General features: G+C 65.9%; 38 protein-coding genes and 3 pseudogenes (1 of these 41 running past the window's edge). 22 read left to right on the top strand and 19 right to left on the bottom strand.

The genetic code is table 11. The features are described from left to right. The 3 genes from ADL29_RS44195 to ADL29_RS24755 all read left to right on the top strand — a co-directional run. A partial coding sequence (locus ADL29_RS44195; protein ID WP_245689610.1) for a phosphopantetheine-binding protein occupies window positions 1-356 on the top strand: 356 nt, incomplete at its 5' end. Then, a complete protein-coding gene (locus ADL29_RS24750) occupies window positions 353-3,496 on the top strand; it encodes a non-ribosomal peptide synthetase (protein WP_053925801.1) in 3,144 nt (1,047 codons plus the stop codon). The genes ADL29_RS44195 and ADL29_RS24750, both read left to right, overlap by 4 nt. Before the next feature lie 81 nt (window positions 3,497-3,577). Further along, a complete protein-coding gene (locus tag ADL29_RS24755; protein ID WP_157878560.1) occupies window positions 3,578-4,276 on the top strand; it encodes a thioesterase II family protein in 699 nt (232 codons plus the stop codon). A 515-nt stretch (window positions 4,277-4,791) separates the two neighbouring features. On the opposite strand, the gene ADL29_RS43630 is transcribed toward ADL29_RS24755, so the two are convergent. After that, window positions 4,792-5,217, bottom strand: a complete 426-nt coding sequence (locus ADL29_RS43630; protein ID WP_157878561.1) for a hypothetical protein — start codon at window positions 5,215-5,217, stop codon at window positions 4,792-4,794. 944 nt (window positions 5,218-6,161) lie between these two features. Here ADL29_RS43630 and ADL29_RS24760 point away from each other — a divergent pair. The 3 genes from ADL29_RS24760 to ADL29_RS24770 are packed head-to-tail and all read left to right on the top strand — an operon-like array spanning window position 6,162 to window position 12,936. Further along, complete coding sequence (locus ADL29_RS24760; protein WP_245689611.1) at window positions 6,162-9,764, top strand: type I restriction endonuclease subunit R; 3,603 nt, start codon at window positions 6,162-6,164, stop codon at window positions 9,762-9,764. After that, window positions 9,761-11,296, top strand: a complete 1,536-nt coding sequence (locus ADL29_RS41500) for a restriction endonuclease subunit S (protein WP_157878562.1) — start codon at window positions 9,761-9,763, stop codon at window positions 11,294-11,296. The genes ADL29_RS24760 and ADL29_RS41500 overlap by 4 nt, the downstream gene beginning before the upstream one ends. Continuing rightward, window positions 11,293-12,936, top strand: a complete 1,644-nt coding sequence (locus tag ADL29_RS24770; protein ID WP_245689612.1) for a type I restriction-modification system subunit M — start codon at window positions 11,293-11,295, stop codon at window positions 12,934-12,936. The genes ADL29_RS41500 and ADL29_RS24770 overlap by 4 nt, the downstream gene beginning before the upstream one ends. A 98-nt stretch (window positions 12,937-13,034) precedes the next feature. Here the strand turns inward: ADL29_RS24770 and ADL29_RS41505 are convergent. Beyond that, a protein-coding gene (locus ADL29_RS41505) for an IS5 family transposase (protein ID WP_425424277.1) occupies window positions 13,035-13,777 on the bottom strand; the annotation gives its coding sequence in 2 pieces (ribosomal slippage) (window positions 13,035-13,495 and window positions 13,495-13,777; 744 coding nt in all). A 173-nt stretch (window positions 13,778-13,950) separates the two neighbouring features. Between ADL29_RS41505 and ADL29_RS24785 the strand changes: the two genes are divergently transcribed. The 3 genes from ADL29_RS24785 (at window position 13,951) to ADL29_RS24795 (ending at window position 20,841) form a co-directional block, all read left to right on the top strand. Next, the gene (locus ADL29_RS24785) at window positions 13,951-14,682 is read left to right on the top strand and encodes a hypothetical protein (RefSeq protein WP_063788528.1); all 732 of its coding nucleotides are present in this window, start codon (window positions 13,951-13,953) and stop codon (window positions 14,680-14,682) included. 68 nt (window positions 14,683-14,750) lie between these two features. Further along, the gene (locus ADL29_RS24790) at window positions 14,751-16,370 is read left to right on the top strand and encodes an endonuclease NucS domain-containing protein (protein WP_157878563.1); all 1,620 of its coding nucleotides are present in this window, start codon (window positions 14,751-14,753) and stop codon (window positions 16,368-16,370) included. 673 nt (window positions 16,371-17,043) lie between these two features. Next, entirely contained in the window at window positions 17,044-20,841 is a 3,798-nt protein-coding gene (locus ADL29_RS24795; RefSeq protein WP_053925806.1) for an AAA family ATPase, read from the top strand. Between the two features lie 333 nt (window positions 20,842-21,174). On the opposite strand, the gene ADL29_RS24800 is transcribed toward ADL29_RS24795, so the two are convergent. After that, window positions 21,175-21,513, bottom strand: a complete 339-nt coding sequence (locus tag ADL29_RS24800) for a cyclic-phosphate processing receiver domain-containing protein (RefSeq protein ID WP_053925807.1) — start codon at window positions 21,511-21,513, stop codon at window positions 21,175-21,177. 236 nt (window positions 21,514-21,749) lie between these two features. Further along, on the bottom strand, window positions 21,750-22,181 hold the full coding sequence (locus ADL29_RS24805) for an LptM family lipoprotein (RefSeq protein WP_053925808.1): 432 nt from the start codon (window positions 22,179-22,181) through the stop codon (window positions 21,750-21,752). Window positions 22,182-22,239: 58 nt separating this feature from the next. Here ADL29_RS24805 and ADL29_RS24810 point away from each other — a divergent pair. After that, a pseudogene (locus ADL29_RS24810) lies at window positions 22,240-23,049 on the top strand (IS630 family transposase); the annotation flags it as partial. Window positions 23,050-23,157: 108 nt separating this feature from the next. Here the strand turns inward: ADL29_RS24810 and ADL29_RS24815 are convergent. After that, window positions 23,158-23,661 (bottom strand): hypothetical protein, encoded by a 504-nt coding sequence (locus tag ADL29_RS24815; RefSeq protein ID WP_053925809.1) that lies wholly within the window; start codon window positions 23,659-23,661, stop codon window positions 23,158-23,160. A gap of 727 nt (window positions 23,662-24,388) precedes the next feature. On the opposite strand from ADL29_RS24815, the gene ADL29_RS24820 reads away from it, so the two are divergent. From ADL29_RS24820 to ADL29_RS46675, 9 genes and pseudogenes are all read left to right on the top strand, one after another. Continuing rightward, window positions 24,389-25,009, top strand: a complete 621-nt coding sequence (locus tag ADL29_RS24820; RefSeq protein ID WP_157878564.1) for a hypothetical protein — start codon at window positions 24,389-24,391, stop codon at window positions 25,007-25,009. Window positions 25,010-25,168: 159 nt separating this feature from the next. Further along, window positions 25,169-25,286: pseudogene (locus ADL29_RS46365) on the top strand (phosphorothioated DNA-binding restriction endonuclease); the annotation flags it as partial. Between the two features lie 330 nt (window positions 25,287-25,616). Continuing rightward, window positions 25,617-26,546, top strand: coding sequence for a DUF6192 family protein (locus ADL29_RS24825; protein WP_053925811.1), 930 nt, complete (start codon window positions 25,617-25,619; stop codon window positions 26,544-26,546). Window positions 26,547-26,653: 107 nt separating this feature from the next. Then, window positions 26,654-27,025: a CFAP299 family protein gene (locus ADL29_RS24830; RefSeq protein ID WP_157878565.1), complete on the top strand. Its 372-nt coding sequence runs from the start codon at window positions 26,654-26,656 to the stop codon at window positions 27,023-27,025. A gap of 338 nt (window positions 27,026-27,363) precedes the next feature. Continuing rightward, a pseudogene (locus ADL29_RS24835) lies at window positions 27,364-28,269 on the top strand (hypothetical protein); the annotation flags it as partial. Window positions 28,270-28,520: 251 nt separating this feature from the next. Next, complete coding sequence (locus ADL29_RS24840; RefSeq protein WP_053925813.1) at window positions 28,521-28,970, top strand: hypothetical protein; 450 nt, start codon at window positions 28,521-28,523, stop codon at window positions 28,968-28,970. After that, window positions 28,970-31,150, top strand: coding sequence for a hypothetical protein (locus ADL29_RS24845; protein WP_053925814.1), 2,181 nt, complete (start codon window positions 28,970-28,972; stop codon window positions 31,148-31,150). Before ADL29_RS24840 ends, ADL29_RS24845 begins: the two co-directional genes overlap by 1 nt. Window positions 31,151-31,199: 49 nt before the next feature. Next, the gene (locus tag ADL29_RS43635) at window positions 31,200-31,808 is read left to right on the top strand and encodes a hypothetical protein (protein ID WP_157878566.1); all 609 of its coding nucleotides are present in this window, start codon (window positions 31,200-31,202) and stop codon (window positions 31,806-31,808) included. Window positions 31,809-32,252: 444 nt separating this feature from the next. Next, window positions 32,253-33,238, top strand: a protein-coding gene (locus ADL29_RS46675; protein ID WP_425424278.1) for an IS630 family transposase whose coding sequence is annotated in 2 segments (ribosomal slippage) — window positions 32,253-32,621 and window positions 32,624-33,238 — 984 coding nt in all. Because the reading frame shifts where the segments join, the coding sequence is not laid out codon by codon here. Window positions 33,239-33,349: 111 nt separating this feature from the next. Here ADL29_RS46675 and ADL29_RS24860 read toward each other — a convergent pair. The 11 genes from ADL29_RS24860 to eccD all read right to left on the bottom strand — a co-directional run bounded on the left by ADL29_RS24860 (window position 33,350) and on the right by eccD (window position 46,062). Then, window positions 33,350-33,937, bottom strand: coding sequence for a hypothetical protein (locus ADL29_RS24860; protein WP_245689613.1), 588 nt, complete (start codon window positions 33,935-33,937; stop codon window positions 33,350-33,352). Window positions 33,938-34,105: 168 nt separating this feature from the next. Then, window positions 34,106-34,558, bottom strand: a complete 453-nt coding sequence (locus tag ADL29_RS43640) for a hypothetical protein (RefSeq protein ID WP_157878567.1) — start codon at window positions 34,556-34,558, stop codon at window positions 34,106-34,108. Between the two features lie 77 nt (window positions 34,559-34,635). Next, window positions 34,636-36,483, bottom strand: coding sequence for an alpha/beta hydrolase (locus tag ADL29_RS24870; protein WP_053925817.1), 1,848 nt, complete (start codon window positions 36,481-36,483; stop codon window positions 34,636-34,638). 9 nt (window positions 36,484-36,492) lie between these two features. Beyond that, window positions 36,493-36,966 carry a hypothetical protein gene (locus tag ADL29_RS24875; protein WP_245689614.1) on the bottom strand — a complete coding sequence of 158 codons (474 nt, stop codon included), beginning with the start codon at window positions 36,964-36,966 and terminating at the stop codon, window positions 36,493-36,495. 72 nt (window positions 36,967-37,038) lie between these two features. After that, window positions 37,039-37,335, bottom strand: a complete 297-nt coding sequence (locus tag ADL29_RS24880; RefSeq protein WP_053925819.1) for a WXG100 family type VII secretion target — start codon at window positions 37,333-37,335, stop codon at window positions 37,039-37,041. A 59-nt stretch (window positions 37,336-37,394) separates the two neighbouring features. Beyond that, window positions 37,395-37,748, bottom strand: a complete 354-nt coding sequence (locus ADL29_RS24885) for a WXG100 family type VII secretion target (protein ID WP_053925820.1) — start codon at window positions 37,746-37,748, stop codon at window positions 37,395-37,397. A 97-nt stretch (window positions 37,749-37,845) separates the two neighbouring features. Then, a complete protein-coding gene (locus ADL29_RS24890) occupies window positions 37,846-39,084 on the bottom strand; it encodes a S8 family serine peptidase (RefSeq protein ID WP_053925821.1) in 1,239 nt (412 codons plus the stop codon). Window positions 39,085-40,929: 1,845 nt separating this feature from the next. After that, window positions 40,930-41,385, bottom strand: a complete 456-nt coding sequence (locus ADL29_RS24895; RefSeq protein ID WP_053925822.1) for a hypothetical protein — start codon at window positions 41,383-41,385, stop codon at window positions 40,930-40,932. Between the two features lie 276 nt (window positions 41,386-41,661). Further along, entirely contained in the window at window positions 41,662-42,909 is a 1,248-nt protein-coding gene (mycP, locus tag ADL29_RS24900; protein WP_053925823.1) for a type VII secretion-associated serine protease mycosin, read from the bottom strand. A gap of 3 nt (window positions 42,910-42,912) precedes the next feature. Next, window positions 42,913-44,457: a type VII secretion protein EccB gene (gene eccB, locus ADL29_RS24905; protein WP_053925824.1), complete on the bottom strand. Its 1,545-nt coding sequence runs from the start codon at window positions 44,455-44,457 to the stop codon at window positions 42,913-42,915. 96 nt (window positions 44,458-44,553) lie between these two features. Beyond that, window positions 44,554-46,062 carry a type VII secretion integral membrane protein EccD gene (gene eccD / locus ADL29_RS24910; RefSeq protein WP_053925825.1) on the bottom strand — a complete coding sequence of 503 codons (1,509 nt, stop codon included), beginning with the start codon at window positions 46,060-46,062 and terminating at the stop codon, window positions 44,554-44,556. 249 nt (window positions 46,063-46,311) lie between these two features. Here eccD and eccCa point away from each other — a divergent pair, with 249 nt between their 5' ends. The 3 genes from eccCa to ADL29_RS24925 all read left to right on the top strand — a co-directional run bounded on the left by eccCa (window position 46,312) and on the right by ADL29_RS24925 (window position 52,901). After that, window positions 46,312-50,286, top strand: a complete 3,975-nt coding sequence (gene eccCa / locus ADL29_RS24915; protein WP_053925826.1) for a type VII secretion protein EccCa — start codon at window positions 46,312-46,314, stop codon at window positions 50,284-50,286. A gap of 697 nt (window positions 50,287-50,983) precedes the next feature. Then, a complete protein-coding gene (locus ADL29_RS24920; protein WP_245689616.1) occupies window positions 50,984-52,054 on the top strand; it encodes a vWA domain-containing protein in 1,071 nt (356 codons plus the stop codon). Window positions 52,055-52,697: 643 nt separating this feature from the next. Next, the gene (locus ADL29_RS24925) at window positions 52,698-52,901 is read left to right on the top strand and encodes a hypothetical protein (RefSeq protein ID WP_157878568.1); all 204 of its coding nucleotides are present in this window, start codon (window positions 52,698-52,700) and stop codon (window positions 52,899-52,901) included. A gap of 16 nt (window positions 52,902-52,917) precedes the next feature. Here ADL29_RS24925 and ADL29_RS43645 read toward each other — a convergent pair whose 3' ends face one another. From ADL29_RS43645 to ADL29_RS46100, 3 genes are all read right to left on the bottom strand, one after another. Then, window positions 52,918-53,535 carry a hypothetical protein gene (locus tag ADL29_RS43645; protein WP_157878569.1) on the bottom strand — a complete coding sequence of 206 codons (618 nt, stop codon included), beginning with the start codon at window positions 53,533-53,535 and terminating at the stop codon, window positions 52,918-52,920. A gap of 361 nt (window positions 53,536-53,896) precedes the next feature. Further along, a complete protein-coding gene (locus ADL29_RS43650; protein ID WP_157878570.1) occupies window positions 53,897-54,334 on the bottom strand; it encodes a hypothetical protein in 438 nt (145 codons plus the stop codon). A 14-nt stretch (window positions 54,335-54,348) separates the two neighbouring features. Next, window positions 54,349-57,671 carry the 3' portion of a putative T7SS-secreted protein gene (locus ADL29_RS46100; RefSeq protein ID WP_078971259.1) on the bottom strand. The gene runs 1,474 nt beyond the window's last position, so only the last 3,323 of its 4,797 coding nucleotides appear in the window; its start codon lies beyond the right edge, outside the window; it ends in the stop codon at window positions 54,349-54,351.

The following is a 57,671-nucleotide window of genomic DNA, read 5'->3' on the forward strand; positions in this document are numbered from 1 at the left end:
CCCTCACCCCCAACGGCAAACTCGACCCCCACCAACTCCCCCCACCACAAACAACACCGGCATCGGAGACCCGAGCGAACCGTGCATTCCAGCAGGTTCCGGAAGACGGGCCGCAGCCAGTGGCCGAGCTGATCGCCGAAGTCTGGGAGAAGCTCCTGGGCACATCAGTCGGCCCCGACGACAACTTCTTCGAGCTCGGCGGCAACTCCCTGCTGGCAGCGCACCTCAAGACCGCACTCAACGAAGCGGGCCTGCCCCCGGTCACGCTGCGGGACCTCTACCTGAACTCCTCGCTCTCCGCGATGGCAGAACTCCTCCGATCCCGTCGGAGCACCACAAGGGAGACCACCTCGTGACTCGACCGGCCAGTGCGGGGCAGCTCCGCTTCTTCCTGCTCGACCAGCAGGCGGGCAGGGCCACGTTGGTCAAGCGGGTGACCGTGGACGGCCCCGTCGCGGCCCACCGGCTGGTGACGGCGGTCCGCACAGTACTGGAGGCGCAACCGGCACTGCGCACGTCGCTGCACCTGGAGGAGGACGGCCTGCAGCAGCAGGTCCACCCGGCGGCCGACGTGGAGTTGTCCGTCCAGCACACCGACCACGCCGGGGAGCCGGCCGTGCTGCAGGAAGCATCCCACTGGGCAGGCGCCCGGTTCGTGCACGGCGGCGGACCGTTGTGCCGCGTGCGGGTGGTCATCGGGCCCGACCGTGCACACTGCCTCTTCGGCGTCCACCACGCGGTCTTCGACGACGACTCCGCAGACATTCTTCTGCGGGCACTCATCACCGCCTACGAGCATGGACCGGCATCCGTGCCGCCGGCAGGTGACCCCGCCCCGGCGCCCGACGCGGACCGGCTCGCCGTCCTGCGCACGTTCTGGGCCCGCGCCCTCGACGGATGCCCGCAGGACACCGGGCTCCCGCAGCTGGAGGACACCCGGCGGAGGGAACGAGGCTCGCTCGTACTACCCCTGGACAGAACCCTCACGGACCGGATGACGGCTTGTGCCCGCGAGTACGGCGCAACACCGTTCACCCAGCTGATCGCCGCCGCCGGGATGGTGGTCGGCTGGTACCTCGGGCGGGACGACGTCGTGATCGCCACCGTCACCGGCGGCCGCACGGCGAGTGACCAGAACGTCATCGGCTGTGTCCAGAACACCGTTCCGGTACGGCTCGACCTGGCCGGCGCCGACACGGCGGGCCTCCTCGACCGCACGCTGGACGCGCTGTACGACGCCGTCGAGCACGCCGATCTGCCGATCGAGGAGATCCTCACGGTCTCGGGTGCCGCACGGCGGCCGGGGCACAAGCCCCTCACCCAGATCCTGTGCGCACAGGGCAGGGTGGCACCGCCGACGAACGCGGCGGGCCTGCGCTGGCAGATGGCGGAACCACCGGGCACCGCGGTGGAGTACGACCTCAGTCTGGCCCTGCTCCACTCGGCCGAGGGCCGGCTGTCCCTGGCTGTCGAGTACCCGGCAGCGGCGATGTCCACGGTCACGGCCGAACGCGTGGCGGATCACCTCGTACGGGCTCTGGCCGCCCTTACGTCGGAAACCGCACGTCCGCTCGCCGAGGTGCCCCTCCTGGGTACCGACGAGATCGCTGAACTCGCCCTCCTCACAGCGGAGTCAGCGACCGTCACCGGCCGCCCGGTGCACGAACTGGTCGCTGAACAAGCACGCCGGACGCCAGACGCAGTGGCGGTCACCGCGAACGGGGAGTCCGTCGGCTACGCCGAGTTGGACCACCGCGCCCGTAGGCTGGCCGCCGAACTGACGGCCGTGGGAGTCCGGCCGGGCGCCCATGTCGGGGTGTGCCTGCCCCGCGGAATCGACATGGTGGTCGCGCTGATCGCAGTGTGGCGAGCCGGAGCGGCCTATGTTCCCCTGGACCCGGAGTACCCGGCCGACCGGCTCCGGTACATGGCCGACGACGCCGAGCTGACAGCCCTGATCTCCGACGACGACGTAGTACCCGGAGTCCGCCGGGTGAGCACCGGCGCGTCGGGCGCGACTCTGCCGGCCGCCTGGCCCGAGGTCAGCAGTCAGGATGCCGCCTACCTCATCTACACCTCCGGCTCCACCGGCCGCCCCAAAGGCGTCCTGATCCGGCACGCCAACCTCTCCGCCCTCTTCGCGGCGTTCGACCGGGAGTTGGGCGGCCCGCCCGCGGTGACCGTCGCCGGTACCAGCCTGTCGTTCGACATCAGCGCCCTGGAACTGTTCTGGCCGCTGGCACGCGGTCGCTCCGTGTTCGTCACCGGTCACCGGCGTGTGCGGCAGGACGCCGTCCCCGACGGTGCGCTCTACCAGTGCACCCCCACGGCCGCCCGGATCCTCGCGGCCGACCCGGAAGGCCGGCAACTCCTCGGACGGCTGGGCTCCCTGCTGCTGGGCGGTGAACCGCTCCCTTCCGATCTGGCGGACGACCTCGCCGGCCTTGTCCCCGGTCCGGTCTTCAACTGTTACGGGCCGACGGAGACCACCGTATGGTCGACGCTGTGGAGGGTCCGGGCGGGCTCCCCCGTCCACATCGGCCGCCCTCTCGCCGGCGAGCGCTGCCATGTCGTCAACGCGAACGGACGTCCGGTGCCTCCCGGTTGCCCCGGTCGGCTGCGGGTCTCCGGCTCCGGCGTCGGCGTCGGCTACTGGCGCCGCCCGGAGCTGACCGCCGAGCGTTTCCGTCCCCTCTCGCCGGACTCGGCAGACCTCACCTATGACACCGGCGACGGCGCCGTACTCGACCCCGAACACGGCCTGCGCTTCCTGGGCCGCGAAGACAACCAGGTCAAGATCCTCGGCCAGCGTGTCGAAACCGAAGAAATCGAGTCGGCGCTCCGGGCCACGCCGGACGTCCACGACGCGGCGGTCGTCGTACTCCCTGAGCAGAGCCTGATCACGGCCTTTCTCGTCACCGCTGACGAACCCGCGGCCGTAGCAGCACCACCGGAAGCTGCCTCCACGCCATCCGTTCCCGCGGCCGCCTTCATCGACTCCGTGTGCCGACACGCCGCAGCCTGGCTCCCCGCCGCGGTGATCCCGACCGTCTGGCGTACCGTGCCGCGGCTCCCGCAGCTGCCCAACGGCAAGCTGGACCGCACGACGCTACGGATGTGGGCTGAAGCGGCGGACAGCGTCCCGCAGCCGTCACGCGGACCGGCGACCGCGCCACTGCTGCTGGCCCACGTGACCGACGTCTGGAGCCATGTGCTCGGGAAGCCCGTCACCGACCTGGACGCGAGCTTCTTCGAGCTGGGCGGGAACTCCCACGGCGCCCTGCGCATATTCGCCGCCCTCAGCGGCTCCTTCCCCGCGTTGCAGGCAGCCGATCTCTTCCACCACACGACCGTACGGAAGCTCGCCACCCACCTCGCCCGGACGCGGACGGCAACGCCTCCCGGGCCCGCTCCCGCCTCCCCTGCCGAGGGCCGAGGCACGGAACGCGCCCGGGCCCTGTCCGGCTGGGGGGCACGCCCCCGCCGGAGCCGCTGACCAGCCCCTGGCGACCGCCCCCGCCGTACTTCGGGGCCCCGCGGAGTAGCCGGAGCGCCCCCTGAGTCAAGGAGACTTGCTGTGACCGTTCCTCTCATGTGCCTGCCGTTCGCCGGTGCCGGCGCCAGCCTGTTCCGGCCCTGGCAGAATCACACGACCCGGGCCTTCCAGGTCACACCGATCCAACTGCCCGGCCGCGAGGAACGCTTCATCGAAGACCCGTACACCACCATTGACGAGGCGGCCGCGGGCTGCGCCGAAAAGGTACTGGCCGCCGCTGAGGACCGCCCGTTCGCCCTCTTCGGACACAGCTTCGGCGCCATACTGGCCTACGAAACCGCGCGCCTGATGACAGCAAGGTGCATGGGCTCCCCCCAGCACCTGATCGTCAGCGGCGCCGCCGCCCCCGGCCTCCCCCGCCCCTACCTCGGCGTCCACGACCTGTCCGACGACGAACTGGCCGCCGGTGTCAGCGGCCTGGCGGGCTACGACCACGAGGCGCTCGCCGACCCCGACCTGCGGGAACTTCTCGTCCCAGCGCTCCGCGCCGACATGACGATCAACGAGACGTACCAGCCGGTGGACATCACGCCGTTGCCGATACCGATCACCATCCTGCGCGGGGTGGACGACACTCTGGTGCCCAGGTCCGCCGCCGAGGCTTGGTCCGAGCACACCACCGTGGGCCATGAACTCATCGAGGTACCGGGCGGCCACATGTTCCTCTCCGAGGACTGGACAGGGCTCTGGTCACAGGTCGACGCGATCCTCTCGCGCTGACGACAGATCCTCCACGTGCCTCCGCAGCTGCACAGACCCGAGCACGAGGACGGCAGTGGTCGCGCCCGCCCCGAAGAGGACCACCCCGGCACAGAGGTACCCAAACGCCGCCTCGTCGCGGCAGGCCGGTCACACGGATGCGTCGATCCTGGCTGGTCGAAGGCATGGCCGGTACATGAGACCTCAGCCGTGTCACCAAATTCAGCGCCCGCGGGCTGGGCCACAGCCTCGCCGAAGCCGTCGATGCCCCAACCGCCGGCCCCGGCCACGCACCCGGGCGCGGACCGTCTGCGGGTCATCGCCTCCGACGGCTGCTGTCTCGAACATTCCACCGTCCTTCCGACAGATCAGCAGCAGGGCGAAGCCCTCTTTGCCTGGTCTCCGGCGCCGCCCCCACAGCTGTTCGTCGCCGTCGCTGCCCTCGGCCGTCAGGAGATATTTCCACGGCACGCTCTGGTTCCATGTCCAGCGACTGTTCGCGACGTTTCCCGAGGAGTACGCGCTGGCGAACAAGGTCAACCATCCCCGCAACATCCTCGGCCGACACATCCACCGAGGCTGCTGCCGTCGTCCGGAACTGCGACGAGAAGCTCACCCGCTACCGGAACCTCATCGATTCCGGATCCGCTGCCTCCAAGACCGTCGCCGAGTGGATCAGCGAAACCGAAGCCCGTCGCGCCACCGCCGCGGCCCAGCTGAGCCCGCCCAAGAGCCGTGTCCTCTCCCGCGAGCGAATCGCCGAGCTGGTCGACGCGGCCGGAGATACCCTGGACGCGCTGCGTAGCGTCGAGGGAGGGCAGAAGATCCGTCTCTACCGGGCGCTCGGGCTCCATATGACCTACCAGCCCGGACAACGCAAAGTGCTGGTCGGGATCGCTCCCCACCAGCACTTCGTTGGTGAAAATTCTGTGTCCGAGGGCCGAGTTGAACCATACGCGCATGCCGGTGATGTGGGAGGAGCTACGGCTAGCGTAGTCCCGCGCAGCCGACGCGCGGCTAGGCATGCGGCGCAAGCGGCCCCCTCCCCATGCCCTTCGGAGGGCATCCGATCGCCGACCTCTGATCACGTCCGCTCGCGTGGAGTGGGCCATGCAGATATCCCGGCGTACAGGCCGACTCGTCCGCTTTTCCTGCTCTGACCTGGGGGAACGTCTTTGGTGGGGCCTTCGGGGGCCTCATCGGAGTGCCCTCTCTGACCTGGGGTTTCCCGGGAGTTCCCGGGCTGATGTGCACTGGATGTGCACTGGGATGTACATGCGGCGACCTCAGGCCGAGGGTGCGAGGGCGGGGCGTAGGTTTGAGGGCGGGGTGCAGGTGTGAGGTCCAGGGGCAGACCGACCCCTTGAGGAGAGCCGCTAGGGAACGTGCTGTATGTCCTGTGCTCTGCCAGTGGTTTGTTGCGCGTGGCTGCAGCGGTCTGCTTGCCGAACGGACGAGCTGATCACCGGGTGTCGTCGAGTTCCGCTTCAGATTTAATTGAAAGTTAAAGTAAATCCATCGTCCTGTAAAGCTGCAGGTCAGAAGGGGTCCGTCACTCCGGGATGGGCCCCTTTTGTGACTCATTGAGGTCTGGTGGTGCTCTTGGTCCTGGATGCTGCCCCGGAGGGCCGGAATCGACCACCCGTCGGCACCTGTGGCCCCCAGGATGCTGTCCCGTGCTGACATTGCGATCTCAGCGCAAGGTCTGACGGCAACTCGCGGCAGGGCGGGCCTGGTGCTCGAGGCGGGCGTGTTGGTCTGACGCTCTGCAGGCAGCGGGGTGCGGCACCGTCGGTCTTGTCGTGGTCGGGTCATTTATCGGAATGGAGCGCTCGGTTAGGCATAAGCTGAGAGGTCTTGATTACAGGTGAGGGCCGGATGTGGCCTGGTCGAGGAGCGGCAGCGTATGAGCGGGCAGGCACGGCGTCGTGAGGAAGTCCCGGAACAGCTGAAGACAGCGGCCCGGAGGTCTCCCAACTTCGGGCGGCTCTACGCGATGCAGCCCTTGCTGGCGATCTACGGCGCACAGGCCGAGCAGTCCGTCTTCACCAACCCCAACGTCTCGTACGTCGCCTCCGGCCAGTTCGGTGAGGTGCTCGCCGAAGAGCTGGTGCAGCGGGCTGGGGTGCGCGTCGAGGGAGCCCGGCAGATCGACCGGCTGGCCGGACTCCAGCGCGCTGGCCTGCTCCCCGGCCGCACCCGGGACGCCTTCGACACGCTCCGCCGGGGGCGCAACGACGCCGCCCACAACCACCTCTTCGACACCAGCAAGGCCCTCAAGGCCGTCGAACTCTGCTTCCAGCTTGGCCAGTTCTTCTCCCGCGCGATCGACAACGTACGAGAAATCGCCGCGTTCGTGCCGCCCCAGCTGCCGAGCGAGGTGGCGGGTGGCTCCGCCGAGCTGGCCGAGCTCCGTGAAGCGCTCGATCACTACCAGCGCACCCTCGCCGAGTCCCGCACCCGCCTCAGCGAGGTCGGTGACCGGCTGGAGGCCGAGCGGCGTGGCCGGGAGGAAGCCGAGCGGCTGACGGAGGCCGCCGAGCGGGCCCGTGCCGAGTCTGAGGCGGAGGTGGCTCGCCACCGGGACGAGATCGAGCGGCTCCGGCGCGCCCACCAGGACCGTTACGACCAGGAGCGCCTCAAGCCCCGGCCGGTCACCGTCAACGCCCGTGAGGCGATCGTCGCCCGCGCCCAGCGGCCCGAACCGCTTAACGAGGTGCAGGCCCGCGTCCGTATCGACGAGATGCTCACCCAGGCGGGTTGGATGGTCCAGGACTACGGCGACCTCAACCCACTTGCCTCCCAGGGTGTCGCGGTCCGCGAGTTCACCCTGACCACCGGCCGCGCCGACTATGTCCTCTACGTCGACGGCATGATCGTCGGCGTCATCGAGGCCAAGCGCGAGGGCACCGCCCTAGCCGGCGCCCTCGCCCAGAACGAGCGGTACGCGGGCGGCGTCCTCAAAGAACACTCCATGGCGGTCTGGCGCGAGGGGGAACCGTTCGCCTTCCGCTACGCCACCACCGGCGCCGAGACGTTCTTCCTCAACCTCCTCGACCCGCACGCCCGCTCCCGGTCCGTCTTCGCCTTCCACCGCCCGGAGACCTTCGCCGCCTGGATGAAGCGAGCCACCGAGCACCCGGACACCCCGACTTTCCGGGCCGCCCTGCGCACCGCGCTGCCGGTCCTGGAGTCGCACGACCTGCGTACGGCCCAGGAGGAGGCGGTCGTCGGCCTGGAGAGTTCACTCGCCCAGGACAAGCCGCGCGCACTGATCCAGATGGCCACCGGCGCGGGCAAGACCTACACCGCGGTCACCGAGTCGTACCGGCTGCTCAAGCACGCGCGTGCGCGCCGCATCCTCTTCCTCGTCGACCGCAACAACCTCGGCCGCCAGGCCAAGGCCGAGTTCGACCGCTACAAGGCGCCGGACGAGAACCGCAAGTTCACCGACCTCTACAACGTCGACTCGCTCGGCCGGTCCGGTCTCCAGGAGACGTCCTCCGTCGTCGTCTCCACCATCCAGCGCATGTACGCGCTCCTCAAGGGCGAGCCGCTGGAGGACACCGCTGAGGCAGAGGACCGCGAGGACTCCTCCACTCTCGACGAGAACTACATGACCGACCGCCCGGTCACCGTCGAGTACAACCTGGCCGTTCCGATCGAGTCCTTCGACTTGATCGTCATCGACGAGTGCCACCGCTCCATTTATGGCCTGTGGCGCGGTGTCCTGGACTACTTCGACGCCCACCTGGTCGGCCTCACCGCCACCCCTACCCGGCAGACCAAGGGCTTCTTCGACGGCAACATGGTCTCCGAGTACACCTACGAGCAGGCCGTCGCCGACGGCGTCAACGTCGACTTCGACGTGGTCACCATGGACTCCTCGATACGGGAGGACGGCGGTGCGAAGATCGACAAGGGGACGACGGTCCGTATCCGCGACCGCAAGACTCGCGCCCAGCGTTACGAGGAGCTGGACGAGGACTTCGTGTACACGGTCGGCCAGATCGGCCGCACGGTGATCGCCGAGGACGAGATCAGGGCCGTCCTCACCGCGTACAAGAACAACTGGCAGCGCTGGTTCCCGGGCCGGACCGAACTGCCCAAGACGCTGGTCTTCGCGGCGAGCGACGACCATGCGGACGAGGTGTTGAAGCAGGTCAAGGAGGTCTTCGGGCGCGGAGACGCCTTCGCCAAGAAGATCACCTACCGCTCCCGGGACAAGGGCGACGACCCCGAGCAGCTCGTCAACGACCTGCGGAACTCGCCGTTGCTGCGGGTCGCCGTCACGGTCGACATGATCGCCACGGGTACGGACGTCAAGGCCCTGGAGTGCGTGATCTTCCTGCGGGCTGTCCGCAGCCCCGTCCTCTTCGAGCAGATGAAGGGACGCGGCGCCCGCACGATCGACGCCGACGACCTGAAGGCGGTCACCCCGGACCCGGCCGCCGACCTCGCTAAGGACCGTTTCGTCCTGGTCGACGCGGTGGGCGTCACCGCCTCGCCGCTGGTCGACACCCGCCCGATGCTGCCGCCGGACGGCGGCAGTCTCAGCCTGACCAAGCTGATGGACAAGGCAGGTAGCCGCTCGCTGACGGCCGAGCAGGCCGAGACACTCGGGCGTCGGCTCGCCCGGCTTGACCGCAAGCTCACCAAGGAGGAGCGGGAGCGGATCGAGCAGGCGTCGGGCGGGGTGCCACTGGCGGACATGGTCCGGAAGATCACCAACGCGGTAGACGTCGACACCCAGGACCGGGCGTACCGGGAGGGCGGCGCGGATCGCGCGCGGCGGCTGGTCCACGACTCGGTCGAGACCCTGACCACCCACCCGGAACTGCGGAAGCTGATCATCGGCATCAAACAGCAGCACGACCTCACGTACGACGCGACGACCGAGGTCACACTGAAGGTGAACGAGATCCCGAGGGAGGAGCGGGCGGTGAAGGAGCTGGCGGAGTGGCGCCAGCTCCTGGAGAGCCGCAAGCGGGACGAGGCGGCGGCGGAGGCGATCGCCCTCCAGGTGATCCTCGGCAGCGGAACGCGGGTCCGGCCGCAAGAGGCGCGGGCCCACTTGAAGGAGCTGATGGCCTCCATCAAGGCGACCAAGCGGACCTGGACACCGAAGGTTATCTGGGACCACTACGAGCTGGTCGGCGAGGCGGCCGAGTCGCTGACGAAGTCGGCCGGTCTGGGCGACCTCATGAACCTCGTCCGCTACACGCTCGGCGCGGACGACCAGCTGCGCCCGTACCGTACGGTGGTCGAGGAGCGCTTCGAGGGCTGGCTGTTGCGGCAGAGCCAGGCGGGTGCGGAATTCACAGATGACCAGCTGTGGTGGCTGCGCCGAATCAAGGACGCGATCGTGGTCGACCTGGGCATGGAACGCGAGGACTTCGGCCACATGCCGTTCTCCGAAAAGGGCGGCGGCCCAGGCTTCGCGAACGCCTTTGGTGGCAAAAACCAGGCACTGGAAATGTTGGATGAACTGAATCGGGAATTGGCTTGAGCGAGGGTATGGGCGGGTTGCCGGAGGGGTGGGTTTGGGCGCGCCTTGGGGACCTTGGTGAGTGGTTCGGCGGCGGCACACCTTCGAAGAAGGAGCCTGACTACTGGGAAGGGGGAGACGTTCCCTGGCTCTCCCCGAAGGATATGAAGTCAGAGCGGCTTGCGGATGTTCAGGATCGCATCACGGAGCGAGCTGTAAACGAGTCCTCTGTCCGAATGGTGCCACGCAACTCTGTTGCGATCGTGGTTCGTTCCGGGGTTCTCGAGCACTCGGTGCCGGTCGCTTCGGTTCCTTTCGCGACGACACTGAACCAAGACATGAAGGCTGTCGTTGCGTATTCTGGCGTGCTGCCTGAATGGATTGCGTGGGCCCTTCGCCGCTACGAGCGGAAGATTCTTGGTGAATGCCGAAAGGCGGGGACTACGGTCGCATCCTTGTCGACCCCGGCGCTAATGGACATGCGAGTTCCAGTCCCTCCATTCGCTGAACAGCACCGCATCGTCGAGGCCCTCGAAGAGCAGCTCTCCCGTCTCGACGCAGCAGAGGCGCAGCTTTCTTCAGTGATTCGGCGTAGCGCAGGGCTGGAAAAGAAGTGGCTGAATATCCTTGCGGTTGGCCGGAGCATGAGGCGAAGCGGCACGGAAGACCTCGATTCCTTGGAGGAATCAAAAACCGGACGCTTTGATGAGGGGAATCTTATTGAGCTTCCGCATGGGTGGAAGTGGCGTCGAGCCTCTGCGGTATGCGAACAGATTGTGAGTGGCTCAACGCCAAAGGCTCACCTTATGTCGCCAGGGAGCGGAGATGTCCCCTTCTTGAAGGTATACAATATTTCACAAGGTGGATTTGTTGACTTCTCTGTCGATCCAACCTTCGTAGGAGTGGAGACGCACGAGGGCCTACTTAAGCGATCCAGGGTCCTTCCTGGAGATGTTCTGACGAATATCGTTGGCCCACCCCTGGGGAAGACGGCCATGGTTCCTGATGTGTACCCTGAATGGAACATTAATCAGGCAATTGTGTCGTTCCGTGCCGGTCCTGACCTGACGCCGCGATGGCTGACTCTCGTTCTTTCGTCACCTTACATTTTGGGTATGCTTAAGCGGACTTCGAAGGCCACAGCCGGGCAATTCAACATTGCGGTGTCGACGTGCCGTGATCTGCCGATTCCTTGCCCGCCAATTGATGAGCAAGAGAAGCTCAACGAGGCGGCAGAGCAATGGTTGACTCTGAGTGAGAACGTGAGGGGCGCTGTCGCGAATTCGCGGATTAGGGCCACGGAATTGCGCACGGCCCTACTAGGGAGAGCATTCGTCGGCGGCCTGGTCCCGCAGGATCCCGCCGACGAGCCCGCCGCCACGCTCCTTGCCCGCATCGCCGCCGAGCGCGAGGCCGCCAAGCCCGTCCGCAAGGCGGCCAAGCGGGCCGCTCGCCCGCGTAAGGCGACCGCTGCCGCAGTGGCGACGAAGGCCGCCCCCGCTCCAACCCCCGCCCCCGCCACCTCCGTTCAGCAGGAGTTGTTCGACCAGTGACCGTGCTCGCATCCGATACCGCCCCTGAGACCACCGCGGACGACGCTGCCACGCCCTCCGCTGACAACGTCCCCCTCACCGAGACGCCGAAGTCCAAGAAGGCCGCCGCGCAGACCAACGCGCTGGTCGCAAAGCTCTGGAACTACTGCAACGTCCTCCGTGACAACGGCATGTCCACCATCGAGTACGTCGAGCAGCTCTCGTATCTCCTGTTCCTGAAGATGGTCGACGAGATCGAGAACGACGAGTGGGGTGGCCGCGACCTCAGCGCCCTCGTGCCCGCCGACTACAACTGGAAGTCGCTCGTCAGCAAGCGTGGTAGCGAGCTCGAAGCGCACTACCGCGCCGTCCTAGAGCACCTCGGCCGTAAGCCCCACACCACCATCGGCACGATCTTCGCCGACGCGCAGAACCGGATCACCAAGCCCGCCCTGCTCGAAAAGCTCGTCGTCGAGCTGATCGGCCGCGAGGAGTGGACGGTCACCGGCACCGACCTCAAAGGCGACGCGTACGAGGGCCTGCTCGCCAAGGGCGCCTCCGACACCAAGACCGGCGCCGGCCAATACTTCACACCGCGCGCGCTCATCGACGCGATGGTGGACGTGACCCGGCCGGGCCCGGACGACACCATCACCGACCCCGCTTGCGGCACCGGTGGCTTCCTGATCGCGGCCCACGCGTACGTCACCCGGTACCACATCCAGGACATGGACATCGACGCCCGCAAGGCGTACGACAGCGGATCCAAGATCTGGGGCAACGAGCTGGTCACCGGCACCGCCCGCCTTGCCGCCATGAACATGTTGCTGCACGGCATTGGCAAGAGTGACGGCCCGAGCCTGATCGACGTCGGCGACGCGCTCGCCGAGAAGCCGAGCGGACGGCACGCCTCCCTCGTCCTCGCCAACCCGCCCTTCGGCCGGAAGTCCGCGATCACTGTGATCGGCCAGGACGGTGAGCTGGAGAAGGAGGACGTCCAGTATGACCGTGACGACTTCACGGCCACCACGACTAACAAGCAGCTCAACTTCCTTCAGCACATCATGTCGCTGACCGCGGTGAATGGCCGGGCTGCAGTCGTTCTCCCGGACAACGTCCTTTTTGAGGGCGGCGCGGGCGAGAAGGTCCGCCGCAAGCTCCTTGACGAGTTCGACCTGCACACGATCCTGCGCCTGCCCACCGGCATCTTCTACGCGGGCGGCGTCAAGGCCAACGTACTGTTCTTCGACAAGAAGCCCCCGCGCGCCGACGGCAAACCGCACACCACCGTCACCTGGGTCTACGACTTCCGCACCGGCCAGCACTTCACCATGAAGCAGCGCCCGCTGACCCGTGCTCACCTGGACGACTTCGTCGCCCGGTACAAGGCAGGTGAGCCGCTGACCGCCCGCGTCGCGGACGAGGACGAGAACGGCTGCTGGAAGCCGTACACGTACGAGGACTTGATCGGGCGCGACAAGGTCAACCTCGACATCACGTGGATGAAGGACCCGGCCCTGGAGGACGCGGACAGCGACCTGGAGCCGGAGGTTATCGCGGAGGAGATCGTGCGCGATCTCCAGTCCGCCCTGGCCGAGTTCACCGCCATCGCGAAATCCCTGGGCGCGGACCTGGACGTACCGGAGGCAGAAGAGGTCTGACGACGGACGGAAGGTCGGCGTCACCGCGCCGAGGGCCGCAACGCCGAGTGCCTTGCGGCCCTCGGCGTTCGCGCGCGGTTACTGTCGGCTAAGAAGAGCTAACAGAAAGCCTTGACGCGTCTGTAGGTGATCACATAGCAGGCGAGCTTGAGGAAGGCTTCGTGGATGTCGTCGCAGATCTCCCAGCGGATGCGGAGGCGGCGGATGCCGTGGATCCAGGCATTCGTGCGCTCTACTACCCAGCGGACCACGCCGAGTCCGGAGCCGTGGGGTACCCCGCGTCGTGCGATGACCGGCTTGATGCCCCGCTTCCACAGCAGTCTGCGGTACTTGTCGAAGTCGTAGCCCCGGTCGGCGAACAGATGCCGGGGCCGGTGGCGGGGCCGACCCGTGCGTCCCCTGATACGGGGGATCGCATCGAGCAGAGGGAGCAACTGGGTGACGTCGTGCCTGTTCCCGCCAGAGAGGGTGATGGCCAGTGGTGTGCCGTGCGCGTCGGTGATCACGTGGTGCTTGGAGCCGGGCCGGGCACGGTCGACCGGGCTCGGCCCAGTTTTGGGCCGCCCCTCAGGGCTCTGCGGTGCGAGCCATCGATCACCGCCCTCGACCAGTCCAGCTTCCCGGCCCGGTGCAGCTCGGTCAGCAGCACCTGGTGGAGGCTGTCCCACACCCCGGCCTCGTGCCAGTCCCTCAGCCGACGCCAGCACGTCATCCCCGAGCCGAAGCCCAGCTCCTGCGGAAGCCACTCCCACTGAATCCCGGTGTGCAACACGAACAGGATCCCCTGCAAGCACCTTCGACGTGAGCCGGCCGACTCCGTACGTATCGCGGAGCGCTCCAGAAGCCTGCTGTAAGGGAGTGGAGGGCCGGATCCGGAGCTGAACCGATCAGATCGAGTCACAAACCAACCGTGATCCGAAAAGCCGCTTGACCGACCTGTGTGCAGTACAGGGAACATCAGGAGTCCACGTTTCGGAGTTCCTCGTCCTCCCTACGCACCGTACAGAGGTATGCATGGCCATCGCGCACCCCCAGACCCGTCAGTTCGAGTCGTTCGTCACGAACTTGTCGTACGCACGCCAGATGGTGCGAGCCGGGCAGGCGCTGGAGGTGCTCAGCCCCAAGGGCATCGACACCGGCGATTTCTACCGGGCCGCCTGGGTGCAGTCCATCGCCGCCCTCGAACACTGGGTGCAGGAGGAGGTGTTGCGCCGGGTCGCCGAGGAAGCTGCCAAGGACGACCCGGACATGCCGCGGAAGCTCCGTGACTACCCGTTGCCGCTGCACTGCGTGGAGCAGGTGCAGCGGGGCGAAACGACTACCGCCGAGGTGGTCGCGGAGCGGGTGCGCCAGGACATCGCCCGCCAGACCCTGCAGCACCCAGACATTATCGCGAAGGTGATGGCGCTCGTCACCGATGTCAAGGTGTGGCGGGAGGCGGCGAAGTGGGTCAACCGGTGGAGTCAGTACCGCACTTCATACGACGAGAAACGGCTGCGCGGTCAGTACATCCTGCTGCTCCGCCGCCGCAACCAGATTGCACACGACGCGGATCTGATCGACGGCGACCTCAAGCAGCGCCGCCCGATCGGCGAGGCTGATGTCACGGATGCCCTCAACTGGATCGAGCGGATTGCGCTCGCGCTTGCGTATGCGCTGGAGGGGGACGCGCCCAGGACCTCAGGGCATCCGGTTCCGGCCAAGGCTTCGGAAGTACCAGGTGGAGATCAGCCGCACGTCGACTGAGTGATCGTCATCGAGCCCTGCGAACTCGTCCTAGGGGCCTTGTCAGTCCTCCGGTTTAGCCTTTGGTCATGCGACCGCCTCTTGAGAACGTTCTGCGCAACGCGCTCGTACAGAACCTCGAGTTGATTGAGCCGGGACTCCGGCCGGTTCAGTTCGAGGAGTACCCGCTACCCAATGCCCATGGCACGCGGGGCAGCATCGACATCCTGGCTCGTGATCGCCATCAAATGTGGGTGGTCATCGAGCTGAAGCGGTCTCGGTCCAGTGCACGGCAGGCCCTGCACGAAGTCAACAAGTACACGGAGCTTCTCTGCCGGGAGAAGAACCTCGCGCCGGACCGCATCCGTGCCGTGATCGTGGCCATGCCGGATGACTGGGAGGAACTCCTGATCGCTGTCAGTCACGCGGCGCGTGACTGGAGTCATGATCTCCGCGGGTACCGGCTGCTTCTGGACAGTAGCGGTGCCCCCACAGGGACCGAACGGGTGGAGCTTCTGCCGCGGGCGTTCGAGCCCCGCGTTACCCCCATACACAACCTGTTCTTCTTCACCACTCAGGAACAGCGCGAGCAGGGCTGGAAGATCATCAGTAAGGTTGCGGACGAGCTTGGGGCGCTCGACCTACTGGCGGCGGATCTGGACCGGGTAGCGGAGAAGCACTACATCCCTGCGCCTTTCGGCCTGTACCTTGCGGTGGGCCGGGTGAACAAGGAACTCGCCGCGTCGGATCTCTTAGGTGGTTACGACGGGCCGGAGCCGTTTGCTACCGAGCACCAAGCCGAGTACCTGGCCCTTTGCGCGATCTGCAATCGCCTTGCGCGCAGCGAGATGCGTGGAATGAACATGGAATCTGCGCAGCCAGGGCTGCTGAAGAATCTCGCCGACAACCCCAACTGGGCCATACAAGGCTTCCGAGGAACCGGCGCCTATGACGACACAGCGGCCTTCGAGCAGCAGGACCTGCTCCGCTTCCTTACTGGAGACGAGCGAGGAGACAGCCAGGTCCTCTACACAGGTACTGCCAGCCCGCAAGTAGCCAGCCGTTGGCAGGCGTTCCGGCAGGAGATTCGGCAGAGCCTGGCCGGCAACCATGAGTGGGAGTCACTGGTGGAGGGCTGGCTCGACGAAGTGAGTCCTAAGGTCGGTGACGGAGACGTCGGGCTGCACGTTTACAACCCGTGTGACCTCCTGCAAGCAATCATCCACGGTTGGCCGGACCAGATGGAGAACCTTCTGCCGATGGTCGTGGGTGAAGCCGTACCTCGACAAGGGCTGCGGAGCTCAGTGCGTGGTGTCCTGTGCTGGAACGGGCAAGGCATGTCGCTCCCTGATGCAGTACGGCTCGTGTATCGAGACCCTCTGTTCCTGATGAGCAACGTGTACGCGGGGACAGTGTGGGAACGCGACCGCGAACTTCTGGATCTCCTCGGGCTGCACTACGTACTCCTGGAAAGCATCGGCCCCGCCTGGACTGAGGCATCTGCATCCGACGAGCACCGCATCTGGGTGCAGCACGAGCAGGGTGTCCGCGTCTACTCCTCGGCCTCAAACCCTCGCGAGTACACGCAGGTGTACACCAGCATCGCGGCTGATGGCGAGATCGTCCCAGTCAGGCAGTACCTCGTCAGGCATTCCCGCGAGGCGGAGATCGTGGCCAGGGAGTACCGCGCCTTCGTCCATGCCGTTTAGTAGACAACAATCGCAACCGAGGGTGACTGTGCGTGTCGGTGATGCGCAGCCAATGAGTGGGAGCGGAGAGGCAGCTGTCGATTAGCCTCGCGGGCGCCGGCGTTCCTGCGGTACTCCGCTCGGGTGCAGCCGGCTTCGCCACTTCGGCGGGGCTCTGCTTTGGGGCCGTTTCTGCCGTACGGGAGCTCAGGAAGCGCCGTTGACGTTACGCAGCTCAGCCGGGTACGCGGGGCCATGGGGCCGCGTACCCGGTGACGGGCGCAGATCCAACGGCGGGGCGTCCACACTGCGGGCGGCCGGAACAGCCTTCTCTGCGAGAAGTCTTCTGCGAGGGACATGGAGGCGGGGAGAGCCGGTTGCCGGGGCCATCCGGTCATCCCGACGGTAGTCGCGCTGACGTCGTAGCCTGACGGTGCTTGGCCGCGGGGCCGAGTTCTTGGCAGGAGCCGCCATCGAGGGCTGGTCGCTCCGTAAGCCCCGTGAGCTGCCGAGATCGTACGGGGCCCGCGACGTCGGTTCCGTGGATCCGTGCTGTGACCCCTGGCTCCTCCGGGTAAGCAATCCAGATTCCGGCGGACCGCCCCTCGGCGCGGGGTCGTCCGTGGTGAGCAGGGTTGTCAGTGGTCGAGGCTAATCTGGCTCCGCTGTAGGCCGTTCTTGGGGGAGCGTGAGCATGTCGTACGTCCAGCATCTGTCGGTCCGCGTGCCCTGGCATGACAGCGGGTGGGGCGGGACGGTCTGTGAGGATCCGCTGGGGAACAGCTCTTGCACCCTGCTCAAGAAGATCGGCGAGGGTCGGGACGACACGCTCGAAGTGACGCATGCCGGTAAGCGCTTCGAGGCACTGGGGGTGGAGCCGGCCTGCCTGGCTGAGGGCGGCGGTTTTCTCAGCCCACGGGGACACGTGCTGACGCGGTCGCATCCGTACGGACACAAGAAGGCCCTTGCGGCGCTGTCGGAGACGCTGGTGGATGTTCCGCCGTTCTCGGCGCACGGTATCCCGTTCTACTGGCTCAACCGCCAGAATGCGGAGGAGATGGCTGAGGAGCAGCGGATCCTCGACTTCTGCGGGGAGGCGGAGAAGCACGCTGCGGACAAGCTCGGTTTCGAGCCGCGATGGCTGCTGCATGGAGACAACCAGCAGGCTGTCATCGAGGCGTTCTTCGAACATGTGCAATCCGAGCAGTCGTTGGTGTTCTTCTATCTGAAGCACTCGCCGTTCGAGGACCAGCCGCGCCGGATGCTGGTGGGAGCCGCTTGCGTCGAGTCGCTGACCATGCCGGGGCGGTGGAACGGATCGGAGCGGACCGCCTTTCCCAACCACATGTGGGAGACGATCATCCGGCACACGCTGCGGCCGGATGGCAGGGGCGGGATTCTGCTGCCCGTCCAGGAGCTCGCGAGGCTTGCCGCGCAGGGGCGGGATGTGGCTGCGGCGCTTGCCGTGGCGCCGGAGAGGGAGCGGGAGTTCTCATACGCGACGGAGCATGTGTCGGCCGACGTGGCGGTGGCCGCGCTGCTGGAGTTGAAGCGTGCCGCGCAGGCCGCACGGGACCTGGGTTGCTCAGTGCCCGAGCGGTCACGGCAGTGGTTGGACCGGCAGCTGGGTATGGCATGGCGGCGCCGTGGGCCTGCCCCAGGGATGCCGGCTGTGCTCGGGCGCCTCGGTTTCGAGCATCCTGCGTTCAGCGCCCGCGCCCTCATGTCGACGGTGCCCGATGGCGGCGATCCCTGGCCGGACCTGGAGCAGGCGCTCGAAGACCGAGGCGGGCCCGAGGATTTCCGGCGGCTGGTGTCGGCCACCAGCCGGGGCATCTGGCGGCACGCCAACGGGCAGAGCCGTCAAGCACTACGGCTGCTGAGCCGGTTCGACCTGGGCAGGAAGCAGCTTGACCAGGTGCTGGATCGGAAAACCGATATCGAGCTTTTCGAGGACGAGCTGCTGGTCAATCCCTATGACCTGGTGAACTGCACTGTCGACGACGGTGAGCCCATCCCCTTCGAGACCATCGACCGCGGCTGCTTTCCTGACCAGGGGCTTGCCGAGCGCTATCCGCTGCCGGTGACTGTGCCGTTGGATGGTCCGCTGGACCGGAGGCGGGTCGAGGCGGCCCTTGTCACGGTCCTGAGCAGGGCCGAGGACGAGGGCCATACGCTGCTCCCCGTCGAGGATGCGCTCTGCCGGGTGGCGGAGCTGAACGTCGTACGGCCGCTGGACGTCACGGTGTCGGTGCTGCAGGGGATCGAGCTGGACCCCGCATCCCTGGATGACGACGCCGGGGTGAACTGGCCGCAGCTGACCCGGACCGAGCTCTCCGGTGGAGCCTTCGGATACAAGCTGCGGTCCGCGACCCGACGGCGGGGGTGGATCCGTGCAGCCGTTCGCAGACTTCGGGATTCGACGCCGCACGCGGTGCCGAAAGATCTGGAGGCCACGCTCGCTACCGTGCTCGGTGAGCCCGACGGAGGGGCGGAGGACCACGCGGCAGAGATCCGCGCCCGTCGGGAGAAGGCCGCTGCCCTGAAAGAGCTCTACCGTTCCCCGCTCACCGTGCTCAACGGCCCTGCCGGCACCGGCAAGACCACCTTGGTCAAAGCGCTCGCACGACGGCCCGAGATCACGGACGGCGGGCTGCTGCTGCTCGCGCCGACCGGCAAGGCACGGGTCCAGCTGGAGCAGAAGGCCGATCACCCGGCGCACACCCTTGCTCAGTTCCTCAGCCGCTCCCAGCGCTACGACGGCATGCACGGTCGATATCTGACCACCGGGGAGCACAGCACCCGCGAGCGGTTCGGGACCGTCGTCGTGGACGAGGCCTCGATGCTCACCGAGGACATGCTTGCCGCCCTGCTTGATGCGCTGATCCTGCCCCAGCGGCTCATCCTGGTCGGAGACCCGCGACAGCTGCCGCCCATCGGGGCGGGCCGACCCTTCGTCGATATCGAGCGAAGGGCGAGGCAGGATCACGCCCCCGCACGCTGGCCGCGTGTCGCACCGGGATGGGCAGAGCTCACGATGCTGCGTCGCCAGCGTGGGGAGACGGGGGCCCGCGAGGATCTGCTGCTGGCCCGCTGGTTCAGCGGCGATGAGCTCATGGAAGGGTCCGATGAGGTCTGGGCCCAGCTCCGGCGCGGGGACCGGCTGAAGCATCTGCGGGCCGTCGCCTGGGACGGCCGGTCGGCGGCGCAGGTGCTCGACCAGGTGCTCAGCGAGGAATTCGAGGTCACGGGCGGCGATGCCGGGCTGAGCTTCGCGTACTCGTACGGTGCGACGAAGAATCCCGATCGCACGTATCCGGACTTCAAAACCGCCCCGGCAGAATGCGAGAACTGGCAGGTGCTGTCCCCCGTGCGAGGCAGGGCGCACGGCACCGTCGAGCTCAACCGGCATCTCAAGCGCCGCCACCGCAGCCAGCCCCTGCAGCAGGCGCTGCATCGGTTTGCCAAAGTGCCGAAGCCGCTCGGCGCGGAGCAGATCATTCTGGGGGACAAGGTCGTCAATACCCGCAATATGCGAGCCAGGTGTGAGGTGCCTGGGATCTGGAAGAAGGACCCGGGTTATGTGGCGAACGGCGAGATTGGCGTCGTCACCGGGAAGGTGAAAACCGGGAAGATGAGCTTCCGGCCTCCCGCCCATGTCGAGTTCTCGTCCCAGCTCGGCAAGTGGTTCCCCTATTACGACGGTCGCGGCGACGATGACCCCCCACTGGAACTGGCCTGGGCGCTCACAGTGCACAAGAGCCAGGGCAGCGAGTTCGGCACCGTGATTCTGATGCTTCCGGAAGCCGCGCACAGTCTGTCCCGCGAGCTCCTCTATACAGCGCTCACCCGCCAGACCGACCGGGTAATCCTGTGCCATGAGGGGCCCCTGGAGGATCTGCTACTGCTGACCAACCCGACCAGTTCCGACACCGCCCGCAGGTTCACCGACCTGATGGCACCCGCGGCCCCGCGGCAGCTCCCCGGCCGGGCCGGCGCTCCGCCGGTCATGGTCGACACCCAGATGCTGCACATCAGCGCCAGCGGCGTGCCGGTCCGCAGCAAGAACGAGGTCATCGTCGCGAACATCCTCGACGACATCGCCCCGGGCGCATGGACCTATGAGAAGCCCCTGTACGGCAAGGACGGGGGCCGCCGTCGTCCGGACTTCACCATCAGCACCCACAGCGGCCGCACGGTCTATTGGGAGCACCTCGGCATGCTCCACGACCCGCGCTACGCATCCACCTGGGAGCTCAAGAAGAAGTGGTACGCCGAGCAGGGCATCCTGCCATTCGACCAGGGCGGAGGTCCGGGCGGCACACTGATCTGGACCAGTGATGAGAACGGCTTGGTGGATGTGCCGGCATGGCGCGAGAGCGCCCTGCAGGCCATCGGCCGCGACGAAATCCTGCAGCCGCGGCGTACGGCGAAGAAGACCGTGACCGCGCGGCGGCCACCGAAACGAGAGGTAGAACAGCAGGAGCGCTGAGCGGCGTGGCGCGCCGCGCCATGGCAGGGCCGTCGCAGTCCGCAGCAGATTCGCAAAGCGCCAGCGGACAGCAGTCGCACCCCCTCCCAATCAATGGGAAACGTCAGCCTTCTACCACGGCGATGGCCAAAGTGACGCTCGATCAAGCCGACGGCGTAGGTCACGTCGGTAGGCGCTGCTTGAGATCGTTGAGCAAGTCTGCGCCGTGGGCGATCTTGTTACGGCGCCGTAGGATCTCGCGGCTCGTGTCGGACGCTGCCTCTCTGGCCTGCGGTTTCTCTCGCAATCTCACGACGTGTCGAAAGTTGAGGCCCCAACTCCGTGTCGGATTCTCTAGGCCGTTGTCCGGCGGACTTGGTAGTTCCAGCGTGTGAGCGCCCGGACGACGGTTTCGGCGCCGATGGGGTTGGCGCTGTGAACGAAGATCGTTCCAATGTGGAAGGGCCGTCCGCTGAAGGCGGCTTCTTCCATGACGGTCACCACGGGCATGATGCTGTCGTCGCCGCCGAGATCGTGGTCGAGCCAGAGTTCGTCGATGAAGCTGTCGTGGTGCTCTTGCAGGAGCTGGATACCTTCGCGACTGGTCCGGGCGATCCGCGTAGCTCTGGGGAGCGGTCGGAGGTCGTCAATGCCGAGGATGACAGGCCTTGGTACGGCTGGGTCCTCATTCACCTGATCATCATCGCAGTAGAGCGGCCACGAGTACCGCGGGGCAGGCGACGACGGCGTCGTGGGCAGGCCACAACAGCGCGATGTCCTGTCGAAGTTCAGGCAGCCAGTGGGCTGCTGACTTGCTGGGGTGCCATGTCGTTTGAGAACGCCGGCCCATGGTGTTCCCAAACGACATGGACTTCACGGGATTCGGGTTCGCCATGCCGGAGCTTCGGGCATACGCATAGCGCGAATCCTTACTTCAGGTCGTACTTGCACATTTTGTCGGACTTGTCACCCTGGTTGTCCGCGACCTTCTTCCCGTCGACCGTGATGACGCAGGCCGCCGCGCGCAGTGTGCCATCGGCGTTGTACACGGAGCCGGGGACGACGGAGACCGTTGTGCCGATCCTCTTCTCAGCGTCGGTCGTCAAGGTGACGGTCGAGGTCTTCTTCCAGGGAAGCTTCACCTTCTCAAACTTGTTGGTGTTGAGGTTGTAGTACACCTGCGATGTACCGTGGCCAAGAACTTCGAGGGTGACCTCGTGCTTGACCTCACCGCTCCCGCTGTCCGGCTTCGGCTTCACGCTCGCGGACTTGCCGGCCGGCGGCGGACCGTCGCCGCTGCCGCAACCGGTCAGTAGAGCCGCGGTCAGGACCAGAGCCGTCCCATTGATGATCTTGCGCATACTTCCCCCCTTGCAGACGAGTAAGTGATCTTAGTTCTGCGTACGGCTGCCATGCGTATGCTGGACCCTGGCCAGGATCGCCGAGGTGATCCGCACCCGGTTCGGCATCGACTACACCCTGGCCGGGGTCGACCTGCTGCTGCACCGGCTGGGCTGGAGCGTGCAGATGCCCTCCCGCCGGGCCACCGAGCGCGACGACGCGAAGATCGCCCAGTGGAGGGAAGAGCACTGGCCCGCCATAAAAAAGACGGTGGCGGACCTGGGCGCCTGGCTGTGCTTCGAGGACGAGGCGGGACAGGGGCTGAGGCCGCCCACAGGCCGGACCTGGGGACGAAAAGGCCGCACTCCCGTGGTGCGGGTGACCGCAGCCGGCACCCGGCGCGTGTCCATGGCTGCGCTCGTCTGCACAAAACCCGGCTGCCGGCCCCGCCTGATCTACCGCACCCTGGTCGACCGAGGCCCGCGCCGGGGCAGGCGGAAAGGGTTCGCCGAGATCGACTACGCCCGGCTCCTGGACGCCGCCCACCAGCAGCTCGGCGGCCCGGTCGTGCTCGTCTGGGACAATCTGAACACCCACGTCAGCACCAGGATGAGACAGCTGATCGCGCAGCGCAGTTGGCTCACCGTCTACCAGCTGCCGCCTTACGCGCCGGAGTTCAACCCGGTCGAGGCGGTCTGGTCACACCTGAAAAGGTCTCTGGCCAACCTCGCCAGACACGGCATCGACGAACTGGCCGCGCTGGTGAAGACCCGGCTCAAACGGATGCAGTACCAGCCCGGCCTCATCGGCGGCTTCATCGCCAAGACCCGGCTGGACTTCAGCCCGCCTGTAGGTTCCAATTCCTGCTGTCCCCGAGCAACGTGCTGACCTGCGGTGCGGTGGCGTGTCTCAGTCGTTGTCCCGCCGGTTCTTCCAGATCTCGTGTCCTCAGACTTGTGGGCCGTCCGCGCACAGTACGGAATCGCGAACCACCGGTCAGTGGTAGAGGTGGCGGATGCAGCCGCCGTCGGCGCGCACAGTGGGTGCGCCGCTGTACCTATCTGGCCCAAACATCAGGTTGATGCCGCGATCGTCGATGGTGCTGATCCCGGGAAGGCCTTGGCCGGGCTCGCCCTTCGCGGGGGCGGGGATGTGCTCCACAGTGAGCCCACGTTTCGACCACTCCTCGCGGAGATTCTTGACCACCGTGAGGTAGTCGTGGCGACTGTCGAATTCAAGCTTCCAGCTGTAGATGGGTTGGTCTCGAGTGACGCCGTCACCATCGGCTCCGAGGTCGTCCTTGCAGGATGGGCTGCCTTCCTCGTTGGCCGTTCCCTCCAGCGAAGCTCCACGAAGTGCGCCGGCCAGGTACGGTGCGGGCCGCAGTTGGCTGACGGTGCGCTTACCCGCCTCCTTCGTCACGGTGGTGTGCTTCCCGTAGTCGGCAGCCGATCGCACCGGTCCACCCGCCATGGACTCGCAGGCCTGGGCCAGAACCACCAACGGCAATATGAATGCCGCGGCGATCAATACCGCTGCGAGGGGACCACGCCGGCGGCGTCGGCCGGGTTCCGGGGCGGCTACCGAGTCCGGGGAGGGTGTCGTACGCATAACGTCAATCCAAGCCGCCCTCGGGCTGCGGAGGCAGCGCTCACGTACTCATCGTCCCTCCGTACTTTCACCCAGGATTCCCTCGATGAGATGCCGGGAGGGCATCGGCACGGCACCGATGTGTCCAACTTCCTTGTCCCACGGGCCAGACAGGGGAAAACCAACTGCTGGAAAGGACCATCAGTAATTAGACGCTACACCGTCGTAACCCCTGCCATTAAAGATCTCTAGTGCCGCCATCAGGATTCGAACCCGAGAGCTACGGATTACCAGTACTGGAGCGATGAGAGCCGGGCTGTGGAGGGCCAGGTCCTTGTGGCTCTCGGCCCGTTCGCTATCACCTGCTTCGCCTACGACGAGGCTGTCGCGGTGGACTCGGAGTACCTGCCCGTGGCGCTCCTGGAGCGCGCGCCGTCGCAATGTGGAGTCGCTGGCCTAGGTTGTGGGCTGCTGAGTAGAGGACGGGGCACAGCACGAAATTCTTGTGTACCTGCCACTGTTCGGCGAAGGACAGAGGCCGCGGGGCAGTTCACTCGTTGACGGCGGCCGAGGGCCGAGACCCACGCAGCCGATGTGCTGCTCGCTCTCGGTTCGGATCTTGAGAAAGGGAAGCGGTATGGGGATGTCCGGTTTCTGGGCAGTGGGGGCGCTACGTGATGGAGAGGTCGCAGAGCTGGCACCGGTGGCGGCGCCGGCGATTGAAGCCGCCGTTGCGCGGCCGTCGGCGGTAGCGGCCTGGGCGCGTTGGGAGCGTGAGGCGGTAGGCAGAGGTGGGGCGGTGCCGGTGTGGCGTTCCGACGGCTACAACACCGACGAGGCTCTGCACCTGTACGACATGGTCAACGAATCGGCCTTCGATGCGCTGGATTCCTCCCGCGAGCTGCACGTTATGCAGTGGTGGGACCGGTTCGACGAGGCAGTCGAGCCGTTTGTCGAATCCGTCCGCAAGGACAACCCAGTGGCGGCCCTGTTCCATGGTCTGGGACCCCGACGCGCCGGAGCGCTGCCGGGCTGGGCGGGCGATGCGGTGCTGACCGCTGCCGAGGTGCGCCGCTGCCTGCCGGAGGTTGAATCCGCCCTCGCGCTGGTCGGCGCAGAGCGTGAGCAGACACTGGCCCGGATTGACGACTGGCCCGGTGACAAGGATCCTGTGGGACTCCTAGACGGACCTCTGCGGGTATGGCGGCAGGCAGCCGCGTCGGGGTTGGGACTGCTCTCCTCCCGCATCTGGTTCTGACCAGCCCACCGTCCCGCCCTCGGCGGAAACCAGACCACCCGGGCAGCCCGCCGTCGTGGGTCGGCGCGCCGAAGCTCATGGCGCAACCACGCCCTGCGTCATCCATGGGAGGACGGCGAGAGAGATCGGCTGTCGTACCTGCTCCATAAGGTGTGATGCGTGACGCGCCATGAACTTTTCGAGGCCTTGGCACGGTTACGAAATGGCTCCGGTGGGAGGACGGCGAGCACCCCAGAGGCCCTTGCTGCTGTTGTGGCTGTTCGGGCGTCACGCCGACGAGCGACGGCGAGCGAACGAACCGCCCATCGCTCCCCGCAGCGTCTGGCTGCTTCCCGAGTGAGCCGGTACAGGGCCGTTTGCGCCCGGAGCTCACTGCGTGAATGTGCCGTGGGCGCTCGTGTGGCGCTGGTGGTGGCCCACAGCGCGGGTGGCCTGCTCCGGCGGCAGCGACGGTGTGGCTGTGCCACATGGCGCTGTCGGATGAGCCTCCTGCCGAAGACACGTGGCGCGCGAGCATGGTTTGCGTCGATGTCGCTGCGGGCGAGCGCGTTGTTGTATAGGCGTTCCTGGCGCAGCGGTGGTCAGGTGCGGCGTCAGGGAGACGCAAATGGGAGCCATCGGGATTCCGGAAGGATTCGAGAAGGCCGAGTGGGATGCATACGTCCGCAAGGGTCGGAAGCTGATCAAGCAGATCAGCGATGCCAAGTTCTCGCTGGGGGACACCCTCAACGAGATGCTCGTGCACCGTGGGCGGGGACACGGGGAGGTCACAGAGATCATCACGGCGTATGCGCGACAGATCGGCTCGACGTTCGAGACGCTGAAGCACTACAGATACGTGGCGTCGGCATGGCCCGAGGAACAGCGTCGTAGCGATGTGGCCTGGAGTGTGCACAGGGAGCTGGCCGCCCACCCGGATCGGTTTGGTCTGATCCGTACGCAACCGCCGGACCCGGTAACCAAAGAGCCGACCGATTGGACGTACGACCAGGCGTTGCGTGCGACAGAGCGGGATCCGGGGTATCCCGTGACCCGCGAGGAGAAGGTTGAGCGTGTCTCATCGATTCTCCGCGACTCCGATGTGGCCGCCGATGCGGTCGGCAGGCTATTGCAACGTCCAGAGGTTGCCTCCCGGGTTGTGGACGACCGATGCTCGAGGAAGGCCATCAAGGAAGCGACCGCAGAGCGCTACCGCAAGCTCGACGATGAGGTGGTAGCGGCCCGAGAACTCGCCGCTGAACCGGTGGATGAAGATCCAGGCGCGTCGGCGCAGCCCGCGGTGGACTTCCGGCAGACTCCGCCGGCGGTCTTGAGAATCTTGGGACTGTGCACCAGCTTCTGCGTGTCTATGCGGGATGCGATCTTCGACGTCCAGGGCGAGAACCTCGCCCCGGAAGGCAAGGCGGCCATCACGGAGAGCCTGGAGAAGGTCCGCGAGATCTGCAGCTGGTGCGAGGACTCGATGACGTCTGGCCGGGCCGGCATGGACGAGGCGCTCGCTCGACTTCTCAGGACCGAGGGCGGTGAGGACTCGTGACGACGCGGGCGAGGCCACGGGCCGCAGCGGACCTGGGTGAGGAACTGTGGGAGCGCGTCGAGGCCGCAGGCACCGAGGGCCTACCCCCTGATCGGGCGCGTGGGTCCATGACCCGCAGCCAGTTCGAGCGAGCCAAGGCATGGGTCCGGGACAAGAAGTGTGCATTGGAGCGCAGGGCGTTCGTGCTCTTTGAGGGCTTCTACGTGACTACTGTCGATCCGGTGCTGTGCGCCAGCGCCGTGGTGCGGGAGTTCAAGGTCATCGAGCGCCGCGTTACCCGCATCTACACCAGCATGATCGAGCCACTGCCAGCGGAAGCACAGAACACGGCGGCGATCGGCCTGCTCAAGGCGCAGTGCCTGGGAGTCATCAATGCGATGAAGGTCCTTGACGAGGCGGGCTACTCGGCGGATGCGGCAGCGAAGCTGGCAGCGACCAATGGAGCGAAGTCGAGGCGGGGGCGGACCCGACCGCAGTGACCGGCCGGCGTGTCAGCGGGGCACGGTCCGGGAGGACTTGCGTAGTCGAGGTGCATCATCCGCAGTTGTGCATCAATTCTCGCACGCAACGCCAACATCTCCCGCCTGTTCTTCAGCTCGGCCTGTGCCTACCGGATCGGAACAACGCGCGCAGATCCGATCGAGACACTCAGGCGACCCCCGTCTGGAAGATTCCGGTGATCAAAGCTCAGCAGGGTGCGTGTCGCCAGGCCAATGGGAGTTTTCGACAACCGCCTGCAAGTGGGAATCTTCTGTTGAGTACGTGAATGGAGGCGAGGCCATGCACAGGATGTTCAGCATCACGAATGACCTGCGATCGGCGCATTGGCGCTCCAGCCTTCGCCCTGTCCGACGGCGCGCCCGGCGCGATCGTCATGTCACCCGGAGATGCCCGCGGCACCCGGCTGATCCCGGAGAAGGGTGGCGGCTACTGCTGCGGCCTCGACGGGGCTGATGGCCCCAACATGGCCTGCGAGGCGTGCGGCTTGCCCGTGGCGAGCCGGATCGACGACTGCTCGCTCTGGCAGACGGTGTGGCTCGCACCCAACGCCGTACGCCGCCTCCCCGTCGACGACGCCGACGCCGACGCCGCACCGCTCTCCTGGGGCGAGCTGACGGCGGAATGGAGGGGCATGCTCCCGTTCGAGCCGATCGCCACGTGGGGATCGGGACTTGGGCGGAACCACTGGTGGTTATGGAGCCCGCAGTAGGAGGCGGCAACCGGCAGTGCGCTCGCCCACCTGCTGGCGGCCTCAGAAGGCCGGCCGGTGACCGTCCCGGACGGCCTGATCAAGGAGGTGTTCCAACGCGCCCTCGACGCCCTGCTGCCCGCAGGGCCGCCAGCGCGGCGCGCCGTCCTGGCCGGACCGGGACAGCCCGCCCTTGACGCGGACGTCGACGTCCTCCTTGCGCCGGCCCATCCTCAGACGGGGGGGAAAGCTGGACTCCGGCCGACCCGGCCACCTCGGCATACCTGGTGGCGCTGCCGTTCGGGGTGTGGCTGTGGCTGGCCTTCCCCGAGCCGTGCCTGCCCGTTCCTGCGTCGGGCGGCATGCCTGACGGTGTCCTCCGCGACGAACCGCCCATGCCGCGCCCGCTACCTGTTCCGGGCCGGCCCGGGAGCGTTCCAGCACACCCTGGTCCGGCTGCCAGTCGTCCGCAGCCCGTGGCTGCGCGAGATCCTCGAAAACCTCACGCAGCACATGCGCACCCGCCTGTTCTAGCCCACGACCGGACACATGTCAGCGTGGCCGGCACATACGGGGCCGGGCCAAAGATCTTTAGCAGCACTGGCACGGCCCCTGGGAGGGCTGCAAACGTCAGGCTTCTATCCCGGAACAACTGGAGCGTTCCGTGGGCAATGCGGGGGCGGCTGCGCCGCGCGCCTATTAGCGGCCGGTGCACGGCAAGCTGCTAGCGTCCATGACAAGACAGGCAACTGGCCCAGTGGGCCAGGAGAACGGGGGTTCGGGGGATGTCCTTCGACGCTGAGTGGGCGGAGCTCAAGGCCGGTGCAGCGGCTCGGCAGTCCACGCAGATGCAGCTCAATCAGCTTGCGCCCGATGGAGGGGGTGGTGGTACCCCGCAGGGCGACCTGACCGTCGACCAGAAGGACCTGGCCGCCATCGGGGACGTGGCGTTCAAGCTGCATCAGGATCTGGACAAGGCCGGCGACCACGCCCGCGTCAGCAGCATGAAGGCCGCCTCGTCCCTGGAGAAGGACTTCGCGATCGGGGGCGCGCTGGATCACGTGGCGGAGCGGTGGTTGGACCAGCTGCGCAGTGTGCTGGACGCGTGCGCGCACATCTCCAACCACCTCGACTACACCAGGAAAGCCCACGCCAGCAACGATGCCTACCTCGGCACCGTCTTCAGCAAGATATCCACTCTCGACCAGGGCTTTGATGAGGGGACCCAGCGCTGATGGATCTCGAAGCCCTGCAGCACGGCAACTTCTCCCAGCTCGGTGAGGCCGTCACCGACTGGACCCAGATGATCGGCAAGCTGGAGAAGCTCAAGGACCGGGCGGAGAACGAACTGGACAAGAAGTCCAAGAAAGCCAATTGGTCCGGCGTCAACGCCACCGTCACCCGTGAGTTCATCACCAAGACCGCCAAGGAATTCGGCGACGCCGTCACCCAGGCCCGCTCCATCCGCAACATCCTCCGCGACACTCGCGACGAGCTCATCGGCTATCGCGGCGACCTCCAAGACGCCATCGATCGCGCCCTCAAGAAGAAGATCAGCGTGATGGGCATTGGCGGTGGCAAGTTCCTGGTCTCCTCCATGTGCACACCGGATGAAGACCAGCCCACCGAGGGTGCGATCAACGCCGTCAAGAACGAAATCCAAGGCATCCTCGCCAAAGCCACGGAATCTGATGACAGCGCAGCGAAGGCGCTCCGCGCGCTGGCAGACCAGGCTAAGTACGGCTTCTCGGGCGCCGAGTACAAGGACCGCGACTCTGCCGCCGAGGCCCTCGCGGAGGCAGAACACATGGCGAAGCTCGCCAAGAAGGACCCGGAGAAACTCACAGCCAGAGAGCTGGCGACACTCACCGCTGGCTTGAAGAAATACAGGAACGACGAACTCTTCTCGGAACGATTCGCCGTTCTCATGGGGCCCAAGGGAACGCTGGGTTTCTGGGCAGGCACCGCGGATACACATGCTCGGGCCAGCGGAGCCGAACTTGATCAACTCAAGGAACTCCAGAAGAACTTGAGCATGACCCTGGCCACGGCAACCCATTCTGATTCCGCCGCCATGCAAGAGTGGAAACGGGACATCATCAACGAAGGGAACACGAGCTTCAGGCCCGATCCCTCGGATCCCTACAAGAGTCCGCTCGGGGTTCGTGGGTTCCAGGTGATGAGTAGTCTGATGAGTCATGGTAAGTACGACACGGAGTTTCTTGACGACTACGGCAAGAAGCTGCTCAAGGCGGACATGGCTCCTCGGGGGAGTGTGGGAACGGGTACCAACGAAGTCTGGGAGAACGCGGACCAGTCCTTGGATCTTGTATTTGGCAAGGGCGCCGGCGGCGACCCCGTGATTGGCTTCATGGATGCTCTCTCCCACAACTCTGAAGCAGCCACGAACACCTTCGACTCGAAGGCCACCCTTGACCACGTGCTCCAGAGCACGAAGTACACGGACAGGGGAGTATCGGTCGGCCACGCACTCGAAGCTGCGGTCACCGGCGTTTCACGCGGCGAGACACCATCCGAGCCCGTCCCGCACAGCAAGACACAGGTCACGATCATGAAGAACATCATGAACGCTGTTGCGCAGCCGGATGGTGGGGCGGATCTGGTGAAAAAGGGGATTGGTGGGAGTTTCGGGCATATGGCGTCCGCTTATATGCCCGAGATCAACAGGACGATGGCCGGCCAAGGGGCAGAATCAATTTTCCTGACGAACAGCGCTGCGCCGGACGACCTCGAAAGGACAGATGCCACACGGTTTCTGTACGAGGTCGCAAGAGACACCAATGGGAAGGCTGCACTTCTCTACGGTGAGGGCATCTACACGAGCAGCGTCCTCGAAGCGCATATTGCAGACCCTGACCTCCATGACAGCACCACAAACCAGAAGATAGGAGTGATTGCCAAGAACGCTGGAGTCATTGACGGGATCATAGCGCATTCGACTGCCGACGCCGAGATCTCAGAGGCCAAAGAAGGGGAGAAGGATTGGAATGAATCGGTGAAACGTGAGGGTGATTACTACAAGTCGGTGGTATCCGCAGGCCTCGGCGTAGGAGCCGTTGCCCTCGCCCCGCAGAACCTGACAGGCGCCATGGCAGGAGCGGCTGGCGGCGGATTCTTCGGCGGAATCGCCGGCATGGCCGTCGACCGGTTTATGGAAGGGCGGGAACAGGACAAAGCGGAGGACTCCGCCCTCTATGGTACAGGAAAGGACCTCAACAAGGCTCAGGACGACGCGAATTGGCAGACGCAGCAGTCGGCGAGGAACGCCATCGAGAGGCACGACTCGGCATTGAAAAAAGGCTCGATAGATGTCTTGATCAACGACAAGCTAAACGATGGCTGGCAACATAGCGATACCATTCTGGAAGATGCTCACAGGCGCCCGAGTGCGTAGCCCGAATGAAGGTGTTGTAACCGTCGTGAAGTTGAATGTAAATAAGAGAGTGACCAAGATCGCACTGTGTTGCATCCTCTTGGGTGCGGGAGTGTTTGGTTTCTTGGAGTTCTTCACCAAGGGGCTCGACCGTCTACCTGCCAAGGTATGCCACGGGGCAGTGGACCGTGAGATAGCAGCCAGTGCGCTCCCTGATACACGTAAGGCATACGAGGGCGGGAAAAGTGACCCTTCTGGGGAGACGTTCACTTCCACGTGCTACGTCAAGACCAGCAGTAACTTCATCAGCGAGGGTTCAATTATTTCCGGCGAGGCCGAACTTGGTGACGCGACTTCTACCTCCTGGAGTAACCGCTTTACGGCAAGTGGGAACGGGAAGAAGTTCGAAGCGTCATCGGGAGGCATTAAGGCGATTTCATATCCTGAACGCTCTTCGATCTACGTCCCTTGCACACCGCCCGGTAAGAAGAAAGAACAAGCACGTCAGGCCTATGCATTGATCGTGGAGGCGAGGACCATCGGAGAGACTCGTGTGACCGGAACACCGCTTCGTCAGGCAATCACGGACTTTGCTTATCAACTGGCCCGGCATGCCTATAAGGTCGGTGAATGCCAGGAGCCAAGGAAGTTCCCCGCCGAACTTCCTCGCCTCCACTGAGTTAGCGGTGCGGCTCGCCAGCAGCCCGAGGGTGTGCGCCCTGGGGCGACGATGTTGGCCAGGGCATCGCCCAGTTCGCCGAAGGCCCTGTTCTGGGAGTAAGGCCAACCGCAACCGCCCGTGCCACCTGGCTCACCGAGGCGAAGCAGCGGGGGAGAAGATGGCGATGCGGCAGTGGCGAGTTCTTGGCGCACAGCACCGTGCATGGTGAAGTTGCAGGTCGCGGGGCTGGTGTGCGTGGGGTTCGGGATGCTCGTACTGATCGCCGGGCGCATGACTTTGGCGAAGATCGTCGGTCACCGGGCGACTTCGCGGTCGTCAGGACCAGCAGGCTGGTGCCAGGGCGGTCGCCTACTTCGGGTCGGTGCGGACGTTGCCGAGCACTCGTCAGTTCTTCAGGTGGGCGAGGCCGTGCCCGGAACAACTGGAGCGTTCCGTCAGCAGGTGCGGGGGCGGCTGCGCCGCGCGCCCGCTAAAGGCCAGCAAACGACGGTGAGTGAGCGGTCGGTGGAACGGTGGCGCCGTCAGTGGCGGGAGCATGGTCAAGGCGGTGTCCGTTCAAAGGGTTCACCAGGACGTCCGAGACTGAACGAGGCTCAAATGGCCAGGCTTGAGCGTGAGTTGGAGCGTGGTCCGCTCGCTCACGGGTGGGCGGACCAGCGGTGGACGCTCGCGCGTGTGAAGACGTTGATCGGGTGGTTGTTCCATGTCAGTTACACGGTGGAGGGCACATGGTGGCTGCTGAAGCGTCATGGCTGGTCGTGGCAGCAGCCGGCCCGTAGGGCGATCGAGCGGGACGATGAGGCGGTCGAGTTGTGGAAGAAGGAGGTGTGGCCGCGGGTAAAAGCACCGCGGCGGTCCGCGGGGCCTGGATCGTCTGCGAGGACGAGGCCAGTCAGTCGCTGAGGTCGCCACGCGCAAGAACCTGGGGCCGGGTTGGCCGGACGCCAGTGGTCCGGGTACGGGGCCGGGGCTCCGGACGCGTCTCCATGGCCGGAATGACCTGCTTCAAGAACGGAGAGCGTTCACGGCTGATCTACAGCTTCCGCGTCCATCGGGGACGCAAGGGCGAGCCCAAGGGCTTCACCTGGCAGGACTACCGCGACCTCATCGTGCGGGCACACCACCAGCTCCGTGGCCCGATCGTCCTGGTCTGGGACAACCTGCGGACTCATCTGATGCCGCAGATGAAGGCTTTCATCGCCGAGAACGACGACTGGCTGACAGTGTTCCACTTCCCCGCCTACGCGCCCGACCTCAACCCGCAAGAAGGCATCTGGTCACTGGTGAAACGCACCATCGGCAACCTCGCCGTCGCCAACCTCGATCAACTGGCCACCGCCGTGAAACGCAGCCTCAAGAAGATCCAGTACCGTCCACATCTGATCAACGGCTGCCTCACGGGCACCGGCCTGACCATGGACGCCTGACCACGATCAGACCGACATCACGCATTCAAATTCAGTAGCGTCCATGACAAGCCCAGGTAACTGGCCCAGTGGGCCAGGAGAAGGGGGAGTTCGGCCAGCCCGGCCCCCGCGTCAGAACCGGTCGATCTCCTGGCCGTCCGGAATCTTGTAGCAGCCCGATGTGACCTCGATTGCGAAACTCGGCTGCTTGTCCTTCTTCAACTGGATGATCCAAACACTGACCTTCTTGGAGACGTTGTCGGCGATCAAGTTGAGGGCCTTGTTCGGGCTGTTATCGTGGTAAATATCCTTGATCGCCCAACCACCGGTTTTGAGCTTCTTCTTGAGGTTCTCCATGGCGACGTCGATATCGCTGGCCTTCGTCGGTGCGAAGTTCCAGGGGTGGTACATCTGGAAGTACGTGTCCTTGTCCCTGCCGTCGCACTCCCTGACGCCGGGCCCCGGCTTGGAGGCTTTGCCGGGTACGCCGGCGAAGTCGTAGATCTGGCTGGAGACCTGTTTCAGGGCCTGTGAGGCCTGAAAGGTTGTGGCGGTGCCCGCAGAGGGAATCTCCGAGGTTGATTCGTTCGACTTGCTGTCAGTTATGCCACATCCACTGAGGAGAAGTCCGGTCAGTACGAGAGTCAGAGGGGGGCCGATTCGTCGCTGCCGGCGCACGGTGGACAGTGGTACACGATGCACGAAAGTCTGCCCCTTCACGTAGCCTGAGATCGTTCGGTGTAGCGCAGCATGGTGGACATGTCTACTAAGGGCTTGCAGGGAATCAAGGTGTTGCTTCCCTGCAAGCCCTTAGGCAGCCCGCGTTGCCGCGCGGTATCCGTCCCCGCACTCAGCTCGCCGCTCCTCTGCGTCTGAGTGCCGCACTGTTCAGGATTTCGCCTCGTAACACCTGGAATACAAGGTGATCTCAATGAGCGGGGTGTGCCCGTCGAGCCCCTTCATCCAGGTGGCTTCAAGCTGGGTATGTGTCTTCAGGTGGACGGCCATGATTTCCAGGTTGCGGTTCTGGCTGGAATCCTTGCCGTACTTCACCACCTTCCACCCTTGCTGTGGAAGCGCGTTGTGCAGATTTTTCATGCCCTTCTCCAGGGCGCCATTCCCGACCCCGTACATCGACCAAGGGTGTCGGACACTGCGGTATTTTCGTGCCCCGTCGTCAGACGCATTGCAGGGTCCTGCGCTGGGCCCTGCCTCGGTTACCTTTCCCTTGATGTCCAGCATTTCCACGACTCGACTGGACAGGCTTCCGACCTCGTGCACAACCTCCTGGCTTGTGCGCGCCGCAGGTTCGTATTCATCACCACTGGGATCTTTCTTCATAGTAGAACACCCCACAGTCAGCATAAGACTTCCCAGCGCCACGGAACTTGCAATGAAAGTATTTTTGTTCATATAGGTCACCAATGGGCCTTACTATCCAGCGTGACGTCACCGTATCTTCCCACTACGACTCTGGACTGGTTCTTAAGGCTCAGCGATGCCTGCCCACCCTCTGCGTCCCAGAAGGCCCCGTGGTCGCCCGCGTCACTCGTCATTATGTTTCCGCCGAACTCCGGGTCTGTGGGGATAATCCAGTTATCTCCGAGCCCGCTGCCCTCACCTCCGTGGCGGACGATGAAGTCCGAACCTCCACCGCCCATCGCCCACATGTGCTTGGGGTCAATTCCCAGGTCTGCGGCGTGGTTCGCTTGCATTCCGGGACTTCCTGCGACCAGGACGTCATCTGCCGGGATGGGGGTCTCGTTCCAACTGGCAGTCTTGGCGCTGTCACCGATGAGCGTGCTGCCGTAGCTGTGGCCGATGACGGTGGTGTGGCCGGTGTCGCCGCTCGCGTATTGGTGTGCTTTCCTGTTGCCTTCGAGGAAATCGTGGAGTATCGGGGCGCCCTTTTCTGCGTACCTGTCGTTGGTGGCCTCAAGGAGGATGTTGTCCGGGGCGTCATAATCAAGCCAGGTGATTGTGGAGATCTTTTGTCCGGGCGCGAGCCGTCTGCTCTCGTTCCAAAGATTTTCACTGCGTTTGAGGTCCGAAGGAGTGTCGCCGGAATCCTCGCCGATGGTCGATATATCTGTCTTGGTGCCGGGGATGTATATGCCGGTGTGGTCGGCCGTATCCGGATTTCCATTGGCAAGGATGATCCTGCCGTTGCCCTCGCCGTCCGGGTCGAATCCGAGGAGGTAAGCTTCCGGGAGACCGTTCTCGCCGGTCCGGTCAAAGCGGTCCTGAATGGCCCGCATTCCCTTCAGTTTCTCCTCCAAGTACTCCTTCCGCTCGCTGTACTTGTCGTGCCAGTCCAGCCACTCCTGGTTGTACGTCATGTCGCCTCGGGCCCCAATGGGGACGAACTGGGGCGACGGTTCCTTGGGGATGGCGTTCAGCTTCATCTCGTACTGGCCACGCGTTTCCGCCAGTACGGTCCGGTTGGCCTCGTCGCGTACGACGGCGGGAAGTCCGTTCATCGCCCCGATACTCGCGGGGTGCAGGGAGATATAAGCCTCCCGCTCATCGGCGGACAGGTGCTTCCACCACTCCGCGTTGTCCTCCGGATCGCCGCCCTTGGGCGGGGCCTTAATGCCGTCGAGGTAGTGCTCGGCGCCCTCGCGTACGCCGCCCGTGTCCTTCTGGGCGTCCACCCAGTCCGCGGCGGAGACGGTCAGGTCGTCATCGGCCCTCAGCTTCCGTAGCTTCGGAGCCCACTTGGCGTCCGCCTCCGTGGCCTCCTGCAACGCGTCGGCGATGCGGTCCGCGAACCCCAAAGCCTTGCCGTAGTTCGGGTTCGGGTGGATGTTGATCGACTGGCGCCGCACGGCTGCCGACGACGGGTCCCACGGGCCGGGGCTGCCTTCAACCGTGCCCCCTTCCGGTACCTTGCCGTCGACCTTGTCGCCGCCTGCCGGGTAGGAGACCGAGCCGTCGCTTGTGACCGTGCAGTTGGCGGCGTGGGCGTCCTCAATCGCCGCCTTCAGCTTGCGTTTGGCGGCTTCAATGTCGAACGCGAAGCCGTTCAGTGCGGTGCTCGCGAGGCCACACTCCGTCTGCAGGTAGTGAAGGTTCCGCGCCAGCTGCTTCAGTTGCCCCAACGCGGCGGTCGCGGTCGCGCCCTCCAACTGGTGACGGATACCCGCTGCGATCCGGTTGTCGACTGCATCCTTCGCCCTCTCAGCCGAGTCGCCCATGGCGCGGTAGCCATCTGCAGCGCCCTCGTACTCAGACGGTTTGAACGCCTTCAGCGTCGCAAAATCCACGGCTTGCGCTCACTTCCCCTTCGCCTGACCACCAACAGCCTCGGTGTCCTTGTACCTGAGGCTGATGCGGTCCAGCTCGTCCTTGACCTCGCTGTCGGGCATGGAAAGGTCGTGCCCGGAGCGCTCCAAGAGCGCGCCCAGCGCACCACAACGACCACGCACCTTGTCGACGTACTTCTCCCAGGACTCGTACAGTTCCTTCTGTGCCGCGGCAGACCGGCACCCGGCCGTATCGCCCAAGCCCTGCTGGCCCTCTCGCAGTTTCGTGGCCGCCTTGCCGAGGTCGTCCTTCAATCCCTTGAGGTCGTCGCCGGCTTTGGACCAGACCCGCTTCTCTGACTTCAACCGGCTTCCAGCGGACGGATCACTAGGAGGCCACGCGCTGTTGAGTTGCATCCCCGTCGTCGCGCGTTCGGCTGCCTCGGCCTTCAGCTGTTCCCACTCGTCCCACGCCATCGTCGGCGATTCCTCCTTATGCGCCATGACGCAGTGCGTGGGGGTGGGCACCTCCCGTGCGTGCCCACCCCTTCCGCTTGATGCGTGCGGTCGTTGCCGTCAGTAGTTGGCAGCGGCCTTCTTGTCGGCTGCACTGTAGGCGGCGCTGGCGTCGCGGATGGCGTTGGCAATGGCGTTCAGGGCCGTGTGGATCTCCCTGGACTTCGTGTCCCACTCGTGGTGGAGGCCGTCCGCAGCATTCTTGGCCTCACCCTCGAAGAAGGCGGAGATGTCCTTCATACGTGCCTGGAGGGCCTCCAGGTCCCCGTCGAGCTTCTTCGCCTGGCTCGTGATCTGCTGCGCCGCGTGCTCGAGTTCCGCATAAGTGACGAGCATCGTGCCGTCGTTTACGGCCATGGTTCCTCCCGTTTGTTCTTAAGTCTGTGTGCTGGTGGCGGGGCTGGCGGGCCTGCGGGTCACATGTTGTTGAAGCTGGAGGAGCCACCGCCCGCGCCGGCGCCTGAACCTGCGCCGGCGTCGATGCCCTTGAGGGCCTGGAAGACCTCCTGCTCGGTGCTGCCGACGATGCGGCGGTTGTCGTCCACCGCCTGCTGGAAGCGGACCAGGAGATTGCCGATGTGGGCCATGCGCTCGTTGATCTCCCGCTGCTTGCGGTCGAAGGACACGGCGCCCATGCCCTTCCATTTGCCTTCGACGCCGTCGATCACGGCCTGCAGCTGGTGGAGCTGCTGTTTGACGGAGCCGAAGCGGTCGTTGAGTTCCTGCTCGAATCCCCGCAGGACTTCATCATTGACCTTCTGGACTGCCATAAAGGGTCTTCCTTTCTCGGTGTGGTTGTTTGGGTCCAGCGTGTGTGGTTCGCCGGGTATGGGGCCGCGGGCCTGCGCTTGTGTTGTGGTAAGGGGCTCAGGCGTTGCGGCGTTTGCGGGCCAGGGCGAAGGCGCCTGCGGCCAGGGCGGCTATGGCTGCGGCGATGCCGATGATGAGGCCCGTTGAGGAGTTCTCTTCGTTCTTGCCGATGGCCTGTTCGGTGTTCGCCTTCCCGGCTGACTCACCCCTTGGCCGCTGCGGCGAGGCGTCATTCGAGGAGGACGGGGAGTTTGAAGCCTGAGGGTCAGCCAGTGGGTTGGAGTCTGCCTTTCCTGGATTCCCCTTGCCTCGAATGATGTTGACACCGGGACGGACGATTCCGTAGCCGAGGTACTTGCTAAGGGGGTGTTTCTTCTTGTCCTTGAGGCCGGCTGTTTCGATGAGAACCCGGAGTACCTGGTTGGCAGTCCAGTCGGGGTGGGCTGACCAGACAAGTGCTGCGGAAGCTGCTGCGACCGCCGTGGCAGCGCTGGCGCCGCCGCCAGCGCAGTAGCGCTTGAATCTGGAGTCGCACCAGCGTGGGATATCGTCCCCGGGCGCTGCCAGGTCGACTGAATCCCCGTACTGGGAGTTCTTGGCTACGTCTCCCTCCCGGGTGACGGAACCAATCCCGACGACTGCGTTCTGCGATGCCGGGTATTGGCGTTTGTTACCGTCCTGGGCGTTGTCTCCGGTGCCCGCGATGACAAGCTTTCCCTTACTCGCCGCGTAGTCCACCGCGCTCTCTGCGTGGAGATTGACGCCGATGGCGTGTTCGTTCCTGATGTTGATCGCGATGATCTGGGCGTCGCTGTCGGCTGCAGCACGGATGGCGTGATAGAGGGGGTCGCGTTCGATCCAGGTCCCGGGCGGGAGCTGGTCGTGCTTGAGCAGGGGGACCCTGAAGGGGATGATCTTGGCTCCAGGGGCGAGGCCTTTGAGGCCGCCGCCTTTGCCCGTTCCGGCGATCAGTTCGGCCGTAGTGGTGCCCTGACCATCGGTGTCGTTGGTGTTTCCGCCCCTTTCGACGGTGGCGTCGACGCCTTTGAGTACCTGGCCCTTGAGCGAGGGGGTGTTGGGGTTCACGCCGGAGTCGATGACGGCGACCTTGATGCCCTTGCCTGTGGTCTTCTTCCAGATCTTCTCGGCGTAGAGGGCGTCCAGGTACCACTGCTTGGACTGCACGTCCTCGGCAGCGGCTGCCGACGCCGTGCCCGACAGGGTGAGTGTCAACGCACCGAGCGCGGATCCCACGGTGACCAGACCTCGGCGGGTGTGGCTGATTCTTGCGGTCATGCTGACTTCCGGACCTTCCCTGTGCCTAGTCGATCACCGGCGGCGCGGTGTTCCTCCGCCGGGACTCCCACGTTTCCTCGTCTTCCGTCAGGTAGTCCGGACGCTCTCCACCACGGTCCCGCTCTTCCTCGCCGGGGCGTTGCTGGTTCGGGCGTCCGGCTGCCAGGCCGGCGCCACCGGAGGTGAAGCTTCCTGCACCCGAACGGGAGCCAGCAGCGGTGTTGCGCGGAGTGCCGACGATGCCATTCGCGGCAGGCCCGCCACGGCCGGTGGGACGAGGACTGCCTGCTGCTGGCTGGGACCCAATAGGTCCCGACTGGCCCGGCCGGCCTGTGGAACCCCGGCTAGGCGCCGCGGGTTGTGATCCGATGACGCCTCCGCCCGGAGTCCGCGCCGTGCCGCTGGTCGGTCCCATTCCCGCACGCTGCGGAGTGCCGCGCACGATGCTGTCCGTACGGCCGGAGCGAGGCCCCGTGGGCATGCCCGTTCCTGAGCGTCCCGTGGTGGGCTGCGTAGCACTGGGGCGACCCGTGATGGGGGACTGGCTGGTCGGGCCCGTGCCCAACCTTCCTGTCATCGCAGACCCACGGCCGGTCACGCTGGGTCGGCCGACGGTGGCCGGACGTCCTGTGACCGGGGGATTGCTTCCTTGAGCACTGGGGCGCCCGACAGGTCCGGGGCGTCCCGTGGCCGTAGGAGTGTTGCGGCTGGGGCCAGGGCGCCCCGTTGGCGTGGCGGTGGTGCTGGGCTGGCCAGGTCGCCCAACGCCTGGACGGTTGGGCGGGTTGGTCTTCGTCGTGCCGTTCCCGGTTCCGATGGGGCGCTCTGTGGCGTTGGGCGGGAGGGTGCCGGGGCTTGTCGGCGGGAGCAGCGGCCCGTGGGCGGGGCCGGTGGGGCCTGGCGCTGTGGGAGCGGGAGCAGGGTTTGGGGCGGGAGCAGGAGCCACCGGTGGTGCCGCAGTGTCGATCTTTACTGATGTCCCAGGGGCCGGGCCGGACGGGTGAGTACCGGGAGCCACCGCATGGGAGGGTCCTTCCGACGCCTCGCCGGATCTACCGTCCCCTGGAGTGGTTTGTCCGGCTGAACCAGTTGCCGACGCTTTGACTGCCCCCGAGGTCCCGGGAGACGCTCCGCCGGAGCCGGAGGGCTTCGGTACTGCTGCCCTCACGGGCTTGGGAGGCACAGGTGCCTTCTGGGACGCCAGGGTTTGCTCGGAGACCGCGTAGAACGAGGCCAGTCGGTTCATCTGGTTGATGGTCTTCTGCCGGTTCTGCTCAACCTCTACGGCCTGTTTGTACGCGTCGTGGCTCTCCGTTTGCTCCACGGGCGTGAAGTCCTCGGGGCGCTTGGGGAAGGGCCGCGTGTCACGTTGCTTTGTGGTGGAGTTGCTGACCGACGCGAGGCCGGTGCCGGCCACCGACATCTGCGTGGATGCCACGTTCGCGAACGACGCTATCTCCCAGGCGTGCTTGGTGAGTTCGCTTCCGTACCGGCGGAACTCCTGGCCGGACTCACCTTCCCAGTCCGTTCTCTTGAGGTGGTGGTCCAGTTCCCTCGCCGCGTCGTTGAGTGAGTCACGCGCCGTGGCCAAGGCGCGGCTGACGTGCTCCAGGTCCGACGGGTTGGCCGCCTCGAGAAGATCGAGCATGGAGTTGAGCTCGCGTCCTTCGAAGTTCGTCCTGCCGAAGAGGCTTCCCAAGTTCTCTGCAAGGCCGAGCATGCCCGGGAAGGGTTTCATTGTCTCCAGGGCGTCGACCGCGTGGAACTCCTGCCGGAGCTCGTCTGAGGTCGTCTTCTGCTGCTGCTCGGGCGTCGGCTCCGGCCGCGGGTTCCCGTTCTGGTCCATCAGCTGTCCCCCAACCCGAAGTTTCCGCTGGAGGTGTCGGCGTGCTGCTTGTCGGCCACTCGACTGCGCTCCGCCATCGCCTCTTCCCGCTCCCTCAAGAGGCGATCTGAGATCGCATGAAACCGAGCCCGATTCTCCTCCTCAAGGTTCTCGAACCCGATCTCCGTCCCCCGCACCGCGATCCGCAGCATCGTGATCTGCTCGCCGAGGGACTTGGACAGCGAGACGAGTTGCTCGTGGACGCGGTTGTACTGCCTATAGAAGCCGTCCGCCTCAGCGAAGGGAGCGTTGCCGCCGCTGAGAGAGCTGCGGGCGATGCGCTGGGCCGCCATCTTCGTACTGCCGGCGGCGCCACCCTCCAGTTCCGATAGGAGCGCGTCCACACGCTTCTGGAATCTCTCCAGTGCGCCGACTCCGAGCCTGAGGTCGCCGCCTCCGCCACGTGCGTCAGCCACGATGCTTGTCCCTCCCCGTTTCCCCGTCAGTCCCGCCAGGCGCTGTTTCCGTCTGGCGGAGCTGTTGTACTACCGCGAACTTCGCTGTTCGCATGCATGTCACCCTAGCCAAAGGGTCTGACAGTCCCTACCGGTTTCTCGGCCAACTCGCCTCACTGAACACACGGTTCACAGCAGTCAGCGGTTCCCGTTCGGTCGAGATCGCTCGACTTCGGTTGAGCTTTGTCGAGCACGTCCAGTGTGGGTGAATTGCCAGTTCGGTTGGCGCCCGTCAACTCACTTGCCAGCCTTCCCGTTTGCTCGCCGCCGAGCGTCACGCATCACCACGGCGCCGCCCGCGATAACCGCCACCAAAACGGAAGTACCGACTGCCACATATGTGCCGAGGCGGGATTCCCGTTCTTGGGCAGTTTCTCCAACGGGCAGGTCCATCGCGGAGGGCGGCTTCGCCTTCTCGGCGTTGCCGTTGCCCGGCACCGGCTGCTCGATCGGCTTGTCGGCCTCCGTCAGCGCCCGTACCGGGTCGACCACGCCCCAACCCACCAGGCGGTCGTGGCCCGAGATAGCACGCTCCGCGGTCTGCATGATCTGGGCGTTGATCTGGCGCGGGGTCCAGCCGGGCTGCTTCTCCTTGAGGAGGGCGGCTACTCCGGCTGCGTACGGGGCGGAGAAGCTGGTGCCGTCGTCGGAGCAGTGGCCGCCGCCGGGGACTGTGGAGATCATGTCCACTCCCGGCGCTGCGACGTCGACGAACTCGCCCGATTGGGAGAAGGCGGCGCGTTCGTTGTTGTGGTCGGAGGAGGCGACGGCGAGGACGCCTTCGTATGAAGCCGGGTAGGTTTCTTTGACGTTTCCTCCGAGGCCGTCATTGCCTGCCGACGCCACGATGACGACCTTTTTCGCCAGGGCCTCGTTCACTGCCTGTTTGAGTTCGGATGTGGGCTCCAGGGCGTTCGCGGTGTCCTGGGAAATGTTGATCACGTCGGCTCGTGCCGGGCCCGCGGCATAGCGGATCGCTGCGGCGAGTGATTCCGCCGTGCCGTGGCCTTCGGCGTCGTTCTGTTGGATCGGAATGATCGTTGCCTCGGGGGCAAGGCCGACGAAACCGGTGCCCTTCATCGGGCGGGCCGCGATGATTCCCGCGACTTTCGTGCCGTGGCCGACAGAATCCGTAGTTCCGTTCTCGTTTCCGCGCTCGATCTTGTTGCCGTTCTTGTCCTTGAGGTTCTTCGGCAGGAGATTGCGGCCGCTCTTCGCGTCCACCGCCTTGGCGAGCTGGGGGTTCTTTACGTCGACCCCTGTGTCGATTACTGCTACGCGTACGCCTTTGCCGGTCGCCTGCTTCCACAGCTCGTCGAGCAGGACGCGCTGCAGCGACCAGGGCTTGCCGTCGTAGGGCTTGTCCGGGAATGTGCACTGGTCCGGGGCGTCGTCTGCGACGGCGGCAGGGGCGGTGGCGGCCAGCGTCGAGAGGGCGACGAGTGGGGTCGCAAGGACGGCCACAGCCCGGTGTGTCACCCGCATCGCTCACGCCCCCTGCGGCGTCAGTGCAGCCCCGGTCGACAGGCGGGGTCCGGTGGGCAGGAAGGCCGACCAGGCCGCCGGGATCGGGGCCGGCGTGACGTTCTCGTATCCCAGCCGGTTCTGCGCCTGTCGGGCCTCCGCGAGGCGGGCCTCGTGCTGCTCCTTGCGCTGCTTCGCCGAGCCCGATTCGCCGATGCCCGAGCCGTCCGTCGCGCTGTCGCCGTTGGACTGCATGGCGTAGCGCAGGCCGGTGTCCGTGACCAGGAAGGCGAAGCCCGAGTTGGTCGACGAACCCGTGAACTGGCGGAAGAGCTGGCCCGAGCCCGGAGTTACGTACGCGCTGCTGGAGCCGGTGGGCAAGGTCGCCGGGAAGTGGGTGCCCGCCCACGTGCTCAGTGTGGTGGCGCCTTTGTCGGCCCCGTCGTCGTCCACGTCGCGCAGCACGTTGCACACGGTGTTCCGACTGCCCTCCGCAGTGCTCGCGGAATTGACCCGATTCGGCTCCAGCTCCGGCCACTTCTTCTCCGCGCCGAAGGGCTGGCCCGGCGTGAAGGTGCCCGCGTTGACGGGCTTTGCACGGCCCGCCTGGCCGAGCTTGGCCAGTTCCCCGCTGTTGAGCAGGAGCTTCGCCGTGAAGTCCGAGATGGGGGCGACCCGGCCCCGTAGCACGACGTACTTCTGCACGCGAGTGCCGGAGCTCGCCTCCAGAACCATGCCGACCTTGTTCGCCTCCGGCTCCAGGCCGCCCGTGATGCCGGCGTCGGCCGTGGGAGGGTCTGGCAGCCGCGGGAAGCCGATCGCGTCCCCCTTGTGCAGGGTGTCCAGCCAGCCGGAGGAGACCCGCTGCGGGGTAGTGCCTCCGACCATCACGCGCAAGAGCGATTCGTTGTTCTCGACGGGGTACGCCGTGCCCTTGGCGTCGACCACATAGCGGGTTCCGTCCGGGCCCTGGACGTACAGCAGCTCGCCGGCGGTGAGGCGTTCGGATCCCTCGGTCCGGTTCATGTCGCGCTGGGCGAGGATGAACGCCGCCTTCTGGAGCGCGCGGCCGCCCTCGCCGGGCCGTTCGCAGACCGCCCAGCGCTTCTTCGCCCCGGCCTCTTCGGCCTCGGGCAGCCGGTCGGGGGCGTACGGGATGCCGAGGGTCGGGCCGTGCGGGATCTTGCCGCTGTCGAGCACCGACTCGTCGACGTTGATGATCTTGCCCTTGTCCGGGGTGAGCAGGAGCTTCGCCGAGGACATGTTGAGGACGGGGTGCAGCTGGACTTTGCCGTCGGTCTTCAGCACCACATAGCGGGTGGTCGACTTGCTGGAGATGATGACGTGCTCGCCCGCCTTGTCCCACCCCTGCGGCGCCGCCGGCTTGAACATCCCCCAGGCCCCGAACGCGGCCAGCAAGATGACCATGACGATCGCTCCCGGCAGCACCGCGCGCAGTGGCTGCGGCCATGCCTCCTCCGTGCCGCTCGCGCTCGGCTGCAGGAACTGTGCGATCAGCCGCCGTCTCGCGAAGGTGTAAGCGTTGAGTTCGTCCCGCCGTGATGCCATTGGATCCGTTGTCTCTTTCCCCCACCGGGCTTTCGGGTCCCCCGAGGTACCGGGGGCCTGCCGCGGTATTGATTGCTTAGGTCGCCGTACCGCGCCTCATGACGAAAGGGAGCGCATCCGGTGGTAGGCGTCGAACACCGCCAGGCACAGCGGGAGCAGCGTCAGGAGCACGAAGCTCTCCCCGATCTCGAGGAAGCGGCCCCAGAACGGTGTGACTCCCTTGCGCGGCACGATCAGCGCGACGGCGGCGACGGCCGTGGCGACGACCGCCACCGCCACCGAGAGCCAGACCAGGCGGATGTCGAGCGCCGTGCCGTCGCCCCGTAGCGCCTTCAGGACCATGTCTGCGGGCGGGTTGAGGGAGAGACCAAGCCCCAGGAGCACCAGGGAGGCCAGACCCGCCGCGAGTGCGCAGCCCACCTGCACCGTGTGCCGGAAGAGGCGGGCGCGCGTCAGCATGGCCACGCCGGTGGCGAACGCGAGGAGCTGGGCCCACAGGTCGTCCGAGAAGCCGAGCACGGCGGCAGCTCCGACCGCTACCAGGGCGCAGCCGCCGACCAGGCCGAGGAGCAGCTCGTGCCCGCGCCGGGCCTGTGCCGCGATGCGTTCGGCGTCGATGTCGGCGTGCGGCTCGGGCTCTTCTTGGTAGTCGAGGCCGACGGCCGTACGGGGCGGGTCGAAGCCGATGGGGAGGCGGGCGAAGCGGATCGAGAGGCCGGGCAGGAACGCGAGCGTCCCGATGGCCAGCGGGGAGCAGACCGCGGCAGCCTCGGTCGGCTCCAGGCCGGTCAGCATGGCCACAAGCGTTACTACCAGGCCGATGGCGGAGGCGAAGACGAAGGCCACGAAGGGGCCGTCACCGCGGGGTGTGACGATCACGAGAAGCACCGAGGCCACGAGCACCGCCGCGCAGGCGAGCAGAAACTGCAGTCGGCCGACGCCCTGTCCGTCGGGCAACGGCAACAGCCCCGATCCGGCAACCCCCAGATTCGCCAGCGCTCCGATTCCGAGGGCGAGCGAGGAGCCGCGATCCCGGTACACCCGGGCACGTGCAACCGCGAGCGAGAGCAGCGTCAGGCCGGAGACCGCGGTCACGATGCCCGGCAGTCCGTGCATGTCGCGTTGAACGTCCGAGGTCCACGCCACGAAGGCGAGCAGGACGAGAAGGACGGCGGAGCCGAAGAGCCCGGCGCCGCGCATCAAAGTGTCGTCCCACAGTCTGCGGTCGCGGGAGACGGCGCTGGCGGTGGCGTGCGAGACGTCGTCGAAAACCGCGGGCGGGAGCGACTCGGAGAAGGGCCGCAGCGTGAGGAACTCGCCGTCGACGATGCGCTGGGCGGCCAGCGACCGCGACTCGTCGAGTACGGCACCGTCCCGCCGCACCAAGTGATAACCGACCGGCGCACCGGGCGCCGGGCTCTGCCTCGCAAGGCGGAGAATTTCCGGATAGAGATGCGCGAGTGGAATGTCGTCGGGCAATGCCACATCGACGCGACTGTCGGGCGCCGCGACGACGACACGGCGAAAACCGGTGCCGCGGCCGGCTTGCCCCCTGGGGCCGGGGAGCCCGCCCGCGTGGCCCGCCGCTTGAACCGTCGAACTCACCTGAACTCTTCCCCCTCCACGCTGTCTCGGGTCTTGAGGCCGGCCCTCCGGCTTGCCTGCGCCTCCTGGCCTTATCCCCAACAGTCCCGAACATCCCCGAATTTATTGACTCTCCGCGGGTGTGCACACGCGCCCCGTCACCCTATCGCTCACGGTGTGATTGTTCGTCAGTAGGATCCCCAGCGGATGGAGCCGGCGCCACGGGGGCGCGAGGGGGCTTTTCCGTCCAGCGAGGGGAGGGGTGCAGCTTTGAGTCAGATCGTGGTCAAGCGGCCGCCGCGGGCTCTGCCGACGGAAGTGCCTGCCGAGCCGGTCCAGTTGCAGCCTCCGCCCGAGCTGCCGCGAGGACAGCAAGAGGGTGCGCTCATGCAGCTGCTCCCGATGCTCGGCATGGGCGGTTCCGTCGTCTTCTTCTTCATGACCCCGAACCCCGTCATGCGGATCATGGGCATGGTCATGGTCGCGTCAACGGTCGGCATGGGCATTGCGATGCTCGTTCGCTATCGGCGCGGCACTCAGGGACAGCTCGCCGATATGCGGCGCGACTACCTGAAGTACCTGGCGAAAACAAGGCGTTCGGTCGCCAAAACAGCGCGCCTACAGCGCGACGCCCAGTTCTATCTGCACCCCGCCCCGGAGCAGCTCTGGGCCCTCGTCGCCGAGGGCAGCCGCACTTGGGAACGCCGCGTCAGCGACGACGACTTCGCCCAGGTACGGATCGGCCTGGGCAGCCAGCAGCTCGCCACCCCGCTGATCGCGCCGGAGACCGCGCCCGTCGACGAGCTCGAACCCCTCACCGCGAGCGCCATGTCGAAGTTCCTCACCGCACACGATGCCCTGGACGGCCTGCCCCTGGCGGTCTCGCTGCGCGCCTTCTACCACGTGACCGTCAGCGGCGAGGAGGAGTCCGTCCGGGCCTCGGCACGCGCCCTCGTCGCCTCGCTGGTTTCCCTGCACTCGCCCGACGACCTGGTCGTCGGCATCGCCGCCGCCCCGGACACCGCGCCCCAGTGGGAGTGGGCCAAGTGGCTGCCGCACGCCAAGGGCGAGAGCACCGACGGCGCCGGCAGCAACCGGCTCATCACCACCAGCGCGGCGGACCTCGAAGAACTGCTCCAGGAACGGTTCGAAGGCCGCCCCCGCTTCCAGCCCGGCGGCCAGCCGCTCCTGGAGCAGCCGCACATCATCGTCGTACTCGACGGGGCGGCTCTGTCCCCGATGTCCGCGCTCGCCGCGGCCGAAGGCATGCAGGGCGTCACCGTCGTCGAGCTCGTACCGGGCAGGATCACCGGCGCGCTCGGTGACCTCTCGGTCGATGTGCACCCCGGGACCCTGCGCCTGGAGTCCGGGCAGGGGCTCGTGTACGAGGGCACGCCGGACCGCCTCAGCCATGAGGCGGCGGAGGCACTGGCCCTTCAGCTCGCCCCGCTCTACATGGCCTCGGGCGGCGACTCGGACGAGCCGCTCCTGGCCAACCTCGAGTTCACCGAGCTGCTGAACCTGGGGGATGCCGAATCCGTGGACGTCGCCCGGACCTGGCGGCCCCGCTCCCGTACGGAGCGGCTGCGCGTCCCCATCGGCGTCGGCGAGGACGGCACCCCGGTGATGCTCGACCTGAAGGAGGCCGCCCAGGAGGGGATGGGCCCACACGGCCTCTGCGTGGGCGCCACCGGCTCCGGCAAGTCCGAGCTCCTGCGCACCCTCGTCCTCGGACTCGCGGTGACCCACTCCTCGGAGACGCTCAACTTCGTCCTCGCCGACTTCAAGGGCGGCGCCACCTTCGCCGGCATGGCGGACCTGCCGCACGTGGCCGCGGTGATCACCAACCTCGCCGACGACCTGACCCTGGTGGACCGCATGGGAGACTCCATCCGCGGCGAGCTCAACCGCCGCCAGGAGCTGCTGCGCCAGGCGGGCAACTTCGCCAACATCCACGACTACGAGAAGGCCCGCGCCGCCGGCGCCGCCCTGGACCCCATCCCGTCCCTGGTCCTGGTCATCGACGAGTTCAGCGAACTCCTCACCGCCAAGCCCGATTTCATCGAGATGTTCGTGCAGATCGGCCGCATCGGCCGCTCCCTGGGCGTCCATCTCCTCCTCGCCTCGCAACGCCTCGAAGAAGGACGGCTGCGCGGCCTGGAGACCTACCTCTCGTACCGCATCGGCCTGCGCACGTTCTCCGAGGCGGAGTCGCGGGCGGCGCTCGGCGTCCCGGACGCCTACCACCTGCCGAACGTCCCCGGCTCGGGCTACCTGAAGTACGGCACCGACGAGATGGACCGCTTCAAGGCCGCCTACGTCTCCGGAGCGCACCGACCGACCTCGGACCGCCCCGTAATGGCCGACGGGCAGCTGCCGGTAGACCGCCGCACCGTCCCGTTCACCGCCGCCCCCGTACCAGTGCACTACAGACAACCCGACCCGCGGACCGTCGTACCGGACCCACGGTCCCGGGCGGAAGACGACGCCCTCGCAGACACGGTGCTCGACGTCGTCGTACGCCAGCTGGAGGGCCAGGGCCCGGCCGCACATCAGGTGTGGCTGCCGCCGCTCGACAACCCGCCCCCGCTGGACCACCTGCTACCCGGCCTCGCAGGCGTGCAGAACCGCGGCCTGACCCAGCCCGGCTACGAGGGCGCGGGCCGGCTCGTCGTCCCCCTCGGCGTCGTCGACAAGCCCTACGAACAGCGCCGCGACACCCTCTACCGGGACTTCTCCGGCGCCGCCGGTCATATGCAGATCATCGGCGGCCCGCAGTCCGGCAAGTCGACGCTGCTTCGCGCCATCGCCTCCTCCTTCGCGCTCACCCACACACCGCAGGAAGTCCAGTTCTACGGGCTGGACTTCGGCGGTGGCGGCATGGCCTCCCTCTCCGGACTGCCGCACGTCGGCGGCGTCGCCTCACGCCTCGACCCCGAGCGGGTGCGCCGCACCGTCGCCGAGGTCTACGGCGTCCTCACCCGCCGGGAGGAGTACTTCCGCAGCGCGGGCATCGACTCCATCGCGACCTTCCGCCGCATGCGCGCCCGCGGCGAGATCTCAGTGACCGACCAGCCATGGGGCGACGTCTTCCTGCTGATCGACGGCTGGGGCAACTTCCGTACGGAGTACGAGGCCCTGGAGTCCGCGGTCCTCGACATCGCCGCGCGCGGCCTCGGCTACGGCATCCACCTGGTGCTCACCGCCTCGCGCGCCATGGAGGTCCGGGCCAACCTCAAGGACCTGCTCATGAACCGCCTGGAGCTGCGGCTCGGCGACACCATGGACTCCGAACTGGACCGCAAGGCCGCAGCCAACGTGCCACCAGGCGTCCCCGGCCGGGGCATCACCCCCGACGGACTGCACTTCATGGCCGCGGTCCCGCGCATCGACGGCATCCACTCCGACACCAACCTGTCCGACGCCACCGCCGCCATGACCAAGGAAGTCGCCCGGCACTGGCCCGCTCCCGGAGCTCCGGCCGTCCGCCTGCTGCCCCGCGAACTGCCGCTCGCCCAGCTCCCGGCCGGGCATGCGGCACCGGAACAGGGACTTGCCTTCGCCCTCGACGAAACCAACCTGGAGCCGGTCTTCCTCAACTTCGAACAGGACCCGTTCTTCCTCGTCTTCGGCGAGAGCGAGTCCGGCAAGTCCAACCTGCTGCGCCTGCTCATCAAGCAGCTGGCCGACCGCTACGACGGCGACAGCTGCAAGATGTTCGTGATCGACAACCGCAGGTCCCTGCTCGACGCGGCCCCGCCCTCCCACCTGGCGGAGTACGTCCCGATGTCCAACGCCATGGACCACCATGTGGAGGCACTCGCAGGCCTGATCAAGCGCCGCACACCCTCACCGGACATCACCGCGCAGGAGTTGCGGGAACGCAGCTGGTGGCAGGGGCCGAAGGTGTACGTGATCGTCGACGACTACGACCTCGTCTCCACGTCGGCCGGCAACCCCCTCGCTCCGCTCACCGAACTCCTGCCCTTCGCCCGGGATGTGGGCATCCGCTTCATCGTCGCCCGCAACACGGCGGGCGCGAGCCGTTCCTCGTACGAGCCCTTCATACAGCGGATCAAGGAGCTGGGCGCGCAGGGCGTGGTGCTCTCCGGCGACCCGGAGGAGGGCGACATCCTCGGGAACGTCCGGCCTCGGCCGATGCCGCCGGGGCGGGGCGTCTTCGTCTCGCGCCGACGGGGTAATCCGCTGGTGCAGACGGGGCTCACGGAGATGGGGCACGAGTGAGTGAACCACCCCGGTTTCGGTAGAGATCTCGGCATGCCCTGGGTTGTGGAACCGCCATTCGAATTGCATAGCAGATTCGACCTGGGCCAGTTGGGTGATTCGGGCGGATGGAAGCAATTCCTTGGCTCGGCCGACACGTTGACCAAGCATGAGGATCTCGCCAGTTGTTCCGGTTTTGAAGCGCGTTGTTCCAGTCTTGATGGCTTCGGCGCTCCTCCTTATTGCGACCGCAGTCCCGGCAGCGGCTGACACCAGTTCCTGTACTCACGATTTCACAGGGCCTCAGGTGTGCATCCGCCTTGATGGCCGTAATCACTTGAATTCTGTGACGGCGATCTGGACCAATCCCTCCCGAGGTACGAAGCACCGGAAGGTCATCCTCTTCATCAACGGACGGCGCTTCAGCGCCGCCCAGGCGCGCCGGGTCGGAGACACGCTCAGCCACACGTGGTGAGCGTTCGACACCGGGACCGATACCAAACTGTGTGTCAAATTCGCGGATATCTCGAGGATGGCTTGCGAGATGACCAGGTACATCGGTGACCGCGCGCAGCTCTGACAAAGCGTGCACCGGCAGTATTACCGCCTACCAGGGGTGACGCTGCCGGTGCGCCTGGGTCCAGTCCCAAGTGCGCCAGCTCTCATCAAGCTGAGGTGACCTGCTGGGCGAGCCACCGGCGACGAGGACGCCGCCGCGATGATGGATCACGCCCGTGCCTGGTGCGAGACGCTCGGCGCCGACGCTGCCTCACCCCCACCGGCTCCGGACCCCTCCAGCGGCCGCAAGGGCGAACTGGCCGAAGCCATCGGCAAGGTCACCAGCCAAGTCCAGGCGAACGAGGCCGCCCAGGCCCAAGCCGAGGCAAAGGTCGCCGCAGCTCGAGCTACCCGCGCACAGGCCAAGACGGCCCAGGCCGCCCAGGCACGGCAGGCGGCGAAGACCGCTGAGAAGGTGTTCTCCTCCGATGGGCGCCTCTTCACCCCGGGGGAATCCCCCAGGGGCCGAGGCCACCGCTCGCCGGTGACCGGCACCCGGCCACCACAGGCAGGCGAAAAGGCCGCCGCCGGACGGCTGGCGCGGGCCCTGCGGGCCGCCGCCTACCGCGAACGCGCCACCACCCACATCGCCTCCGCCGCCCCACCCGGCCGCCTCAACATGCGCCAGGCCCTGGCCCGCGACGCCCAACGCGCCGCAGGCGCCACCCCCACCGCAACACCCTGGACCCGCACCATCAACCGCCCCAGCCCCACCCCACCCCTGCGGGTCGGGATCGCCGTCGACGTTTCCGGTTCCATGCATGCCGCCACCGTCCCCATTGCCTCGGCCGCCTGGATCCTCGCCAAGGCCACCGCCCTGACCGACCCCGACTCCCTCACCGCCACCGTCGCCTACGACCGATCCGTCACCGCCATCACCGCCCCCGGACGCACCCCCACCCGCGTCACACAATTCAACGCCAAGGGAATGGGCCACAGCCTCGCCGAAGCCACCGACGCCCTCACAGCCGGCCTCAACCTCGACCGCCCCGGCGCAGGCCGCCTCCTCGTCATCGCCTCCGACGGCTACTACCACCCCGACGAAGCCAAGCGCGCCGAAACACGCATCGCCGCGCTACGGAAGGCAGGTTGCGCGGTGCTGTGGCTTGCCTTCGCCCCAGACCCCCAACCCCTCCCCAACACCACCGTGCTGGAACTGACCGACCCGGCCCAGGCCATCACTGCCATTAGCAAAGCCGCCACCGCCGCCCTGACCGCCACCAATCCCTGACGGCCCGCCGCCCGGCATCGGCCGAAACGGCCCGCCATGGGCCGCGGGATGCGCGCACGGCATACGCGACCAGTCATCGCAGCAGGACCTGTTGCCCGGTGACGAACCGGGAAACAGGCATCTCAGAGGGCTACGGCGATGCGAGGCAGCGCCTTGTTGTGCACCGGCCCAACAGCCAGACCGACGCGGCCCCCGATCCGACGAACGTGGCGGCCACCCATCTGGACCGCTGCGCGGAGTGCCGGGAGGTACATCGAGCAGCTTGCCCTCGCCGGCGACGGGCTGCCCGGCCGCGAACCGCCAGCCGGATTCGAAATCCCCCGGTGTCTCACCGGCTGTGCCGGGCCGAGGCGGCGCGCGACGGACGCGTGACCGCGCGCGGCGTCGGGTTCCGGCGCGAGGGATTTCGCAACGGCGTACGGCTGCGGATCGCAGCTGCCGCTGGCGCGCTCGGCTTCGGTTCGCCGGATGGCTGGTGGCACGGCCATCGAAAACGTGACGGCGGGCCCCACACACGGCCCGTCCACGTCGGGCTGGCAATAGTTCAGGCGCAGCTGACCGGAGCCGGTACGGGGTATACGGAGTCGGCCGGTGAGATCTACGTCCCTCCTGGGGCGGCGGACTCACCGGCCGCGGGGTGTTCATGTACGCCGATCTCGGCGACGCCGGGGCGCGGTACAGCGGGAAGGTCACCTGCGTGCTCGAGCGCATCGACGGTACGACCGTCCGACTCGGCACCTTCCACGTCCACAACGGATACGGTTCCTGGGGCACCCGCGCCCCCAGCACCCTCCTGACCGCGATCGACGGCAGCGTCCTGGCCACCGCCCACTTCGGTGCGCGGTAAGCACTCCCTTGGAAGCTCAGCCGCTGACCGGCACTTGCACTTCGTCCCGAATCTTGCTCGCCGTGTCGGCAAGCGCCTGAAGATCGATCGACTTCGGATCCTTGGCCGGGTCGGCGGCGTCGACCAGAGCGACATTGGCGGTCGTACTGGACGTCCCCCAGACACAGAACGGGAAGGTCACCTTCTGCCCCGCCTGGTTCTTCATGTCAACCCCGCAGGTGAGGGGCTTCCCGCCCCCACTGGGCGTGAACTTCTTCTCAGGAACGCCGACTTCGGCGCCCGGGGCATTCGTCATTCCCTCAATCATGTGGTCAACGCTCGTGTCGGCGTCATCGATGGTGCCGTACATCCCTATCATCACCAGCGTCTTAGTGCCCGCGGTGTACTGGCCACCCACCGTACGCACGCCATGGGAATTTGCCCCGTCATGTGGCACCTGAGAATCCGCCTGCTGAGATATGTTCTCGGCAAGCGTGTACTCCCCACCAACAAGCGACTTCGGCACCGTAATCTTGTACTTCGGTCCCGCAGAAGGCTTGCCCGCGCCCCCACCGCCGCCACCTGCAGAAATCGCGGCCGAGGCCACCCTCCCGATCACCAACACGCCAACAATCGCGCCGATAATCCCCCACACCTTCCCGGCACTACGCTTCGGTGGAGGCGTCACCATCCCAGGCCCGCCATATCCATACACCCCCTGCTGCGGCACCCCATAGGGCCCTTGCGCCGGTGGCTCGTAGGGCCCTGGTTGCCCGTACGGCCCCGACGGCACTTGCCCACCGGGCCCCTGCGGCGCACCTGCCGGTGTGCCGTACCCCGCCCCACTGCCGAAGCCGTTATGCGGGTGCTGCGGTGCGCTCATGGAAATCCTCATTCATTTTTCTACATTCCGAGGATCCAGTGTTAGCGGTTTCGGAATGGCGCGTACAATTTCCGGGAAGCTGGCTTTGCATTGACCGAGTAATGAAGTCGTTCATTTCAGAGACCTTCTCTGTTCACTTGTCATGAACCCGGAATGTGAGTCCAGAAATATCATATTCGGCGAAGTCTTGAGGGTGCAGAACAATCGTTCCATCGATCTTGTCGACTCCGCAGAAATATCTAGGACCAGGCGCGCGGAAATATAGAAGGTCGATATTCAGAAAGGCCTCCTCCGAACGACAGAGAATGGAATTCTCAGACCCGTTGTACATGATCATCGTGAATTCATGGGCTCCCGCTGCGGTATCTCGACACCTGCCCAGGAAGTTGACATCCGGATCTTCCGAAATCTCGATGGAAACGTGAGAAATATCCTCCCACTGCACTCCACCCGGATTCCACGGTAGTGAGTTCAGGTACTCATCCAAGACCTTTGAGTATGTAACGTCGAGAATTTCATGTTCGTGCCGGATCAGCCAATCTTTAACGTGCTGATGTTCCGTGTAAGACATGGGTTCACCTTCAATCATCCGTGAGGGAAGTGTCTGAATATGTCTCGGTAAGCCTGAAGATCTCCACCCCTGATCACATTGGCTCCGTAACGCCAAGAATCACTCCTCTTGAGCCCTTCCTTCGCCCACCAGTTTACATGGAATCCCTTTTTCGGATCTTTAGAATCGAAGTCAATGCGCCATCCTCGCGACCCGTCAGGGCTCATCATGCCGGAGTAGTTACCGCGCTCAGGGCCGATCTCCTGACGGAATGGAATCGCATCATCTCCCAGCCCTGCACGCGCTCTGGCGTCAGCCCTTGCCTCATCGAAACTATCGAAGTGACGGAACTCTTCCTTCGATTTCTTCTGTGCGCCTTCAGCATCACTCTCCCCCTTTCCCTTCTTGCACCCCATAAGCCCGAGGGGGTCGCACTCTACATGAACATTTCCTACGTAGGCTTTAGGGTTGGACGAAGGGGAAAGCCCCAAAGGATCAGCCGATAGATATCGAGCTGTCTCAGGGGAGTAGAGGCGATGATAGTTGTCGTGGAGCTGAGTCTCCGGATCGAAATATTGTCCTGGGAATCGCAACGGCGTATACGCGGTGGCGCTGCCGCTCCAAGTGGTGGCGCCCCACAGTGTTGACGTAGCTCGCCAAGCGATATCACCATCGCCGGACACAAGCTCGGTCGGCCTGCCTATCAGGTCCGTGACGATTCCGAAGAATCTCTGATCAATAACCTGCTGCGGAATGTCTGTCAAATGTGCAATCTTGCGTTCCAATTGAACGAGAGGCACTAGGCCCTGGTAATCCCATGTTAGAGCGATATGCGGGGCCGAATCGCCGGTTTTGGTTGTTTGTTCAGTGAGAGTTGTTCCATCCCACGTGAATATTACTTCCTCTGCGATTTCCGATGCGTTGGATTTGAGGCGCTGTTTAGCTATTCGACGACCGAGCGGATCGTAAAGATAGCGCCAGGTAGTGCCGTCAGGAGTGATTACGGAAGCGAGGCGGTCCTCGGTATTCCAGGTGTAGAGCCAGGTGTCCGGTTTGTGGGAGAGGCGCACCTTTTGGCGGAGAGTTACACGGCCGAGGTCGTCGTGTTCATAGCGGATGGTGCCAGCACGGGTGATGCGGGTGCCTTGATAGGTGCGGTCGCCTCGGGCTGAGGGATTGGCGTGGTGGTCGGGCCAGGCAGCGTGGGTTTGGTTGCCCGCTTCGTCGTAGACGTATGTCTCGGTCCAATCGGTGGCACGGACGGCGGTGATACGGCCAGCGCGATCGAGATCGAAGGCGCGGCGGCCGGTGCGGGAATCGTCAACGCCGGTGAGCTTGCCATCGGAGCGGTAGGTATACGAGCGGTGGATGAGCCGTTGCGGTTCAGTGGTGACGGCGGGCGCTTGGCCTGTGACGGCTGCGGTGAGGGATTGTGCGGTTGGAGCCGTTGTCAGGGACTGGACTGTAAGGCGGCCTGCCGGGTCCCAGGTGTGGGTGAGGGTGAGGCATTCGCCGACGGTGCGGCTGAGTTCTTGTCCTGCGGCGTCGTAATCGAAGGTGAGGACGTGGCCGGAGGCATTAAGGGCAGTGCGGTTGTTGGCGGCGTCGTAGGTGTAGGTAGTGGTGTGGCCGGTTGGAGTGGTGCGGGAGGTGCGGCGACCCAACGCGTCATAAGTAAACGTCATAGTGCGGTCGTTGACCGTTTCAGCGGTGACGCGGCCCAGGATGTCGCGGGTGTAGGTGACGGTGGCGTCGGGGTTAGCGGCTTCGAGAAGCTCGCCAGACAGGGAGTGGGTGTAGGTGGTGGCGACGCCTTCGGCGTCCTTGGCTGTGATGCGGCCCAGAATGTCTCGGGAGTAGGTCGTTACTTCTCCCAGGGCGTTGGAACGGGTGATGAGTTGGCCGGCAGGGTCGTGGGTGTAGGTGATGACGCGGTCGTCAAAGTCGATTTCGGATATCAGACGGCCAGCGGCGTCGTAGATGTAGTTCCAGGTCATTCCCTGAGGGTTGGTGACCTGGGTGAGGCGTAGCTCGGTGTCGTGGGTGAACTCGTGGCGGACCCCATCGGGGTCGTTGCGGGCCGTGAGCAGGTCGAAGTGGCCATATTCGAAGTGGGTGGTCTGGCTGAGAGCGTCGGTGTGGGTGGTGCAGTTGCCTTCCCCGTCGTAGGTCCAGTGCTCGGTGGCGCCAGTGGGATCTATCTGTGCGGCGAGCCTTCCTTCGACAGTCCAGAGCATGTGAGTGGTCTCGCCCAAAGGGTCTGTAACCGAGGTGACGCGACCGAAGGTGTCGCGGCGGTAGTGGGTGGTGGCGCCGAGGGGGTCGGTGACGGTGAGGGGGAGGCCGGCTTCGTTGCAGTAGATGTGGGTGGTGTTGCCGAGGGTGTCGGTGATGGAGGCGAGGTGGCCTCGGGTGTCGTGGGTGTAGGTGGTGGTGGCGCCCGTGGGGTCGGTCGTGGAGGTGCGGTTGCCGTTGATGTCGTAGGTGTGGGTCCAGGTGGTTCCGTCCGGGCCGGTGACGCTCGCTGGATGGCCGGCGGCATCGTAGGTAGTAGTGGAGGTGGCGCCGTCAGGGCGGGTGACGGCGGTGGGGCGGCCCTGGTCGTCGTACGTGAAGTGGGTCGTACGGCCCAAAGGGTCGGTGGTGGACAGGATGCGGTGCTTGGTGTCGCGAACGGTGCGGCTGGTGGCGCCAGTGGGGTTGGTTTCCGATATGACCTGGTGGTAGTCGTTCACCTCATAGCGAGTGACTCTGCCCTCGGAATTGTGGAACAGGTTCGTGCGCAGACCCGTCACCGGGTCCGGCTCACCCCAGGCATAGTGAGCCCGGAGGTGGCCTGCGATGCCGCCCTGTGAGATGCAGCGGTCCTGGTCGTCGTAGTTGTAGCTGTAGCTGCTGCCATTGGTGTCGGTCCAGGACGTGATGCGGCCGTGCTCGTCGTAAGTGAAGCGGAGCGGGAGGCCGGAGGAGTTGGTGGTGGTGACGAGATTTCCGGCGTCGTCGTAGCCGTACGTCATCAGCAGCTGGTCGCCGCCGTCGGAGGCAGCTCCCGCAAGGTGGAGGGCGGTGATGCGACCGCTGTCGCTGGTGAGCAGGAGGCGATAGCCGGCGCTGTGGGTGATCGCGGTAGGGGTGCCGTCTTCGGTGTAGTCGAAGGTGTGGTGGTTGCCGAGGCGGTCGGAGATCTCGTCGAGGACGGCGAGGTCTTCGGTGTAGGTGGTGAAGTAGCGGCGGGTGCCGGTGACCGGGTCGGTCAGGACGTAGTCGCCGTCCGGGGTGCGCTCGAGAGGGTGGCCGTCACCCTCGACGGGGAGGGTGGGGACGCCGACGGCCGGGTGGGGGTAGAGGTGGAAATCGC

Source organism: Streptomyces chattanoogensis (assembly GCF_001294335.1).
Lineage (GTDB): Bacteria > Actinomycetota > Actinomycetes > Streptomycetales > Streptomycetaceae > Streptomyces > Streptomyces chattanoogensis.

Bases quoted from the DNA above. Each gene is read 5' to 3' on its own strand.
- ADL29_RS24830 (WP_157878565.1), top strand. From the start codon at position 26,654: ATGACCCGCAGCCAGTTCGAGCGAGCCAAGGCATGGGTCCGGGACAAG.
- ADL29_RS43650 (WP_157878570.1), bottom strand. From the start codon at position 54,334: ATGTCTTACACGGAACATCAGCACGTTAAAGATTGGCTGATCCGGCAC.
- ADL29_RS24845 (WP_053925814.1), top strand. From the start codon at position 28,970: ATGGATCTCGAAGCCCTGCAGCACGGCAACTTCTCCCAGCTCGGTGAG.
- ADL29_RS24760 (WP_245689611.1), top strand. From the start codon at position 6,162: ATGAGCGGGCAGGCACGGCGTCGTGAGGAAGTCCCGGAACAGCTGAAG.
- ADL29_RS24875 (WP_245689614.1), bottom strand. From the start codon at position 36,966: ATGGCGCATAAGGAGGAATCGCCGACGATGGCGTGGGACGAGTGGGAA.
- ADL29_RS24885 (WP_053925820.1), bottom strand. From the start codon at position 37,748: ATGGCAGTCCAGAAGGTCAATGATGAAGTCCTGCGGGGATTCGAGCAG.
- ADL29_RS43630 (WP_157878561.1), bottom strand. From the start codon at position 5,217: ATGCGCGTATGGTTCAACTCGGCCCTCGGACACAGAATTTTCACCAAC.
- ADL29_RS24795 (WP_053925806.1), top strand. From the start codon at position 17,044: ATGTCGTACGTCCAGCATCTGTCGGTCCGCGTGCCCTGGCATGACAGC.
- ADL29_RS24840 (WP_053925813.1), top strand. From the start codon at position 28,521: ATGTCCTTCGACGCTGAGTGGGCGGAGCTCAAGGCCGGTGCAGCGGCT.
- ADL29_RS24880 (WP_053925819.1), bottom strand. From the start codon at position 37,335: ATGGCCGTAAACGACGGCACGATGCTCGTCACTTATGCGGAACTCGAG.
- ADL29_RS24805 (WP_053925808.1), bottom strand. From the start codon at position 22,181: ATGCGCAAGATCATCAATGGGACGGCTCTGGTCCTGACCGCGGCTCTA.
- ADL29_RS24820 (WP_157878564.1), top strand. From the start codon at position 24,389: ATGGGGATGTCCGGTTTCTGGGCAGTGGGGGCGCTACGTGATGGAGAG.
- ADL29_RS24890 (WP_053925821.1), bottom strand. From the start codon at position 39,084: ATGACCGCAAGAATCAGCCACACCCGCCGAGGTCTGGTCACCGTGGGA.
- ADL29_RS24925 (WP_157878568.1), top strand. From the start codon at position 52,698: ATGTACGCCGATCTCGGCGACGCCGGGGCGCGGTACAGCGGGAAGGTC.
- ADL29_RS24785 (WP_063788528.1), top strand. From the start codon at position 13,951: ATGGCCATCGCGCACCCCCAGACCCGTCAGTTCGAGTCGTTCGTCACG.
- ADL29_RS24920 (WP_245689616.1), top strand. From the start codon at position 50,984: ATGATGGATCACGCCCGTGCCTGGTGCGAGACGCTCGGCGCCGACGCT.
- ADL29_RS24825 (WP_053925811.1), top strand. From the start codon at position 25,617: ATGGGAGCCATCGGGATTCCGGAAGGATTCGAGAAGGCCGAGTGGGAT.
- eccB (WP_053925824.1), bottom strand. From the start codon at position 44,457: ATGGCATCACGGCGGGACGAACTCAACGCTTACACCTTCGCGAGACGG.
- mycP (WP_053925823.1), bottom strand. From the start codon at position 42,909: ATGCGGGTGACACACCGGGCTGTGGCCGTCCTTGCGACCCCACTCGTC.
- ADL29_RS43640 (WP_157878567.1), bottom strand. From the start codon at position 34,558: ATGAAGAAAGATCCCAGTGGTGATGAATACGAACCTGCGGCGCGCACA.
- ADL29_RS24790 (WP_157878563.1), top strand. From the start codon at position 14,751: ATGCGACCGCCTCTTGAGAACGTTCTGCGCAACGCGCTCGTACAGAAC.